This window comes from Varibaculum sp., from assembly GCF_008661855.1.
Taxonomy (GTDB): domain Bacteria; phylum Actinomycetota; class Actinomycetes; order Actinomycetales; family Actinomycetaceae; genus Varibaculum; species Varibaculum timonense_A.
Map to the genome: position 1 here is coordinate 57672 of NZ_RPZY01000033.1, position 57671 is coordinate 115342.

Annotated in this window: 54 protein-coding genes and 1 riboswitch (2 of these 55 cut by a window edge); of the genes, 11 read left to right on the forward strand and 43 right to left on the reverse strand. The window is 50.2% G+C overall.

What is annotated here, in order from left to right:
• Window positions 1-118: the final stretch of a DUF1015 family protein gene (locus QZT94_RS04165; RefSeq protein WP_296761512.1), read on the forward strand. Its footprint begins 1103 nt before the window's first position; 118 of the gene's 1221 nt are visible here — the last part of the coding sequence; the start codon falls outside the window, past its left edge; the stop codon is at window positions 116-118.
• Between the two features lie 100 nt (window positions 119-218).
• Here QZT94_RS04165 and uppS read toward each other — a convergent pair whose 3' ends face one another.
• From uppS to QZT94_RS04180, 3 genes are all read right to left on the reverse strand, one after another.
• Window positions 219-1001: a polyprenyl diphosphate synthase gene (gene uppS / locus QZT94_RS04170; RefSeq protein ID WP_296761509.1), complete on the reverse strand. Its 783-nt coding sequence runs from the start codon at window positions 999-1001 to the stop codon at window positions 219-221.
• A 7-nt stretch (window positions 1002-1008) separates the two neighbouring features.
• A complete protein-coding gene (gene recO, locus QZT94_RS04175; protein ID WP_333558158.1) occupies window positions 1009-1740 on the reverse strand; it encodes a DNA repair protein RecO in 732 nt (243 codons plus the stop codon).
• A gap of 203 nt (window positions 1741-1943) precedes the next feature.
• Window positions 1944-3248 carry a DUF4143 domain-containing protein gene (locus tag QZT94_RS04180; protein WP_270625252.1) on the reverse strand — a complete coding sequence of 435 codons (1305 nt, stop codon included), beginning with the start codon at window positions 3246-3248 and terminating at the stop codon, window positions 1944-1946.
• A gap of 235 nt (window positions 3249-3483) precedes the next feature.
• On the opposite strand from QZT94_RS04180, the gene QZT94_RS04190 reads away from it, so the two are divergent.
• A complete protein-coding gene (locus QZT94_RS04190; protein ID WP_270625250.1) occupies window positions 3484-3819 on the forward strand; it encodes a nucleotidyltransferase domain-containing protein in 336 nt (111 codons plus the stop codon).
• Between the two features lie 221 nt (window positions 3820-4040).
• Here QZT94_RS04190 and QZT94_RS04195 read toward each other — a convergent pair whose 3' ends face one another.
• From QZT94_RS04195 to ribD, 18 genes are all read right to left on the reverse strand, one after another.
• The gene (locus tag QZT94_RS04195; protein ID WP_296761504.1) at window positions 4041-5087 is read right to left on the reverse strand and encodes a LacI family DNA-binding transcriptional regulator; all 1047 of its coding nucleotides are present in this window, start codon (window positions 5085-5087) and stop codon (window positions 4041-4043) included.
• Window positions 5088-5151: 64 nt separating this feature from the next.
• A complete protein-coding gene (locus QZT94_RS04200) occupies window positions 5152-6534 on the reverse strand; it encodes a glycoside hydrolase family 13 protein (RefSeq protein WP_296761501.1) in 1383 nt (460 codons plus the stop codon).
• Window positions 6535-6555: 21 nt separating this feature from the next.
• Window positions 6556-7416, reverse strand: coding sequence for a carbohydrate ABC transporter permease (locus tag QZT94_RS04205; protein WP_296773194.1), 861 nt, complete (start codon window positions 7414-7416; stop codon window positions 6556-6558).
• On the reverse strand, window positions 7413-8321 hold the full coding sequence (locus QZT94_RS04210) for a sugar ABC transporter permease (RefSeq protein ID WP_296761496.1): 909 nt from the start codon (window positions 8319-8321) through the stop codon (window positions 7413-7415). The genes QZT94_RS04205 and QZT94_RS04210 overlap by 4 nt, the downstream gene beginning before the upstream one ends.
• 2 nt (window positions 8322-8323) lie before the next feature.
• Window positions 8324-9601: an ABC transporter substrate-binding protein gene (locus tag QZT94_RS04215; protein WP_296761494.1), complete on the reverse strand. Its 1278-nt coding sequence runs from the start codon at window positions 9599-9601 to the stop codon at window positions 8324-8326.
• 522 nt (window positions 9602-10123) lie between these two features.
• Window positions 10124-11875 (reverse strand): 2-isopropylmalate synthase, encoded by a 1752-nt coding sequence (leuA, locus tag QZT94_RS04220; protein WP_296761491.1) that lies wholly within the window; start codon window positions 11873-11875, stop codon window positions 10124-10126.
• Between the two features lie 149 nt (window positions 11876-12024).
• Complete coding sequence (locus tag QZT94_RS04225; protein ID WP_296761489.1) at window positions 12025-13065, reverse strand: LacI family DNA-binding transcriptional regulator; 1041 nt, start codon at window positions 13063-13065, stop codon at window positions 12025-12027.
• A gap of 157 nt (window positions 13066-13222) precedes the next feature.
• Window positions 13223-14281 (reverse strand): GTPase Era, encoded by a 1059-nt coding sequence (gene era / locus QZT94_RS04230; protein WP_296761486.1) that lies wholly within the window; start codon window positions 14279-14281, stop codon window positions 13223-13225.
• Window positions 14282-14283: 2 nt separating this feature from the next.
• Entirely contained in the window at window positions 14284-15573 is a 1290-nt protein-coding gene (locus tag QZT94_RS04235; RefSeq protein WP_072509938.1) for a hemolysin family protein, read from the reverse strand.
• Window positions 15574-15575: 2 nt separating this feature from the next.
• Entirely contained in the window at window positions 15576-16031 is a 456-nt protein-coding gene (gene ybeY / locus QZT94_RS04240; RefSeq protein WP_072509939.1) for an rRNA maturation RNase YbeY, read from the reverse strand.
• Window positions 16028-16987: a PhoH family protein gene (locus QZT94_RS04245; protein ID WP_296761480.1), complete on the reverse strand. Its 960-nt coding sequence runs from the start codon at window positions 16985-16987 to the stop codon at window positions 16028-16030. The genes ybeY and QZT94_RS04245 overlap by 4 nt, the downstream gene beginning before the upstream one ends.
• Window positions 16988-17770 (reverse strand): 16S rRNA (uracil(1498)-N(3))-methyltransferase, encoded by a 783-nt coding sequence (locus tag QZT94_RS04250; RefSeq protein WP_270625237.1) that lies wholly within the window; start codon window positions 17768-17770, stop codon window positions 16988-16990.
• Window positions 17767-18876, reverse strand: a complete 1110-nt coding sequence (dnaJ, locus tag QZT94_RS04255; protein WP_270625236.1) for a molecular chaperone DnaJ — start codon at window positions 18874-18876, stop codon at window positions 17767-17769. Before dnaJ ends, QZT94_RS04250 begins: the two co-directional genes overlap by 4 nt.
• 24 nt (window positions 18877-18900) lie before the next feature.
• A complete protein-coding gene (gene hrcA / locus QZT94_RS04260) occupies window positions 18901-19926 on the reverse strand; it encodes a heat-inducible transcriptional repressor HrcA (RefSeq protein WP_296761475.1) in 1026 nt (341 codons plus the stop codon).
• A gap of 147 nt (window positions 19927-20073) precedes the next feature.
• The gene (gene ribH / locus QZT94_RS04265; RefSeq protein WP_296761473.1) at window positions 20074-20547 is read right to left on the reverse strand and encodes a 6,7-dimethyl-8-ribityllumazine synthase; all 474 of its coding nucleotides are present in this window, start codon (window positions 20545-20547) and stop codon (window positions 20074-20076) included.
• 41 nt (window positions 20548-20588) lie between these two features.
• On the reverse strand, window positions 20589-21833 hold the full coding sequence (gene ribA / locus QZT94_RS04270) for a GTP cyclohydrolase II (RefSeq protein WP_296761471.1): 1245 nt from the start codon (window positions 21831-21833) through the stop codon (window positions 20589-20591).
• Entirely contained in the window at window positions 21830-22426 is a 597-nt protein-coding gene (locus QZT94_RS04275; protein ID WP_296761469.1) for a riboflavin synthase, read from the reverse strand. Before QZT94_RS04275 ends, ribA begins: the two co-directional genes overlap by 4 nt.
• Window positions 22411-23475 (reverse strand): bifunctional diaminohydroxyphosphoribosylaminopyrimidine deaminase/5-amino-6-(5-phosphoribosylamino)uracil reductase RibD, encoded by a 1065-nt coding sequence (gene ribD, locus QZT94_RS04280; RefSeq protein WP_296773196.1) that lies wholly within the window; start codon window positions 23473-23475, stop codon window positions 22411-22413. The genes QZT94_RS04275 and ribD overlap by 16 nt, the downstream gene beginning before the upstream one ends.
• 73 nt (window positions 23476-23548) lie before the next feature.
• A riboswitch (FMN riboswitch) is annotated at window positions 23549-23669 on the reverse strand.
• A 151-nt stretch (window positions 23670-23820) separates the two neighbouring features.
• Here ribD and QZT94_RS04285 point away from each other — a divergent pair.
• Complete coding sequence (locus QZT94_RS04285) at window positions 23821-24624, forward strand: hypothetical protein (protein WP_296761464.1); 804 nt, start codon at window positions 23821-23823, stop codon at window positions 24622-24624.
• 21 nt (window positions 24625-24645) lie between these two features.
• Window positions 24646-25533: a DUF3097 family protein gene (locus QZT94_RS04290; RefSeq protein ID WP_296761461.1), complete on the forward strand. Its 888-nt coding sequence runs from the start codon at window positions 24646-24648 to the stop codon at window positions 25531-25533.
• Here QZT94_RS04290 and hemW read toward each other — a convergent pair whose 3' ends face one another.
• The 4 genes from hemW to QZT94_RS04310 all read right to left on the reverse strand — a co-directional run bounded on the left by hemW (window position 25534) and on the right by QZT94_RS04310 (window position 31194).
• Complete coding sequence (gene hemW, locus QZT94_RS04295; protein WP_296761459.1) at window positions 25534-26847, reverse strand: radical SAM family heme chaperone HemW; 1314 nt, start codon at window positions 26845-26847, stop codon at window positions 25534-25536. It abuts the gene before it with no gap.
• Entirely contained in the window at window positions 26847-27713 is an 867-nt protein-coding gene (gene trmB, locus QZT94_RS04300) for a tRNA (guanosine(46)-N7)-methyltransferase TrmB (protein ID WP_363928431.1), read from the reverse strand. The genes hemW and trmB overlap by 1 nt, the downstream gene beginning before the upstream one ends.
• A 3-nt stretch (window positions 27714-27716) precedes the next feature.
• The gene (lepA, locus tag QZT94_RS04305; RefSeq protein WP_296761455.1) at window positions 27717-29564 is read right to left on the reverse strand and encodes a translation elongation factor 4; all 1848 of its coding nucleotides are present in this window, start codon (window positions 29562-29564) and stop codon (window positions 27717-27719) included.
• Window positions 29565-29631: 67 nt separating this feature from the next.
• Entirely contained in the window at window positions 29632-31194 is a 1563-nt protein-coding gene (locus QZT94_RS04310) for an MsnO8 family LLM class oxidoreductase (protein WP_296761453.1), read from the reverse strand.
• Window positions 31195-31360: 166 nt separating this feature from the next.
• Between QZT94_RS04310 and QZT94_RS04315 the strand changes: the two genes are divergently transcribed.
• From QZT94_RS04315 to QZT94_RS04335, 5 genes are all read left to right on the forward strand, one after another.
• Window positions 31361-31789, forward strand: coding sequence for an RNA-binding S4 domain-containing protein (locus QZT94_RS04315; protein WP_296761451.1), 429 nt, complete (start codon window positions 31361-31363; stop codon window positions 31787-31789).
• Window positions 31790-32126: 337 nt separating this feature from the next.
• Complete coding sequence (gene rpsT, locus QZT94_RS04320; protein WP_072509953.1) at window positions 32127-32393, forward strand: 30S ribosomal protein S20; 267 nt, start codon at window positions 32127-32129, stop codon at window positions 32391-32393.
• Window positions 32394-32550: 157 nt separating this feature from the next.
• Window positions 32551-33381: an SGNH/GDSL hydrolase family protein gene (locus tag QZT94_RS04325; protein WP_296761448.1), complete on the forward strand. Its 831-nt coding sequence runs from the start codon at window positions 32551-32553 to the stop codon at window positions 33379-33381.
• A gap of 78 nt (window positions 33382-33459) precedes the next feature.
• On the forward strand, window positions 33460-33981 hold the full coding sequence (msrA, locus tag QZT94_RS04330; RefSeq protein WP_296761446.1) for a peptide-methionine (S)-S-oxide reductase MsrA: 522 nt from the start codon (window positions 33460-33462) through the stop codon (window positions 33979-33981).
• A complete protein-coding gene (locus tag QZT94_RS04335; protein ID WP_296761443.1) occupies window positions 33972-34499 on the forward strand; it encodes an O-acetyl-ADP-ribose deacetylase in 528 nt (175 codons plus the stop codon). The genes msrA and QZT94_RS04335 overlap by 10 nt, the downstream gene beginning before the upstream one ends.
• A 706-nt stretch (window positions 34500-35205) precedes the next feature.
• Here QZT94_RS04335 and QZT94_RS04340 read toward each other — a convergent pair.
• The 6 genes from QZT94_RS04340 to ligA all read right to left on the reverse strand — a co-directional run bounded on the left by QZT94_RS04340 (window position 35206) and on the right by ligA (window position 43457).
• Window positions 35206-35958 carry a hypothetical protein gene (locus QZT94_RS04340; protein WP_296761439.1) on the reverse strand — a complete coding sequence of 251 codons (753 nt, stop codon included), beginning with the start codon at window positions 35956-35958 and terminating at the stop codon, window positions 35206-35208.
• A 264-nt stretch (window positions 35959-36222) separates the two neighbouring features.
• A complete protein-coding gene (gene gatB / locus QZT94_RS04345) occupies window positions 36223-37719 on the reverse strand; it encodes an Asp-tRNA(Asn)/Glu-tRNA(Gln) amidotransferase subunit GatB (protein WP_296760973.1) in 1497 nt (498 codons plus the stop codon).
• 10 nt (window positions 37720-37729) lie between these two features.
• Window positions 37730-39223, reverse strand: a complete 1494-nt coding sequence (gatA, locus tag QZT94_RS04350; protein ID WP_296760971.1) for an Asp-tRNA(Asn)/Glu-tRNA(Gln) amidotransferase subunit GatA — start codon at window positions 39221-39223, stop codon at window positions 37730-37732.
• Window positions 39224-39225: 2 nt separating this feature from the next.
• On the reverse strand, window positions 39226-39522 hold the full coding sequence (gatC, locus tag QZT94_RS04355; protein WP_270625202.1) for an Asp-tRNA(Asn)/Glu-tRNA(Gln) amidotransferase subunit GatC: 297 nt from the start codon (window positions 39520-39522) through the stop codon (window positions 39226-39228).
• 62 nt (window positions 39523-39584) lie between these two features.
• Window positions 39585-40826, reverse strand: coding sequence for a phospholipase D-like domain-containing protein (locus tag QZT94_RS04360; protein WP_296760969.1), 1242 nt, complete (start codon window positions 40824-40826; stop codon window positions 39585-39587).
• Window positions 40827-40871: 45 nt separating this feature from the next.
• Complete coding sequence (gene ligA, locus QZT94_RS04365; protein ID WP_296760968.1) at window positions 40872-43457, reverse strand: NAD-dependent DNA ligase LigA; 2586 nt, start codon at window positions 43455-43457, stop codon at window positions 40872-40874.
• 118 nt (window positions 43458-43575) lie between these two features.
• Between ligA and QZT94_RS04370 the strand changes: the two genes are divergently transcribed.
• Together QZT94_RS04370 and QZT94_RS04375 are read left to right on the forward strand one after the other, a co-directional pair.
• Complete coding sequence (locus tag QZT94_RS04370; protein ID WP_296760966.1) at window positions 43576-46746, forward strand: FtsK/SpoIIIE domain-containing protein; 3171 nt, start codon at window positions 43576-43578, stop codon at window positions 46744-46746.
• 193 nt (window positions 46747-46939) lie between these two features.
• Window positions 46940-47188, forward strand: coding sequence for a WhiB family transcriptional regulator (locus QZT94_RS04375; RefSeq protein ID WP_072509964.1), 249 nt, complete (start codon window positions 46940-46942; stop codon window positions 47186-47188).
• A 29-nt stretch (window positions 47189-47217) separates the two neighbouring features.
• On the opposite strand, the gene smpB is transcribed toward QZT94_RS04375, so the two are convergent.
• The 12 genes from smpB to QZT94_RS04435 all read right to left on the reverse strand — a co-directional run.
• Window positions 47218-47721 carry an SsrA-binding protein SmpB gene (gene smpB, locus QZT94_RS04380; RefSeq protein WP_270625192.1) on the reverse strand — a complete coding sequence of 168 codons (504 nt, stop codon included), beginning with the start codon at window positions 47719-47721 and terminating at the stop codon, window positions 47218-47220.
• Between the two features lie 25 nt (window positions 47722-47746).
• The gene (locus tag QZT94_RS04385; protein WP_296760964.1) at window positions 47747-49033 is read right to left on the reverse strand and encodes a peptidoglycan DD-metalloendopeptidase family protein; all 1287 of its coding nucleotides are present in this window, start codon (window positions 49031-49033) and stop codon (window positions 47747-47749) included.
• Window positions 49034-49035: 2 nt separating this feature from the next.
• Window positions 49036-49950 carry a permease-like cell division protein FtsX gene (ftsX, locus tag QZT94_RS04390; protein ID WP_072509967.1) on the reverse strand — a complete coding sequence of 305 codons (915 nt, stop codon included), beginning with the start codon at window positions 49948-49950 and terminating at the stop codon, window positions 49036-49038.
• Between the two features lie 8 nt (window positions 49951-49958).
• Window positions 49959-50651: a cell division ATP-binding protein FtsE gene (ftsE, locus tag QZT94_RS04395; protein ID WP_072509968.1), complete on the reverse strand. Its 693-nt coding sequence runs from the start codon at window positions 50649-50651 to the stop codon at window positions 49959-49961.
• Window positions 50652-50759: 108 nt separating this feature from the next.
• Window positions 50760-51881, reverse strand: a complete 1122-nt coding sequence (gene prfB / locus QZT94_RS04400) for a peptide chain release factor 2 (protein WP_270625189.1) — start codon at window positions 51879-51881, stop codon at window positions 50760-50762.
• Between the two features lie 41 nt (window positions 51882-51922).
• Window positions 51923-52402: a nicotinamide-nucleotide amidohydrolase family protein gene (locus tag QZT94_RS04405; protein WP_270625187.1), complete on the reverse strand. Its 480-nt coding sequence runs from the start codon at window positions 52400-52402 to the stop codon at window positions 51923-51925.
• A gap of 34 nt (window positions 52403-52436) precedes the next feature.
• The gene (locus tag QZT94_RS04410) at window positions 52437-53021 is read right to left on the reverse strand and encodes a regulatory protein RecX (protein ID WP_296760960.1); all 585 of its coding nucleotides are present in this window, start codon (window positions 53019-53021) and stop codon (window positions 52437-52439) included.
• A gap of 23 nt (window positions 53022-53044) precedes the next feature.
• The gene (recA, locus tag QZT94_RS04415) at window positions 53045-54118 is read right to left on the reverse strand and encodes a recombinase RecA (RefSeq protein ID WP_072509972.1); all 1074 of its coding nucleotides are present in this window, start codon (window positions 54116-54118) and stop codon (window positions 53045-53047) included.
• A gap of 261 nt (window positions 54119-54379) precedes the next feature.
• Window positions 54380-54646: a DUF3046 domain-containing protein gene (locus tag QZT94_RS04420; RefSeq protein WP_296760958.1), complete on the reverse strand. Its 267-nt coding sequence runs from the start codon at window positions 54644-54646 to the stop codon at window positions 54380-54382.
• A gap of 4 nt (window positions 54647-54650) precedes the next feature.
• Window positions 54651-54971 (reverse strand): helix-turn-helix transcriptional regulator, encoded by a 321-nt coding sequence (locus QZT94_RS04425; RefSeq protein ID WP_072509974.1) that lies wholly within the window; start codon window positions 54969-54971, stop codon window positions 54651-54653.
• Window positions 54972-55143: 172 nt separating this feature from the next.
• Entirely contained in the window at window positions 55144-56463 is a 1320-nt protein-coding gene (pgsA, locus tag QZT94_RS04430) for a CDP-diacylglycerol--glycerol-3-phosphate 3-phosphatidyltransferase (protein ID WP_072509975.1), read from the reverse strand.
• A gap of 50 nt (window positions 56464-56513) precedes the next feature.
• On the reverse strand, window positions 56514-57671 hold the 3' end of the coding sequence (locus tag QZT94_RS04435; protein ID WP_296773198.1) for a DNA translocase FtsK. It continues 1359 nt past the right edge of the window; only the last 1158 of its 2517 coding nucleotides appear in the window; the start codon falls outside the window, past its right edge — the gene reads right to left on this strand; the stop codon is at window positions 56514-56516.

Here is a 57671-nt window from a genome sequence, read left to right on the forward strand (position 1 = left end):
TACCCAGATTGACCAAGTAATGGAGGTGGCTGACGCGGGGCAAATCATGCCCCCTAAATCCACTTGGTTTGAACCGAAACTGGGCAGCGGTCTGTTTGCCCATCCCCTCTGGGATTAGGCGGCGGGCTGCATTTTCTACTTTTTCAGACCCGAACTGCGAACCAGTTTAGGCTTTACCGGGGTTTAACGCCCTTGTTATTACGAGGACGCAGGCAAACTTAAGCCGAGCAAGGTTGGTCTTTCGCGCCCCCAAAACGCCGATTTCGCCCTCCAAATGCGGCTAGTTCCCGCCAGAGTTGTTCGCGTTTAAACTCTGGCCACATCTCGGGAACGAAACTAAGCTCCGCATAGGCGCATTGCCACAGTAAAAAGTTAGATAGGCGTTGTTCCCCGGAGGTGCGAATCAGCAAATCCACATCCGGCATGCCCCCCAGATACATTTCCCGCGCCAAGGTGTCCTCGCGGATATGATTGTCACTGATTTCCCCGGACGCCACCCGCCGGGCAACCGCGCGAACCGCATCAACCAGTTCCGCGCGCCCTCCATAGTTAATACACATATTGAACACCATGCCGGTGTTATTTTGGGTCAGTTCGGCGGCAGCTTCTAGCTCCTTGATAACCGATTTCCATAGCCGACCGCGCCGCCCCGACCAAACTATGCGCACGTTCCAGTCGTTCAGTTCGCGGGAACGGCGGCGAATCACGTCCCGCGAATACCCCATCAGGAAACGAACTTCCGCCGGGGAACGTTTCCAGTTTTCGGTAGAAAAAGCATAGACACTCAGCATTTTTACCCCGGCCTCTACTGCCCCGGCCAGGGTGTCCATGAGAGACAATTCCCCGGCCTCGTGCCCTGCCGTACGCGGCAATCCCTGCTGGTTAGCCCAGCGGCCGTTGCCGTCCATGATTAGCGCCACGTGGGAGGGAACTGACGATAATGGGGGCATAGGGCTACCTTGCCCGGGGGGAACGGTGGCTACGAAGTCTTTATCGCTCATATTCTTATTATGCCTTGCGTGCCATAACGGACAAGGATTTTAGTTTTCGCTCTAACACCCATTCGGTATAGGCGGTGACCACTTCTTCTGCTATCCCCTGAGTTAGCGGATCCGCCTGGTATACCTGCGGCCACTGTCCCGCCAGCAGTACGGCGAGCAGGTCGGTTACTGGTTTAGAGATGCGGGTGCCTCCGCTTAACTGACAGTTTTCGCAAACTACCCCACCGGCAGGTGCGGAAAAAACTTTAAAGGGGCCATCAGCCCCACAGAGCGCGCATTGGTCTAAAGCCGGCGCCCATCCGGCAATGGTTAGGGTACGCAATAGGTAGGAGGATAGCACCATGCCGGGGCGGTGCGCCCGGTTTGCTAAAGCGGGTATTGCGCCAGCTAGCAGCCGGTATTGACTGCGCGAAGCCTCGCCCTCGGAAAGCTTCTCGGCGGTTTCTAGCATTACTTGCCCCGAGAGGTACCGTTCATAGTCGCAGGCGATTGCCGGGGCATTGAGGCTGAGCGAAGTAGCCTGAGTAACCGTGTCCAGATTACGCCCGGAGTGTAGCTGCAGTTTTACCCGGTTGAAGGGGCTCAGGCGCGCCCCAAATTTTGAGGAGGTGCGGCGCAGTCCTTTGGCTACCGCTCGTACCTGCCCATGCTCGAGGGTGAGCAAGGTCAAGATTATGTCTGCTTCCCCTAGTTTGGTGGTTCTCAGGACTATCGCCTGGTCGGTATAGGTTCGCAGCACCCGCTCATTATCTCATATCTAGTTGCTAGGTCAGCTCATATAGTTCACAGGGGCTTGGGGTGACTACTAGCGCTCTCCTCCGCAAATGCGAATATCCGCAGCCACCCAAATCCTGCAAAACGATTGCCAGACTTCCTGCAAAACGATTGCTAGAACCCCTGCAAAACGATTGCTAGAGCATTATAAATGCACTTCAGCAAGTTTTAAACGCCCAAAGCTTGAATTGGAAATGTAAAGGTAGGAACGTCATTTTCCAGCTTCGTGAGCTTAGCTATCGGTCCAGCCAGAGTAACTACTGCCAGGAACGAAGGTTTCTTCATCACCTCTAAATCGAGCGTATTCACGATTTCTTGCAGTTTTTGCCCTGCTTGAGAGATTTTGGCGGTTCCTAGTTTGACTTCGATACCTGCCCAGCGCCCATCAGGAAGAGTAACAATTCCATCGATTTCCCGACCGGAGCTATCGCGGTAGTGATAGAGCCTACCTCCTAAAAAGCTAATCAGGGTATGTAGATCATGGAGAACGGCGCTTTCTAATATCAAGCCGAGAGTTTTCGGGTCATAGGCTAGCTGAGTAGGCGTAGTTCCCAGAAGATTAACCGCCATAGCTGGATCAGCTAGATGATATTTACTGGCCGTACGCAGCCTTGCTCTCGTACGTAGCTGCGGCAACCAGGCAGGAATCTCTTGAACTACAAAAATCCTCCCTAGTAGTTCCAGATAGTTAGAAATGGTTCTATTTTGGATTTCTGCTGCTAGTCGCATGATGTCGCGGCGAATCGTGTCTATCGTTAACTCACTAATCACGCTGCGCGCTACCGACTGTAGGACTGCCTTGATCACTTGCGGAGAATGCCGAATCTCGGCGAGGCGAGACAAATCTAGGCGGGTTACCTCATCAATATATGCACTGATACGGCGGGAAGAAAGCGAAAAGTCATCATAGAGCATATCGGGGAATCCCGGGCGGCATAGCAGATTGATTGCCGAGGTGGGGTCATCTTGACCAGGGAAAAGGTCAGGGAATTCCCCCGCAAATAAGTTGCGTAGGGATATAGATGGCATTGAGCTACCCTTGCCCAGAACTTGGTCTTTTTCACAGGTAGTCATGGTTTGCTGGGTAAGACGCAAGAAGCGTCCCGCCCCAGTATGTCTGGTAATGTCATCAGCTGGGAGGGCGGATCCGGTCAAAATGAAACGTCCGCGCTCCGCCCTGCCGTCTACCTCGCGGCGAACTAGATTCCAGCTTTCGGGGATAACCTGCCATTCATCTAACAGTCGGGGGGTATCACCACGAAGAAGTAATTCAGGTTGAAAATCAAAGATTTCTTTTGCGTGGGGAGTATCTAAAAAGATATAAGAGTTAGCCGCATTTAGGGCGCTCATAGTTTTTCCGCACCCACGAGGACCCTCGATTATAACGGCGCCTACCCCGTGCAGGATTTCTTGCAAGGCGCTATCAATCATTCGGGGTAGATAGGGTCTACCCACTATTGCTTCGGTATCCACATGCTTATTATAGCAGTTCAAAAGCTCTAGCGCACTTTTTGCAGACGCCCTAGCGCACTTTTTGCAGACGTTCTAGCGCATGTTTTGCAGACATCCTAGCGTTCCGCGCGGTTGAGGGCGCTAATAACCGCCTTATACGTAGCGCGAGTAATCGAAGGATCGATACCTACTCCCTCACCTCGAATACGTAGCTACTAGCAGTGAAACTCTGATTGGCAACTGATAGCATGATTTTGTGTTCGTTGATACCCCAGGTAGCTTAACTCCGGAAACGATGCAGTTGCGCGCCCTATTAGCCGCAAATATCAACGAGTTTCGGTCTTTACTGGAAAAATACGGAGCCTCTAATCCGCTGCTTTTTGGCTCGGTAGCCCGTGGCGATGCCAACGCTAAAAGCGACATCGACATCTTGATCGAGATGAGCCCCGAGGACGGAAACCTGTTGATGCGGGCGAGCGGGCTATTGGCGGAAACCCGGGAGCTTTTAGGGAAAAATATAGATATTTTCCCTGTTCAACTAGTAAAATCAGAGGTTAATCAGCAAGCACTCGATGAGGCAGTACCGCTATGATTCGAGACAATCCGAAGGTTTTAGCGTACTTTTTGCAGACGTCCTAGCGCAGGTTTTACAATTTTCCCAGTGCACAAATGATAAGCCAAAACATGTTCTCTTGAGCCGTATAATTGGTTTAACTCGCTGCCTTGGAAAAATCTAAATGCTTGAACAATCGGCATCGCCAAGTATTTTAGACAGCTCAAATTTATAAACCTCAAGGCACTCGCACCTCAAAGTTATTGGACTACTCCAAGTGTTTCTCCTTCAATAAATTTTGCAGCCAGGATTTCATGACGCACACCGTAACTTGAATTTGCCTTATTTTTTATCCATTCGAGAACTAATTGTCCAGCTAAATAGCCCTTTTTTACGATTGGCTGACTGACGGTAGTCAGCGGTAAAGTAGAGAAATATTGTGGCATTCCATCATAACCAGTAACTGACAAATCTGTTGGTATCTTCAAACCGGCAGCAGTCGCCGCGCTGATTACACCTGCGGCTATTATGTCACTAAAGGAAATAATGACTGTAGGAGGATTATTCCCCTTATATAGTTGACTGAAAGCTTCTTTCCCCCCATCGTAGGTACTGGAAGTTTCATAAACGGTTAGGTCATCCCCTGACAAAGCTTTTCCAAATTTATCGAAAGCGTCTAGAATTGTTTTTATGCGCTGCCCCATTACCCCATGCCAAGCCTGATAGCTAAGCTCCGTTTTAGTTTCGATTGCGGCAATCCCCACACGCCTATGACCACATTCAATAATTGTTTTAACAAGTGAGTCTAGAGCTTTCGCGTCGTCAATCTCTATTGTTGAGACTTCCAGTTCAGTTTGCGGGTCGATTACCGCCAAGGGCATATTCTTACTAAAGATTTCCACAACTTCTTCACGCTCTTTTTCAAGCCCAGAAACAATGAAGCCATCTACTGCGGCAGTGGGAATAAGATTAACCGAAGAATCATTCTCGAACGGAGGAACCAGCAGTAAGGAATATCCATCCTCACGGCATGCTTTTCCTATCCCCTCCATAAGGAATGTGTAGTAAGGATTTTGTAAAGCCAAATCAATCTCTTGAGGTAGTAAAAGACCAAGAGCCCCAGTTGTATTGGTTCGCATGGTACGAGCTGCAGCGTTACTTACGTAACCGATATCTGCTGCAGCTCGTAATATGCGTTCTCGCGTTTCCACTGAAAGCTTCTTGGGATTATGGTACGCACAAGAAACTGCCGAATTAGAAACTCCCGCTTTCATAGCGACGTCTCTAATGGTGATTTTTTTCGGCATATTTGCAGACTACCTCGTTGAACAGTTATTTAGTAGTAAACGCACTGCACCACACAATATTCCTTCACAGCGACCACTTTCGTTCGTCAATCTCCCCTTCCAGAATCAACGGATTGACACTATCTACCCGATACGAATTACCGATTAGACTCGGGATTCCGAAAATTGCTTTTTCCTTCCTCAAAGGAATGAGGCTATAAGACACATCTCTGCCCACTCCTCTGTGCACAATGCTCACGGTGCCCCTATCTCCAAGGCGTCGCTTAACCAGCACTGTTTCAGCGTCTAAAGCTACTAGCTCTTGCTCTCCCTCTTGCAGAACCTTAGAGTTCGACCTAGCGGATAACAAGCCAGTTACGCTCCGGTGAATTTCTTGATTCCATGCTTCCTGATTCCAGTTCACCCCTCCCCGGCAACCGGGATCATTTTCACCCGTCATACCAATTTCATCACCGTAGTAAAGAACGGGAGAACCGTGCATAGAATATAAAAGAGCAAAGGAATTTATTACTCGCGGAGTCTCATTTTTGCAACGAGTCGCCACCCTTTCAGTATCGTGACTTCCCAGCAGATTAAACATGGCAGCATGAAACTCCTGAGGTATCCGCGCATATAGTTCATTCATCCCTTCCACAAACTTAAATGCATCAATAAACTGTTCAGCTGTATAGGCCAAGACAAGGTTACGAAGCGAATAATTCATAACTCCATCCATTAATCCGGGTTTCAGCCAGATAGTAGGATCGCGCCAATCTTCCGCAACCAGATACTTATCTTCTCCAAAATATTTCACTACCTCGTGGAACTGATACCAGAAGTTCATATTTACCAAGTAGGGAACATCTAATCTCCAACCATCAATTCCACGATTTAACCAGAACCTAGCCACCTCTAAATGATGCTCTCTAACCTCAGGGTTATAGATATTCCATTTTGGTAGATAGTAGCAACCGGTGCAGGTCCGGTAATTATATTTATCAGGGTCCGAAATAACCGGAAATCCCTCAATCATATACCAATTTACATATTTAGACTTTGCTTGATTATTTATGACATCCTTAAAGGCATAATGAGCGTTTCCACAATGGTTAAATACTCCGTCTAAAATAACCCTTATGCCTAAGTTATGAGCTTTTCTAATAAGCTTGTCAAAATCTTCAATACTCCCAAGATGCTGATCTATTTTAAAATAATCAACTGCATCGTACCTATGATTAGTTACAGCAGAAAAAATAGGGTTCAAATAAATTGCATTTATCTTTAAATCTGCTAGATAGTTCAGCTTCTCAGTAATTCCAGGAAGGTCTCCACCCATAAAGTTATTAGGGGTTGGATCACTTCCCCAGGGAACTACTTGCGGAGGATTTAAACTGGGGTTTCCATTATAAAATCTGTCTGGAAAAATTTGATAGAAGTTTGCTTTAGTTATCCAGTTAGGAATAGTCATTATTTTATCTTTCTATTATTTTTAGTCTTTTAATCCAGTAGCAGCAATCCCTCTTTCCAAAGCTTTTTGGAAGAAGAGGAAAACGACAACACTCGGTAGAGTGGCTGTAATAGTTCCTGCCATAAGATAGTTCCATGAGGTTCCATACCGACCAACAAATCCGTTTAGACCTATCTGTATAGTGCGCATTTCTTCTGCATTTGTTACCAGTAGCGGCCAAAGAAAATCATTCCAGGCGAACAGGAAAGAGAATATCGCCAACGTAGCCAAAGCTGGCTTCGCAAGGGGAATAATGATTCTCCAATAAATTTGCCAGCTTGAGCAACCATCCATTCTGGCTGCTTCATCTAATTCCATGGGAATGGTAGAAAAATACTGTCGAAGCAAAATGATTCCAAAAACATCCGCCAATCTAGGAACTATCAGGGCAGCGAATGTATCAATCCATCCTAAATATGAAACTATCCCATAGGCAGGAATGACGGTAACAAAGATTGGAACCATCAATCCTGCAAGTAATACGATAAATAGGATATTTTTAGCTGGGAATTTCAGCCTAGCAAAAGCACAGGCTGCTAAAGAGTCAAAGATTAAGTGACCAATAACTATTCCTGCCGACATAATCAGAGAGTTTATATAGAATCGACCAAAGGGAGCATTTTGCCAAGCTTGTAAATAGTTTTCCCAATGCCAGGAGGTTGGGAAAATAGATTGTGCAGTATAGGTTTCCGCTTTGGTTTGTAAAGACGTCGTAATCATCCACAAGAACGGAATCAGAATAGTCAGTGCCCCAATAATAAGAATTAGGTGTCTACCTAGATTGCTAAAGGTTTTATTCATGGGTCTTGAGCCTTTACGCTCTAAATCATTTCCCCGACTCATTTCTCGTCCGCCCCCTTTAGTTTCCATTGAACAAGAGTAACTAGCAATACCAAAACTAGAGTTACCAGTGATATCGCTGTTCCGTACCCAAAATCTCCCAATCTAAATGCCTGGCGATACATCATCATGCCCAAAACATCAGTACCACCGCGCGGCCCACCCTCGGTGAACACATAAACCAAATCGAAAGCCTGGAAGCTATTTATAAGAGCTTGGACAATAACAAAAAACGTCATAGGTCGCAATAGTGGAACAACGATGAAGCGAACTTGTTTGACCTTGTTCGCACCATCAATTTCTGAGGCTTCAAAAACCGCTTTGGGGAGAGATTGTAAAGCCGTTAGGTATAAAACGATATTAAAACCAAGGTTTTTCCATACTGTCAGTAGGGTTAAAGCTAACAATGCTAGCCAGCGATTTTGCAGCCAGTCAGGACCAGAAATACCTATTTTACCTAACCAGGTGTTAATTAATCCTGAATAGTCGAGCATATACTTCCATACGATTGCGATAGCTACAGAAGAAGTTACCACTGGGAGAAAATAAATGGTTCTATATATACCCCGTCCCCGTAATGGACCGTCAAGCAGCAGTGCAAAAAATAGTCCGCTAATCACAGAAAGTACTGACACGCCGAATGCGTAAATAATTGTTACCAGTAATGAATTCCAAAACTCATTATCTTTTGCTAGTCGAACATAGTTACTCAAACCAACAAATGGTTTTTCAGGATTAAACCCATCCCAACTTGTTAAGCTGAGATAACCAGCAGATACAATTGGGTAAAAGACGAATACTCCCAAAATAATCAAGGCCGGAATCAGCATGAGATAGGCAGTTCTCGTCTGCTCCTTAGTCGATGCATTACGTTGCACCCGGCGTGTCAGTACATTCTGTTTTTTCATTTTTACTTGCCTTTAGCGATTACTTCATTAACGGCAGTCTCAGCGTTCGCTAAGGCTTTATCTACACTGACCTCTCCTGCAAATGCTTTTTCCATTTCTTTAGCAAAAGCCAAAGAAATCTGAGGGTAAGCTGCGGTATTAGGACGTGCCTTTGCAAATTTCATTTGCTCAACGAATGGCATTAGTTGCTTCTGGTTTTGCTGAACCCAATCGCGGTATTCAGAACCTTCTGCTATCGAATTGCGCACAGGAATAAACCCGGTTTCTTGATTCCACTTTAGGATCTGTTTATCCGATAAGAACCAGGACAGGAATTTGCCGGCTGCCTTAACCTTCTTAGGATCATCATTGAAAATCATGGCCTGTTCTCCCCCAAGGTTTGTAGCCTGCGTTCCACTCTCCGGAACAGGCAATTGCGCCACTTCAAAATCAAATGGGGGATCAGCAGCCCAAATACCTACCATCCAAGAGCCTTCCTGAGCAGAGCCACCTTTGCCTTTTTCAAACTCTCCCCACTTTGCATAGGGACTGACGCCAGATTTAATTAAATCTACCCAGAATTGGGCAGCTTTCTTACCTTCAGGGGTATTGAATGCCGCTTTAGTGTTGTCCTTATTAAGGAATTCTCCACCTGCTTGCCACAGATTAACTTGGAAATTCCAGGTGAGACCCTCTCCGTTGTCTCCTGCCTGAGTTAGCAAATCATAGCCAGGCTTGCCTGTCTTGTCGAGAATTTGCTTTCCCATGGTTTTCAGTTCCTCCCAAGTCTTGGGGGGAGCAGCAGGATCCAATCCGGCATCCTTAAAGAGGGTCTTGTTATACATATAGGCCAAGTTATTCGCTGAGACCGGAACCGAAACTTGTTTACCATCAATGGAACCAAAGCTGGTTAGCGCAGGATTTATATCACCGAGTAGCTTTTTGTCCAAAACTTTGGATATATCTGCAGATTTACCCATCTTGGCAATTTGTGGAACCCAAATTAAATCCCCAACGGAAATATCGGGCAAGCTATTAGAAGAAGCCGAAGCACGTAACTTTGTCAGGTAGTCTCCGTTAGGAACGGCAGTGGTTTTTACCTTAATGTCAGGATTTTCTTTGTTGAATATTTTTACCATTTCATCAAAGGTATCCGCGTTTTTACCATCCCAATAATGCCAAATCTCAACCTCAGTTGTACCACCATCAGCTGTGGATGATTTCGCTCCCCCACCCGCGCACGAACACAGAGTAAGAGCGGTAGCGGCAGCTAGACCAATAGCTGCTATTCTTTTTCTCATTTTTCCTCGATTCTTTTTGTAATGAAACTAAGCAAATTACCTAAATTGCGAATCTATAGCTATAACTCCACCTCTTTTCCACTGAAAATCTCCGCCTATCAACAATGACTTATCGGTGAAAACGATTTAAAGTCACAGTCTTTTTCAAACGGTTCAGCAGCTCAAAAAACAGTGGGTTAGCCACCTAGCACGAATTAAGTCTCAATTATTCCATTTTCACTTCCTCCTCGAAGTATGGCTTACGGTTTATAGTAAAACGTTTTACCATCGGTGTCAACAGTTTTAAAAAATTTTTTGTTCCTTCGACTCACATTTACATCACTGCCGCTGTAGACCTGGAGTGTCTATTTTGAAATCTTCTTGGCGCGATAGTAAGGCAACATATAAAGGCTTATCGGTGCAGGCAAAAATAGACGATAGGTAGATGCAGCCCACAAAAATTCGAGTTTTTAGCTACCCGCAACGCCGAGTGATTCAGATTTCAGACAAAGCCTGACAACTCTCATTCGCTAACTAATGCGGCTAGCGCTCGGCGCGGTTGAGGGCGCTAATAACCGCCTTATAGGTAGCGCGAGTAATCGAAGAATCGATGCCAACTCCCCACAGCACCTGACCGGCAATCTCGGCCTCCACATAGGCCGCTGCCCGCGAACTCTCACCGGTTTCCATCGCGTGCTCTACATAGTCCAGTACCTTAATATCCGTTCCCAGCCCTTGGAAAGCAGTGATAAACGCTTCGATAGGGCCAGGAGCCACTGCCTCTAAAGTGCGCAAAGCCCCGTTATCGCTAACCTGCGCCCGTAAAGATACTTCCCCAGTTTCATGATTGTTATCTGCGCGCGAATCACGCAGTTTAAAGCGCCCCCATGGTTCCAGGCGATGTTCCTCTCCAGGCAGATATTCGTCAGCGAAAATCTTCCACAAATGCTGCGAATCGACCTCGCCCCCGAACTTTTCCGTATAGTCCTGGACATGGCGATAGAACTCTATCTGCAAGCGGCGTGGCAAATCCAAAGAATAGTCGCGTTTCATCAGGAACGCGATACCACCCTTGCCAGACTGGGAATTCACCCGCACCACTGCCTGGTAGTCGCGTCCTACATCACCGGGATCAATCGGCAGGTAAGGCACTGTCCAGATAACCTGGTTCTGGTCGCCACCGGCTGCCGCAACTTGCCGGGCACGCTTATCAAAGCCCTTTTTAATGGCATCTTGGTGAGAGCCAGAAAAGGACGTATAAACCAAATCGCCAGTATAGGGCTGGCGGGGATTAGTTTCCATGCGGGTGCAATACTCCACGGTTTCGCGCACCCAATCCAGGTTCGACAAATCCAACATGGGGTCGATTCCTTGGGAATAAAGATTCATTGCCAAAGTAATCAAATCTACGTTACCAGTACGTTCCCCCTGCCCCAACAGGCAGCCTTCTACCCGGTCAGCACCGGCTTTCATAGATAGTTCTGCCGCAGCAATCCCCGTTCCCCGGTCATTATGGTTATGTACTGACAAACAGACGTGTTCACGGCGACTCAGGTTCCGGCTCATCCATTCGATTTGATCCGCATAAGAGTCCGGGGTGTAACGCTCCACAGTTGCCGGCAGGTTAAAAATAATTTCGCGATCCTCATCAGGCTGCCAAATATCCATGACCGCTTCACAGATTTCCAGGGCAAACTCAGCTTCGGTATCTACGAAAATTTCTGGAGAATATTGCAGCCCGAAAACCGTGGAATCATCTAATTGCTTTTCAGCTTGCGCGATTACCTCACGCACCCCGCTTACTGCCAGTTCCACGGTAGCCGCCTTATCGTTATGGAATACTACTTCCCGAAAAGTCGGTGAGGTGGCGTTATAGATATGCACATTGGCGCGCGGCACTCCCACTAGGGACTCTATGGTACGTCCGATTAGATCTTCACGCGCCTGAGTAAGTACCGAAACACACACGTCCTCGGGAATCGCGTTATCTTCCACCAGCGAGCGCACGAAATCAAAATCTATCTGCGAGGCAGCCGGAAACCCAATCTCGATTTCTTTCAACCCAATCTGCACTAACAAATCAAACAATTTGCGTTTACGCCTCGAATCCATCGGCTCAATCAACGCCTGATTACCGTCCCGCAAATCCGTAGATAGCCAACGGGGAGCCTGGGTAACATTTCTATCTGGCCAGGTACGATCCGGCAGTTTCAGGGAACTATCCCAAAAATGAGCATATTTTTGAAACGGCATTCCAGAAGGCTGCTGCCGGGGAGCTTTACCAGTAGTTCGCATGGGAAGATTTCTTTCTGCTCAGTTAGATGGCTGGCCGAAATGGCAAATAAACCCGCGACGAGCCTCGACCACTTTTACTGGACTTCGTCGCGGCAATCTAGTAGCAGAATGAATGTGCGCATGGCTCTACTTTAAGCAGATTGCCTATGCTACGGTAACCAACGTCCCGCATATTGAGCTGAGGGCTGCGGTTCCTTAGTTGATTCCCGAGGGATAAACGCGGCCTCTCCAGCTATCAGACAATCTCCTGGTTTAGGGGTATAGGACGCACCAAAAATCTGTTTCATCAGCACCGTCACCCCCAGGTTAGCGAGTTTATCGACCGGCTGGTCAATCACGGTAATCGCCGGAGATATTACCGAAAACCAGGGAACATCATCGATGGCTACCAGTCCCAAATCTGCTCCCAACTGTATTCCCAAACTTTTCGCAATCATCAACACCCCTAGAGCTATCTGGTTAGAAGCGCAGATAATAATATCTGGACGGTATAGCGAAAGAATACAGCGAGCGGCACTGGCTGCCGACACTGCCTCGTGCAGACAATACTCAATCTCTAAATGACCGAACCCGCTGCTAGCTAGTTTTTCTTGCAGTTTTTCAGCTCGTCTTTTACCTGCGATACAAAACTCTGGACCTGCCAGATAGGCAGGACGGCTATAACCTAAGGAGCGCAAATGCTCAGCCATGTCTTGCATAGCATTGGCAGAATCAATCACTATCGAGGGTATCGCTGCTCCCGGTGCTTCACGGTCTAAAGCCACCATGGGTAAACCATCGGGAGCCTCGGGATGTATCCAACCGGGAGCTATCCGTGATGGGGGTACTACTAACAGTCCATCCACCCCTTGTTTTGCCAACGCCCTAATCCCGTTTTCATAGCTTTTTTCATCTTCATGGGCGTTAGACAGCAGCAGCGAAGTGGCGTGGGAATGGACGGCTCGTTCTACACAGTGAGCCAGCATCGCATAAAACGGGTTCATTATATCCCCAACTACCAGCCCAATCGTTCCGCTACGACCAGTACGCATAGCTGCCGCTAAGCGATCTTTTTGATACCCTAGCTCTTCGGCTGCGGCTAGGACTTTACGTTGGGTCTGTACGCTCAGATGGGTACTGCCGTTGAGGGCGCGCGATACGGTAGCAATCGAAACCCCAGCGGCTTTTGCCACGTCACGGATGGTTGCCATTAGAAATCGCCTCCTCGCGCAAAAACTTAACGTTAAAAATCCTAGCAAGAAAACTCACCTTTGAGGAAACGTTTACAAGAAAGCTAAAAATAAAACATTGCTTCTAGTGCCGTAACCAAATGCGCCCTCAATCCTAAAACAGTGGAGCTAGCGAAAACTAAAACCCTAAACGCCCGAGCATTTTTGTGTCAGATTGCCAGTTCTTCGCTACCCGGACATGCAGGTGGAGCTGCACTGGCCGCCCCAGTAACTTTTGAATCTGCCGTTTAGCTTTAATCCGAACTCGGCGAATATGGCTGCCACCTTTACCTATCAAAATTCCTTTTTGGGAATCGCGTTCCACATACACATTCACGTGCACATCTAAGGGCTTAACTTCCTCTTGAGAAGTTCCGGCAATATCCTCCCCGTCATAGGAGGACGAGGGGGCACTTTCAGCCTCGCCAGCGCCCCTACCTTCCTTGCTAGTAGGCATCTGTTCTTTAGGGAGGCGGTGACTGCCGTATCCAAGTTGCGGCCCAGTATCCTCACCCTGATAAAGAATCTCCTCTACCTGCACCGCTATTGAGTGCGGTAGTTCTTCACGCACCCCCTCCAATGCGGCTTCCCGCACAAACTCGGCAATAGTTTTTTCTACCGATTCGTCACTAGCCTGGTCACGGGGATAAAGAGGGGGTGAAGATGGCAGATATTTCGCAATCTGATCAGCAAGAACGTTTACTTCCCCCGTTAAAGCACTCAAGGGAACAATATCGTTCCACTCCCCCAGCTCTTCAGCTGCCACTAGCGCTGCCACCATTCGCTCTTTAGAAACCAAATCGGCTTTGGTAACTGCTAGAATTACCGGGATATTCAGCTCTTTAAGTTCGGCAGCAATATAGCGATCACCGGGGCCAATCTTTTGATCGGCAGGTACACAAAACACCACCGCATCCACGTCTACTAAGGCTTCCCGCACCATATCGTTTAGCCGTTTACCCAGCAGCGTGCGGGGGCGGTGTAGACCGGGAGTATCGACCAACACAATCTGATAATCCTCACCTTGAACCACACCGCGCACATTATGTCGGGTAGTTTCGGGACGGGAGGAGGTAATCGCGACTTTCTGCCCAACCAAGGCATTAGTTAAAGTAGACTTTCCTACGTTAGGGCGTCCCACTATGGAAACGAAACCTGCACGGTGAGAAAGTGACCAGGAGGAATGCGGTACGCTCATTGCTAATCCATTTCTGTTTCTAGACGTTTTACCAATAGGGTATCCATTTGCCGACGCCTACCGGAAACGCTTTTTACCCTTAGTTCCATTCCAACTACTTTCACTTTCGACCCTACCAGTGGTACTTTCCCCAAAGCCTTGGCCAGTAGCCCACCCACGGTGTCCACTTCATCATCATCTACTTCTAGATTCACCAGCTCCGCTAAGTCATCTAACCCCAAACGTGCAGGCACTACCCAAGTATCTGCTGCAATTTGTTGAGGTTCTTCTTCGGCACGGTCATGCTCATCGGTTACTTCTCCTACCAGTTCTTCTAAAATATCTTCGATGGTTACCAGACCGACCGTGCCACCCCATTCATCAACCACTACCGCAATATGGGGTGCGTCTGCCTGCATTTGACGCATCAAATCATCGGCAAGCATCACTTCGGGGACAAAAAAAGCTGCTCGCATCATTTCTGGAACCGGATGATCCATCAGTTCGGGGCGGGAAAAACAGCGGGAAATCAAATCTTTTAGATAAAGCATTCCCCGGACATCGTCTGCGTCATCTCCCAGAACCGGAATTCTAGAAAACCCGGATTGGATAAAAACCTCGAAAGCCTCTCGAGCTAAAGTTGTGGTTTCTACCGCCACCATATCGGTACGCGGAACGATAATTTCCCGAACCAGAGTAGTCCCCAGTTCCAGAGCCGAGCGCACAATCTGGCGATCTTCGTCCTCGAAAGCTAGATTTTCTTCCTGCCCCATTTCATCGACCATTTCCCGGAAATCTTCCGCGATTTCCGCGCGGGAAGCAGCTTCCTCAACTGGGGAAAGTGGCGCTATCCTTTGCACTATCCATCCTACCGGGCGGGACAGAACCGATATTATTCGCCCGAAACTCACCATTTTACTCAGCCATAAAGCGGTAGCTTCGGGGCGATACTGCCCCACACGCATTCCCGCAAAAGTAGCAAAAATAAGCAGCAACACCCCCAATACCAGCACTGTCATCAACAGGGAGGCCCACCAGGGAAACCCTAACCCCAACATTGCGATACTCATGCAGGTAGCCGCTAATATCTGCACAAACAAACGCCAGGATTGGCAAATAGCCAAGGTGTTTTCCTTTTGGTCTAGCAGGGAGCGCACTAGCGGAGCGCGACGATGTCCCTCTTCTACCAGGTCTTGAGCCCGCGCATGAGAAAGGGTTTGAAAAGCTCCCAATGCCGCTGCCCAAGCGGCATCTACTGCCACCAAAATAATAGCTAAAGCCAGTAGAGCCGCCGCTGGTATTTGAGATAACAAATCTAGCTCCGCTCTGCTAAGAAAGTCAGTAATAATTTGCGCTGCAAAGCAAACATTTCCTTTTCTTCTTCTTTTTCGGCGTGGTCATAGCCAAGTAGATGCAACATACCGTGCACCGTAAGCAGCAGCATTTCCTCGGTGGAAGAGTGTCCCGCGTTGACGGCTTGCGCCTGAGCTACCTCGGGGCAAATCACAATATCCCCTAAGATACCTGCCTCGGTGGGAGAATCTGCGCTTCCGGGACGCAGTTCGTCTAGAGGAAAACTCATCACATCGGTCGGGCCTTCTAAATCTAACCACCGCTCATGCAAGGCGGCTATTACGTCTGGTTCCACGAATATCAGCGACATTTCTGCTTCGGGCGACACGTGCATAGCGCTAAGAACATAGTCAGCTAATTCTTGGAACTCAAGTCCATCGATTTGATAGTCGGTTTCATTTAAGACTTCCACACTCACCGCTTTTCCTCCCTCTGGTCTCGACTGGCAAAAGCGCGCTCATAAGCATCAATAATCATTCCCACCAGCTTATCGCGCACCACGTCCTCGCTGGTCAAATAACAAAATTCTATATCTTTAATTCCGGTGAGGACGCCTTTAGCGTCTTTGAGTCCCGACAGTTTCCCCCTAGGCAGGTCAATTTGGGTAATATCCCCGGTCACTACCATAGTTGACCCCTCCCCCAGGCGGGTAAGGAACATTTTCATCTGTTGCGGGGTGGTATTTTGGGCTTCATCTAGCACAATAAATGCATGGGAAATGGTGCGCCCGCGCATATAGGCAAGCGGAGCGACCTCGATGGTTCCCGATTCTAGGAGCTGGGCAAGTTCTGCTGGTTCCAGCATTTCCCGTAGAGCATCATAAAGAGGACGCAGATAGGGGTCAATTTTCTCGGTCAGATTTCCGGGAAGAAAACCGAGAGATTCACCAGCTTCCACTGCCGGACGGGTCAGAACGATTCTGGAAACCGCTCCGGATTCTAGGGCTTCTACCGCTTTAGCCATTGCCAGATAGGTTTTACCAGTGCCAGCAGGTCCTATTCCGAATACAATCCGATTATTAGAAATTGCTTCTAAATAGGTTTCTTGACCGGAAGTTTTTGCTCTTATCTGCTTGCGCTTGGTGTGCAATACCGGTAAGGCTTCCTGCGATGACATCAACTTCAAGGCTTGCGTAACTGCCGAAGCAGATAGCGGATTGCCGTGACGAGCCGCTGTAATAAGCTCGCTAAGTAAATCCGCCCCCATCCGCGCCTCGCCTGGATTGCCCAGAAAGGTTACGATTCCTCCGCGAGTAGTTATCCGCACCCCTGGCAGGTTATCTTGCATTGCCCGCAGCACTTGGTCGCCCGGTCCGAATACTAAAACCGGATCGAGATCTTCGGGCAAAAGTACCTGGGCTTGGTTAGCAACCATTTAGAGCGATTCCTCCCGATTCCATAGCCCGCTAGTAAGTCCTAAAGCTGCTATTGCGGCAGGTCCAGCGCTAGAGGAACGTAAAACAGTTGGACCCAGCCTAGCTGTGATTGCACCGGCCGCTATAAATTGGGCGGTTTCCTCCGGGCTCACCCCGCCCTCCGGGCCTACTATCAGGTGTATCATTTTCGCCTCTCTTACCTGTTCCCAGGCTTTAGCCAGAGGCAGAGAAGCATCGGGGTCAAGGAGTATAAATCGCTGTTCCCTGCCACCAGCAGCGATTATTTCAGTCAAGCTAGCCGAATCAGTTAGTGGCTCTAAGTGCGGCCAATTTGCGCGGCGTGATTGTTTAGCAGCAGCTTTAAGCAACGCTTCCCATTTCTTTTCCCCCCGTTGAAGTTTCGCACCTTTCCACTGCACTATTGAACGTTTAGCTGCCCAGGGACGCACGATACTGACCCCCAGTTCGACTGCCGATTCTACTGCCTGCTCGTCACGTCCTCCTTTGGAAAGCGCCTGGATCAGCCCGAATTGGGTTTGTGGGAGGGGAAGGTGCAGCCTTTGCTGAACCTGAAAGTCAAAACAGTCTTTGCCACTAGCAGTAATTTTACAGCGCAGACGCAACCCTTTGCCATCAACTAGGTCGAGGATGTCCCCTACGTCCAGACGTTGCGAACCGATTGCATGTCGGGCTTCTGCCCCATTTAGAGAGCCAACCGCGCCTAGCTCAAGTTCGTTTAAGGGCGGGCAGGAACTATCGCCAAGAAAGACTGGAAGAATCATGGCTTACCTGCAAATCGTTCCCGCAGGCGAGAGAAAACACCGCTATCTGCAAGCGGTTCGGGCTCCACCCTATCTTCCCGGCGTAGTTGCGCTAGCTGTTCGATTAGGTCGCGTTGGGCGTTGTCAAGATTGGTCGGTACTTGCACCATAATGTTTACAATCAGGTCTCCGCGTCCTTGCCGTTGCAAACGTCCTACTCCCAGACCGGGTAAGCGAATTTGTTCTCCCGGTTGCGTACCAGCAGAAATAGTTATTTCCTGAGTCCCGTCAAAGGTTTCTAAATCGACTTTAGTACCCAAAATGGCGGCCGTCATCGGCACCCGCAGGGTGGTTTCCAGGTTATCTCCCTGCCGGGAAAATACCCGATGAGAACTCACTTGGATTTCTAAATATAAATCCCCACTAGGACCGCCTCCCGGCCCTACTGCGCCTTTGCCACGCAGCTGCACTTTATGCCCAGTTTGCACTCCCGCCGGGATTTCTACCTGCATGGTGACTGTGGTTCGCACCCTACCCTCCCCGGAGCACTCGGGACAAGGGTCTGGGATAGTAGTACCGTGAGCGGCGCAGGCGCTACAGGGAACTGTAGATTGCATCTGTCCCAGGAAAGTGCGGGTAGAGCGGGTTACCGAGCCGCGACCATTACAAACCTGACAGGTACGCGGGGAAGTTCCCGGCGCGCAACAGCTTCCCTCACAGGTGGGACAGGTAACGGCGGTGCGCACTCTTATCTGCTTCTTTACCCCGAAAACGGTTTCTTCTAAGGAGATTTCTAGGCGCTGACGTAAATCTTCACCGCGTCTGCCCCTGGGGGTTGGCCCCGCGCTGGTTTCCCCTCCGAAAAAGCTCTCGAAAATATCGGAGAACATGGAAAAGTCACCCATACCGGAGCTGGCAAACCCGGAATCGCCTCCCATATCGTAGCGGCGGCGTTTTTCCGGATCAGAGAGGACTTCGTGCGCCATCGATACCTCTTTGAAAGCCTCTTCTGACTGTGGCCCGGCAACATCGGGATGCAATTTGCGGGCTTTGCGGCGATAGGCGCGCCGAATTTCTGCCTCTGTAGCGTCCCGGGATACCCCTAAAATCTCGTAGTAATCAGCCACCGATATTTATTCCTCTTTCCTAATCTACCTGGTCATCATCCGCGATAAATAGCGCGAAACCGCACGCACGATACTCATTGCCTGCGGATAGTCCATTCTTTGCGGGCCAACTATCCCCACATGGGCGACCCCGCTTTCTTTATCTCCGTAAGCCCCTGCCACAATAGAGGTTTCAGACAGGGAATGCTCCCCCGATTCTGAGCCAATGGTTACCGTCACTGGCGAATCTTGTTGATCGATTTCTGAGAATAGCCGCAGCAAAGTAACCTGCTCTTCCAAAGCATCTAGAATCGGACCGATAGAGCGAGAAAACTCGGGGCTAGAGCGCACCAAATTTCCTGCTCCCGCCATTACAATCCGTTCGGTTTGTTCCCCGGTGAGCGCCTCGCGAATAATCGGTAATATTTGGGCAATAAGCTCTAGCTGTTCCGGGGAGGCTCCTGTCATTAAAACCGGCTCTAACTGGTCTATTTGACTATCTTCCATTCCCTGTAAGGTAGAATTCAGCAAGAGGGCGAGGCTGCGGCTGGCAGCACTATCGACCTCGTAACGAGTGTCAATGGTTGTTTGTTGCACCCGAGCGCTGTTGGTAATCACAATTACTAACAGCTTGAATTCTGCGACTGGAATTAGTTCAAGGTGTCGTAATCCGCTGCGTTCATAGTGGGGGTATTGCACAATCGCCAACTGCCTAGTTAGCTGGGCTAAGGCGCGCACGGTACGCTCAACTATGTCATCGAAATCGGCTGCTCCGAGAACAAAAGCCTCAATCGCGCGGCGTTGAGTAGCGGTAATAGGACGAAGTTTAGAGATTTGATTAACGAACGCCCGGTATCCTTTTTCCGTGGGGATTCTACCGGCTGAAGTATGCGGTTGATAAAGGTAGCCTTTTTCCTCTAAAACCGACATATCGTTACGTACGGTTGCGGGAGAAACTCGCAAATCATGCCGATCCACCAACGCTTTAGAGCCTACGGGTTCACCGGTTTCTACATAATCGGTGACGATAGCTCGCAAAACGTCGTCGCGCCGGATGCTTGCCTGGCTCATATCTCCTCGCTGTCCTCAAATAAACGATAGGTGCTCAATATCTTTAAAACTAAGCACTCTACCGCCTCGACTGCTAACTCTACCCTGATTGCCAGCTAGTTATTAACCTCAAATCGCAGATTCGCGTACAGCTAAAGGTAACTATGCTCAGCTTTGAGCCTCAGTCAGCACCTGCACCATCGATAAAGCTGCTTGCACTGCCTCGTAACCTTTATCTTCGCTAGAGGATTCCAGACCCGCCCTATCTAGGGCTTGTTCTAGGTTATCGCAGGTGAGCAGCCCAAACCCTAAAGGAATCTGGGATTCAACTGACACTTTAGTTAGCCCATAGGTGACCGCGTCACACACATAATCGAAATGAGGTGTTCCTCCGCGAATGACTACTCCCAGACAAACCAGTGCATCCGCTTTCCCGCTTTCAGCATAGGTTTTAGCCGCTAAGGGAAGCTCAAAAGAGCCTGGAACCCGCACCACTTCATAGTCTGCCTTCGCCGCCTTGCAGGCGCGTTTGGCTCCTGCTATCAGCCCCTCCATGACCTGCTCATGCCAGCGGGTAGCAATAATTACTACTTTTTTACCCTCGCCACCAGTATGTAAATCGGGAACTCCCCCTCTAGCCATTTCTATCTCCTTAGGTCTGTTATTCAATCTGACGGGCGTAGCTATTTTTCTTCGGCTAACTTGTCAAGGTTATGGAAAGTATGCCCTAAACGCTGTTTGGTGCGTAAATATTCGATATTATGCGGGTCGATGCCTACTTCCAAGGGCACGATTTCTGCCACCGTAATCCCGTCTTCGTCTAGCAATGCTTTTTGGGGATTATTGGTTAGTAACCGAATGTTAGTTATTTTTAGTTCCCTAAGAATTGCCGAGGCAGCTCCGTATTCACGCAGGTCTATCGGCCACCCTAGGTCAAGGTTAGCCTGTGCGGTATCGCGACCTTTATCTTGCAGGGCATAGGCTTTAACTTTTTCCCCAAGTCCAATGCCGCGCCCTTCTTGCCCACGCAGATAAATAATCGCGCCGCCCTCGTCGGCCACCTGTCTCATCGCTTGCTGTAGCTGCGGCCCGCAATCGCAGCGCAGCGAGCCGAAAGCTTCCCCGGTCAGACATTCGGAATGAATCCGCACCAGCGGGATATCCTCGGGGGTCTTTTCCGAGATTAAAGCGATATGGACTGCGCTCTGCTCTGCGTCTCGATAGGCGCGCACGGTGAAGTCCCCAAACTTGGTGGGCATTTTGGCGCTGGCTATCTCTTTGACCCGAGCATCTGCAAGTACCTCTGTTCGCGGTTGCATCTGGGATAGATAATCTTTTAGTTCCGCGACTGTTATTAGTTCTAAACCAAACTTTTCCGCAATCGCCGGGCAATCATGGTAACGAATCATTGAACCGTCATCGTGAACCATTTCCCCGATAGCGGCTACCGGCATCAGCTCTGCCAGTTTCATTAAATCAACTGCTGCCTCGGTGTGACCTGCCCGAGTAAAAACCCCGCCACTGCGCGCCCTAAGCGGCAAAATATGCCCCGGACGCACCAAGTCTTCGCTGCTGGCCTGCGGGTTGGCTAAAGCCCGCAAAGTGGTACGGCGATCCGCAGCTGAAATCCCGGTGGTCACTCCCCTGGCGGCATCACAAGAAACGGTGTAACAGGTGCGCAACTGGTCTTGGTTTGCGGCCCACTGGATTGGTAAACCAAGCAGTTCTGCGCGTTCAGCGGGCATGGGGGCGCAAATATAACCAGAGGTATAGCGCACCATCCACCCCATCCACTCGGTCGTGACTTTTTCGGCACTAACAATTGCATCTACTTCGTTTTCCCGGTCTTTCGAATCCGCTACCAAAACGGGTTTTCCTGCCCGCAGAGCCGCGCTGACCCGCGCGAATAACTTGGTCAAGTCACTCATTTAGCCGCCCTCCCCTCAAGTAAGCGTTCTACATATTTTGCTATCTGGTCCGTTTCAAGATTCACTTTAGAACCAACTTTCAGCGCCCCTAAAGTGGTGTTATCGCGGGTGACGGGGATAATAGCTACTGAGAAATAGTCCTCGCCCACCGCGGTTACGGTTAAAGATACCCCGTCGATCGCAATTGATCCTTTCCGAGCTATCTGGGGCATTAATGAGGGCGGAGCAGAAACCTGTAGCTCTCGCCAACGCTCCCCTTCCTCTAGGGAAGTTACCGTGCCGGTGCCATCAATATGCCCGGCAACCAGGTGACCCCCTAAGCGACCCGTAGGCAGGATGGCGCGCTCCAGGTTAACCCCTTCGCCAACGCGCTTTTGCCCCAAGGTGGTGAGCCGGACGGTTTCGGGCATGGCATAGGCATAGAAAGTATCGCCTTCTATCCGGGTAACCGTCAGGCAAATCCCGGAAGTAGCCACCGATTCTCCCGGGGATAGCTCGGAGGCGAAAGTGCAAGAAATCCCAATTTCGAGGTCTGCTTCTTGCTTCTTTAGGGAGCTAATTGTCCCGACCTCTGCTATTAGTCCGGTAAACATGCTGCCCTTTCCTTTTCTAACGCCAAGAAAACATCTCCGCCTAACTCTTTAACCTGTTGCAATTGGAAATCCAGGGAACTGCTCAAAGCGGTAATCCCCAAGTCGCCTATTCCTTTGTGCCCCGCGCCCAGCAGGCGAGGCGCTAGGTAAATATGTAGTTCATCTACGAGATTCGCCTTCAACGCTGCGGTCACCAAGGTAGACCCGCCCTCCAGGAGCGCGAAAATCTCTCCGCGCTGATAGCAGCTTTCTAGTACCGCCTTAAGGTCGTGGGTACGTGCCTGTTCGGCTTTGCCCGCGAGGTAATAATCTGCGGGAAGGTTGCGCTTTCCCACCACGAGGGGGCGCGGCTGGTGCGGGAGATGGCGCCCATCGGCTAGACGCGCCGACAGCTGCGGGTTATCAGCGAGGACGGTACCGGTACCGGCAATAATCACATCCACGCGAGAACGAATCCGGTGCGCATAGGCACGCGAGAGCCGATTGGTAATCCATTGGCTAGAACCATCCTTAGCGGCGCAATACCCATCCAGGGTTTGCGCCACTTTCGCAATCGTCCAGGGACGGCCGCGCCGGGTGGCCTGCACCCAGTGGGCACTAACTTCCCGCGCCTTCGCGAGGACGTTTTCGTCAATCCCCGCTTCACTAGCGGGAATCGCGTTAATCCCCTGGCTTCGTAGATACTCTCCGCCACCACTAGCCCTAGGATTAGGGTCTGGGACTGCCCAGATTACGTTTTTAATCCCCGCTTCAAGCAGGGCGCGGCTACAGGGAGGCGTTTTACCACTATGGTTGCACGGCTCCAGGGTGACTACTGCCGTCAGCGGAGCAGAGCCAGTATCCTCTTTTAGGTTAGAGAGCGCATCTACTTCCGCGTGAGCGCTGCCCGCTCCCCGGTGATACCCCATTGACAATATCCTGCCGGCAGGAGAAAGAATAGCGCAGCCTACCTGGGGATTTCCTCCGATTCTAGGACCTTGCAATGCGGCTTTAGCGGCGGCAGCAAGGGCGTGAGTTAGGGCAGATTTAGGGGGAATAGACAGCGCCAACAAAAACCTCCTCGCAAAGCTAGGTGTTCCGAGGAGGCGTGGGCGCGCGAAAACGCCACGCGAGCCTGACTGCCCGTGCTACCTCTCATCCGGACTATAACCGTCGGTACCGGAATTTCACCGGTTCAGCCGCCCATATAGGCGGGTCGCGGACTTTACCGCCGGTTCGGATTTTCACCGACCCCGGAGCACCCGTTTATTATACCACATTTTCTCTCGGCTTGCTTGAGTTACGAGGTAACCCTGTCCCGCCTTGCACCTTGCCAGCTAAGATAGCCACCTTTAACGCGCGAGGAGAACACCCATTTGCCATAATGAGAATGAATCCAAGAATAGGAGTTGTCCATGATCCCGAATTATCGTTTTGGTAGCGAAGAGTTACCGGTACAGGCCGGCCGCTACCTGCTAGTTGTTTCTCCCACCTGCCCCTATTGCCGCCGGGTTACAATTGCGCGGCGGCTTTTAGGTTTAGAGGGCGCAATCGGGGTGCGTTATGCGACCGGATCGGGCCCGGATGGTTTCGAGTTTATTCGGGATGGCTATTCCTATGACCCGGTGCTAATGGCGCGTTCAGCGCGCGAGCTTTACCGCCGCCACCCCAATTTTGAGCCTGAAGACCCGCAAACCGTGCCGGTGATACTAGATTCCCAGCGCGATAACCAGATCGTGGCCACCGAGTCCGCCGATATACTGCTCGATTTTTGCACCGCTTGGAAACCTTTTAGTCATTTTGAAGCCCCTGACCTATATCCGGAAGCTGAGCGAGCAAAACTAGATACCCTCGACGCTTGGCTAAATAAGCAGCTAGTTGGCCCGTCTTGGTCGGTTTCTCACGGTGAAGCTACGCTGCAAGCTCGCCAGGATTTCTCGGTAACCCTGGAACGTTTAGACCAGATGCTACGCGAGAACCCATTCCTTACGGGCGAGCAGCCCACCGAAAGCGATATTCGCGCCTTTGTGGTTTTCCAAGTGCTTTCCGCGTCCTCTCCCGAAATGTTGCGTGATTTCGAGGTCATTAGCGAATATCTTTCTCGCTTGAGCAAATTGCCGGCTTGGGTCAGTCCCGAAGAGGCAGCGGCTTTGGATCCTAACTATTTAGGCAGTGGCGAATCTGAAGACTCTGCCGGAGCGATCGCCTGTAGCGCCTAAAGTTTCCCCTATAGTTAGGGCGTGTTCGATCGCTACGGAAAAGACGTCCTCGCTAACGACAATTGGCGCAAGCTCCCTGCTTCCCGCCCGGTAGCTGCTACCCGCGGCCTGGTAGTTGAGGACGTGATGACCGGTTTTGTAGGCGCGGTAGTGCGCTGCTATAAAGCCGGTGGCATGTATCTGGTGGAGCTGGAGGATCGGCGTGGCATAGTGCGGGCTTTCCCACTAGGAGCCGGTTTTTGGATTGACGGGAAACCGGTGGAACTACGGGCTCCCGCACCTAAAGTGAAAAACGAAAACTCTCCTAAATTGGCAACTGGTCGCGCTGCCACTAATTCCGGTTCACGCCGCGACCCTCGCCAGGACAAGCGCCGAGCGCGGGTGGCGCGGGCTTCCCGGATTTGGGTAGAAGGACGCCACGACGCGGAGCTAGTAGAACACGTTTGGGGCGATGACCTGCGCGAGTTAGGAGTGGTAGTAGAAATCCTGGACGGGGTGGATCATCTTCGAGAGCGGCTAGCCGAGTTCGCTCCGACCCCGCGGACAAGAATCGGTGCTTTAGTGGATCACCTGGTAGCCGGCTCTAAAGAGTCGCGTATCGCCCAGCAGTGTATCGAAACTTTTGGCGAGGACGCAGTCGCGATTGCGGGGCACCCCTTTGTGGACGTGTGGCAAGCAGTAAAACCGCAGCGAGTGGGGTTATCCACTTGGCCGCAGGTGCCGCGCGGCACCGATATTAAAGTGGGCAGCCTGCAAGCGCTCGGCTTACCGGCTGAAAGCCAAGCAGATATTGCTCAGGGTTGGAAACATATTTTGCGGCAAGTGCGCGACTGGCGCGACCTAGAACCCGGTCTTTTAGGGCCGGTAGAGTCCCTAATTGATTTCGTTACCGCCGCCGACACCCGCTAGCTACCAGCCCAGTAGCTGACCAGTAACATAGTCAGCCATTAAACGTCCGCGCAAAGTTAATATCGCCTCACCGCGAGCGGCTGCTTCTTCCTGTAAATAGCCGCTAGCTACTAGCCCTGCTAGCCGAGTTTTTTCCGCTGCGGTCAGGGATTTTACTCCCGCTGCGGTTCGCAGTCCCAGCATAATCCGCTCTAACTCGCGTCCGGATTTATCAAGCACTTCCCCATCTTCAACTGGGAGCTGACCGGCGTTTACCTGCTGCGCATAGGCACGTGGATGCTTTTGATTCCACCAACGCACGTTTGCGAGATGAGAATGCGCGCCCGGTCCAATCCCCCACCAGTTCCAGTCCCGCCAATACGCCAGGTTATGACGGGAAACGTTAGTCAAATAGGTAGCATCCGGAATAGCGGGGCTGGGAAGATTCTCCCCTTCTTTAAGCCTTGCCCAATTGGAAATCTCGTACCAAACAAAACCCGCTTCCGCAAGAAGCGCATCTGCCATTTCATATTTTTCCGCCTGACTATCGGGGTTAATCGGAGGAAGTTTTCCCCTTTTCACTAGGGCGTGCATTTTGGTTCCCGGCTCAATCACCAAAGAATAGGCGCTAATATGGTCAGCCTCCAGCCTCAAAGCCTCCTGTAAGGACGTTTCCCAATCCGCTAGAGATTCCCCCGGAGTTCCATAAATTAAATCCAAGGAAACCGCTAGACCTGCCCTACGCAGCGCTGCCACCGCGTTTGGAAGGTTCTTAGGGCTATGCGTGCGATCTAAAGTTGCCAATACTTTAGGAACCGCTGATTGCATTCCCAAAGAGACTCGCGTAAACCCACTCGCCGCTAAATCCTGCACTACCTGCTCGGTTATAGTGTCCGGGTTCGCTTCAATTGAGACCTCCGCCCCCGAAGCTATCCCCCAGGCGCTCCTTACCTCCTCTAAAATCGTCCTCAACGCCTTTGAGGGAAGCAAAGTAGGAGTACCTCCTCCGAAATAAACCGAGGAAAGCGGGGGTATGGTCAGGTTTCGCTCCCGCAAAAAACTGGTCGCTAACCTGATTTCTTTAAGCGCAGATTGATGATAGCTTTCCCGGTTTGCCCCAGAACCAAAATCGTTCACATAGGTGTTAAAGTCACAATATCCACAGCGTACCCTACAAAAAGGAACATGAATATACAGGGCAAAACCCGGCTTTAAGGTAGTTAGAGAAACCGGAGAATCGCGGCGGGAAAATCCCGGTGAAGCCCCATTTTTATCCGGGAACCGTCCTTTATCAGCAGTTGAAAACAGCTGCTCTAATCTGAGCGTATCCCCCACTAGAGCCGCTGTGCCACCAAATCGAACACTTCCCGTCCCGCATCTAGGGCGCGACGCTCAAATTTGGTCATTACTCGTCCCTCCCAGCGGGTAGCAAACCCGCCGCGCCCTGGGTCGGGGTCGTCCTCATGAGGATTAACCCCGGCATAGGGATTCTCGAAGTAGGGGGAATCCTCTATCACGTCCCGCATCTGGAAAGCATAATCCGACCAGTCGGTGGCTAGCCGCCATACTCCCCCAGGACGCAATACCCTAGCCACCGCCTGGGCAAAGCCCGCCTGCACTAAGCGTCGCTTATGATGTTTAGTTTTACGCCACGGATCTGGGAAGAAAGTCCAAACCTCGTCCAGGCACGCTTCCGGGAATAAAATCGGCAACGCTTGCGCCGCGTCAGCCTCGATAATCCGCAAGTTCCCTACCCGGGCTTTGACCGCTTTCGAGACGGTTTGGGCTACCCCCGGACGATAAACTTCGAACCCGATATAGTCCCGATCCGGATGAGAAACCGCTGCAGACACAATCTGTTCTCCATTGCCGGTACCAATCTCTAAACGCACCACACTGTCGCGGTTAAATAACCGTTTAAACGAAAGGGGCTTCGCGTCCTCAGCAACCGCTGTATAACCGGCTCCCATCGGGACTTCGACTACAAATTCTTTTGCATGAGCATCCCAAGTGTGTTGCAGGGAATCGCTAAGCTGGCGTGCCCTGGACACAAAAGACTTAGACCTGGCCATATAACGTCCTTCTGGTGATGAAAGGTCAAAGCCTTCAGCACTGTCGCTACTTTCATCAACAGCCAAAACGTCCTCTTCCACTTCAATCCCGTCTGCTGCGTCCTCATTAGCCATCATTTGCTCACTCATGATTTACCCCTTTCCCTTGGGACTATCCTGGGTTATTGCCTCAATAAAAGCAGAATTCGGGATTTCCACCGAGCCTACTGCTTTCATTCGTTTCTTCCCCGCCTTTTGTTTTTCTAAAAGTTTGCGTTTGCGAGAAATATCCCCGCCGTAACATTTCGCCAACATATCTTTTCGCAGTGCCCTAATCGTTTGCCTAGCAATAATGCGCGATCCAATTGCTGCCTGCACCGGAATCTCGAACTGCTGGCGGGGAATCAGTTCTTTCAAACGGCGCGTCATCTTGTCTCCGTATGCGTAGGCGCTATCGCGATGCACGATAGCGCTAAACGCATCCACGCCTTCGCCATTTAGCAAAATATCTACTTTCACCAAATCAGCTGACTGCGTACCCGATTCGTGATAATCCAAAGAAGCAAAGCCCCGCGTCCGGGATTTAAGCTGGTCAAAGAAGTCAAAAACGATTTCCGCTAGGGGCAAACGGTAATGCATCTCTACCCTGTCGGAAGACAAATACTCCATTTTGCCTAGAATCCCGCGTCTACCTTGGCAAAGCTCCATTATTCGCCCCACATAATCATTCGGGGTAAGCACCGTGGCTTCAACCACTGGTTCCTGGACATCAAAAATCTTGCCATCTGGGTATTCGGAAGGGTTAGTAACCTCTAGTTCTGTCCCGTCCTCTTGGGTAACCCGATAGATTACCGAGGGCGCAGTAGCGATAATCGACAGTCCCGCTTCTCTTTCTAAACGTTCCTTTACGATTTCTAAATGCAGCAGCCCCAAGAACCCGCAACGGAAACCAAATCCTAAGGCGACTGAGGTTTCAGGCTCGAAAGTAATCGCGGCATCATTTAGCTGCAAACGGTCTAGAGCTTCGCGTAAATCTGGAAAATCATCCCCATCTACCGGGTAAATCCCGGAATAAACCATGGGTTTTGCTTCTTTATAGCCGGGTAGGCTCTCGGTAGCAGCATCTTTCGCGCTAGTTACCGTATCCCCGACTTTAGATAGTCGCACATCTTTGGCACCGGTAATCAAATAGCCTACTTCGCCCGGACCTAGCCCACTCGCTGGGGTTGGCTCTGGAGAGATGACCCCAATCTCTAAAAGCTCATGTTCAGAGCTAGTAGACATCATTCTGACCCGCTGCCCTTTATTTAGATGCCCATCCATCATGCGCACATAGGTAACTACCCCTCGGTAGGTGTCATATACGGAATCAAAAATCAGGGCACGTGCCTGCTGCCCCGTCGAGTGCGGCGGGGGAATCTCCGCTACTATCCGGTCTAGTAGTTCGCGTACTCCCTCGCCGGTTTTTGCCGAAACCCGCAGGCAATCCTGAGGGGCACCCCCTAAAAGACCAGCAATTTCTTCCGCACAGCGGTCAGGTTGGGCAGCTGGAAGATCAATTTTATTTAGCACGGGAATGATAGTTAAATCATGTTCCATCGCCATATAAAGGTTGGCAAGAGTTTGAGCCTCAATTCCTTGGGAAGAGTCGATTAGCAAAATCGCCCCCTCGCAAGCAGCCAGAGAACGCGACACCTCATAGGAAAAATCCACGTGACCGGGGGTGTCAATCATGTTAAGTACATAGTTGGTATCGGATACTTGCCAGGGCATCCGCACTGCCTGTGATTTAATGGTGATTCCCCGTTCGCGTTCAATATCCATCCGGTCTAGATATTGTTCGCGCATTTCTCGCTCGGAAACTACCCCGGTCTCCTGCAACATACGATCAGCGAGAGTAGATTTTCCGTGGTCAATATGGGCAATAATGCAGAAATTACGAATCCGCTGAGTATCGGTGTTAGCGGGGGCAATCCCTAAATCGCGGTCGCTGGTAGCCAATCGTATATTCTTCCTGTTATTCTGGGTTATCTGTCTGCGCTATCGTATAGCCACAGGACGCTCAAGCCTAACTGCGAGGACGTGGTTTACGCCGACTACGGGTACGAGCAGCAGATTTTGTTGGGGTTTCTTCTGGGCTGACATCTGCGCTATCGCTTTGAGCCACCTTGGCAGCTATCTCGGTTTTAGTCGCTGTTTTCGCGGTAGTTTTCTTAGTAGCGGTCGGTTTCCTGGCCGCTGTTTTCTTGCGGGTAGCGGTTTTCTTTACCGGAGTTTTCTGCTCGCTGGTCTGCTCAGCATTATCGGCGGTAGAGGCAGCTGATTTATCTTTGAGAGACGGTTTCTTCCGTTCGCTACGATGGATTGGACCATAGACGGCGGAACGGTTGCGAGGCGCGGGCGATTTGGGCTTTTCGTTATCGAGTTCTACCTCGGATTCTTTAATCTCTATTACTTCCACCTCTTTTGCCTGAGAAGTAGAATCAGCTGCGGTTTCTTCCTCGGTAGATTCGGGTAAAATCGGCAGTCCCCATTCTTTGGCAACCAGTTCCAAAGAGTGAATACGAACCTGAGGATCATAGGCATGAGTTACCGTAATAATCTCATCTACCATGTATTTACGTGACACCCAATCGAGTTTTTCCGCTACTTGCTCGGGGGTACCTACCGCATGGATAGATTGCAAAGCCCGCACCCGGTCAGCTAGCTTCTCGCCTAAGGTAGCATCTAAATCGTCAGTAGGGGGCGTTAAAGTCCCGGGGCGACCTGAAAGTACGTTACCTTGCACCTGTTGAGTAGTGGTGAACTGGTATTTAGCTTCCGCCTCGTCCTCGTTACACATAACGTTCACCCCCATCATTACCACCGGTTCGTCCACCATGGCAGTAGGGGCGTTAGCGTTAAACTCGCGCCGGTAAATCTCTATGGCTTCATCAACGTTATGGGGGGCGAAATGACCCCCAAAAGAATAGGGCATCCCCAAATCAGCCGCTACTTTCGCGCCAGCTGCCGAGGAAGAAAGCATCCACATGGGAATCGCTGTCCCCTCGCCTGGTATGGCACGCACCCGAGTGAAAGGACGATCGACACTAATAACTTCAATCCCCAAAATAGAGGCTTCTGCCCCAGACACCATTCCGGAATGGACAACCGATTTTTGATCTGAAAGATAGGACGCTAATTCCTCTAAATCTTCCTCGAAATAGGCAGGTTCACTAGATCCGCGATGTAGCGCCCTAGCAGTGGCAGGGTCAGTTCCCGGAGCTCGCCCTAACCCCAAATCCACACGACCATCGTAAATAGTGTGGAGCGTTCCATAGGTTTCTGCCACTGTCAAGGGGGACCAGTTAGGTAGCATCACCCCGCCCGCACCTACCCGCAGCCTGGTAGTGTTTTCGAGGGCGCGAGTGATTATCACCGAAGAGGCAGAACACATGAACACTTGCGAACCGTGATGTTCTGCCACCCATAGGCGGTTGTACCCTAAACGGTCAGCGTTCTTCGCCAGATTTAGCGAAGTGTCCAGGGCTTCTTTCCGGGTCATCCCGGTAGAAAGCGGCGCCAACTCCAATATATTTAAAGGAACCCGCCCATTTGGTAACTTGGCAGCGGGAACTGGGTTAGATACCAATTTATTCCTTTCCTCAACGCCCCTTGCGGGGAAAATCCTCTAGTACCAAGATTACGCTAATTGTGGCGCGCGTGGGGGTTAGAAACTAGGCAGTAGAATGAAAAATAGAGTTTTTGGTAAAAACCGGGACTCTTGCCGGGATTAAAACAGCGATAAAGGCACTATATTGAGCGCATCAGATAAAGAGGACGCAGCCCTTAACCTCGATAAGGTCAGCTTTGTTCGCGCCGACATTTGGGTGTGGGCTGTTCGCAAATATAAGACCCGCTCTGCAGCAGCTAAAGCCTGTAAAGCTGGACACGTAAAAGTTAATGGCAAGAGCGCGAAAGCCTCCTCACCGGTACGTATCGGCGATAATGTGGTGGTACGTATCGGCGGTTTTGACCATATTTTGACAGTTAAACAGTTATTGTCTCGGCGCGTTAGTTACCCGCAGGCACGCTTAGCTTACGAGGATTTAACTCCCGAAAGGCTACCGAAACTGTCTTTACCGGCTTTGCCTCGCCGCGAGGTCGGAAGCGGCAGACCCACGAAAAAAGAGCGTCGTCAGCTCGATCAGTTACGCGGACGTAACCCCAACCAGGGGCGCAGATAAATCTTTTTTATTGCTGACTGTTCCACTTTTTGCGGATATTTTGCGCTGCGAGCTGCTCTTTGGGGCTAGCTAAATCGGCTACCTTTCACCTTTCCCTTTCAACTATGATTCCCACTTACTAGGATTATTCCCCTGCAATTCCTCCTAGGAAGTGAGCTTGCTTACCTACCGGGATTCTTTTTCGTTTCCGACTAAGGTAACTGTTAAAGTAGTAGCCGGACTTTAGCCCCGGTCGGCTTTAGTCTTGCCGGTTTCTTGCCAGCGTGCCCCACACGCCAGTCCGATTCCGGCTCAGCCCTCTGGACCGAATATTGGATAACTCATAGGCAGTGAAACATTGGCAAATATTAAGTCTCAGAAAAAACGTATTCGTACGAACGAAAAGCGCCGTTTGCGTAACCGCTCGGTAAAATCCGAGCTAAAGACGCTGGTACGGCGTACCCGCGAAGCGGTGGCTGCTGGGGATGCTCAGCTAGCACAATCGGAATTGCAGCTGGCCAGTCGAAAGCTGGATCGCGCCGCGCAAAAGAAGATTATTCACCGCAACCAGGCGGCTAACCGCAAGTCAAAACTGGCGAAACTGGTTAATACCCTAGAAAAGTAGTTTTCTAGCATATCCAGTGGTCAGTTATTCTGATGGCTGCGTATTACAAAAAATATCTCACTGCTCGCAGTGGGATATTTTTTATTTTCCCCCTATCTATCCCCCTAAATCCGGTAATACCTTTGCCCTTATCTCGGCTTTTGTTTAGGGTAGAGCCGTGGCTAGTGATAGTAAAACAGCGCAGATACCTCCTGTCCCCTGGGATAGTTTTGTAGCTATCGGTGATTCTTTCACCGAGGGTATGACCGATACCTTAGACGAAAGCAGCGATGACCCTATCTATATTGGTTGGGCAGACCGTCTAGCCTTCGAGCTGTCCCAGCGCCGGATTAGCGACGGTAAACAACCTCTCAAATATGCCAATTTAGCTATTCGAGGACGTTTAATAAAACAGATTTACCGGGAACAGTTTGCTGCTGCATTAGCTATGAAACCGGATTTAATCTCTATTATTGCCGGGGGAAATGATTTAATAAGACCCGGATGTGCCCCCGATCAGGTTACGGCTCTGCTAGAGAAAATGGTGATGCAAGCCCGTGCGCAAGGAGTAGAGGTTTTGCTTTGTGCCAACTACGACCCTAAGCATTCTCCTCTACTGGGTTTATCTCGGATGGCGATTGCCGTTTTTAACTCGAATCTTTGGTCTATTGCTCGGCGTTATAACTGCTACGTAATGGATTTGTGGGGATTGCGCTCGCTTAGGGATACTTCTCTTTGGGCTCCAGATCATCTACATTTAACCAATCAGGGACACAAAATAGTCATGAATGCAGCGCTGCAAGGGCTTGGGCAGCCCGTAGTGGACTCTGACTATCAAAAACCGGCTCTAGCAAATAAAGACCGTTACCGGGCAGCTGAGAATCTTGTTTGGGCTAGGGAGCACCTGTGGCCGTGGGTGAAACGACATTCTCAAGGACGCTCTTCCGGGGACGGTCGCACCCCTAAATACCCGCAGCTTATTGCGGTAACCGAACACTTCTTACCCTAGTTAGCACCGTCCCCTTCTTCACCTAGAGGACGTAGCTTCCGTGAGCGGAGGTGGCGGCGCCCCCCTATAATTGGCGGTATGGAAACTATCGAAACCACTTATTTTGCTATGGGATGCTTTTGGGGAGCCGAGCGCCTTTTTGCCCAGATTTCCGGGGTTACCCGCACCGAAGTTGGCTATATGGGGGGACATACTGACAATCCCAGTTATCAGCAGGTTTGCACCGATACTACCGGTCATGCTGAAACGGTTCGAGTAGATTTTGACCCGCAGCAAGTCAGTTTCCGTCAGCTACTGGAAACATTTTTCTCCCACCATAATCCCACTACTCTAAATCGCCAGGGAGCAGATATTGGTTCACAATACCGCTCTCAGATTTTCCCGAGTACGGTGGATCAAGAAAAGACAGCACAAGCAGTTATTTTGGAGCTTTCACCGCAAATCCAGAGTCTTTACGGAGCGGCTCCGGTTACCGAGATTTCTTCTGCCGCCCATCTTCCCCCGTTTTATCCCGCTGAGGACTATCATCAACGTTACCTTGAGAAAAATCCTCAAGGCTACTGCTCCATTAGAGATAATGGGCTAATGAAATGCAACTAAACTCCTTGCAGGTAGAAGTAATTTTAGGAGATATTACTACCCTAGAGGTAGACGTTATCGTGAATGCGGCTAATACTTCTCTTTTAGGAGGAGGGGGCGTTGATGGCGCTATTCACCGCGCCGCGGGCTCTGATTTGCTCCAAGAATGCCGCACTTTGGGCGGGGCACGCACCGGCCAAGCCAAGATTACCGGGGGATATAACCTGCCCGCCAAGCACGTTATTCACACCCCAGGTCCCATCTGGCGAGGAGGGAGAAGCGGTGAAAATGCACTTTTAGCTGCTTCTTGGCGAAATAGTCTACATCTGGCAGCTGAAAATAATTGTCACTCGATTGCGTTTCCCTCTATTTCCACCGGCGTTTTCCGTTTCCCTATCGCCGAAGCTGCCCAGATAGCTCTGGGTGAAATAAAAGAATTCGCCGCCTCTCCCTCTGCCTTAAAATCGGTAATTATCTGTTGCTTTAGCTCCAAAGACCAGCAAGTCTACCAGCACGCCTTAAAAGCCATCGCCAACTAGCAGCAGACTTATTTGCGGTAAAGGTAAAAGTCCCCCGCGAAGGCGAGTTTATGCGCAGGAAGGAACATATGCGCGGAGGAGAGATTTTTCCTCCCGCCCAAGAATTTGGAAAACGTAGCGGCGTTTTCCAAATTCTTATGCCACCGCGCCCGCTCGGATAAAATCTCTCCCCCGCGCGCTTCCAGTAAGCGTTCTCGCAGCCTTAATGCCCGCAGACTTACAGATTTCATCATCTGAATACTGAATGTCCGAAAACGACAGCTAGAGATGCAGAGTCTGTCTAGTCGAAGTCAAGCTCCTCCCAGGAGTAAAGAATGACGCCGGCCGACTTGAGGGGAATCTGACTAAAAATCCTAAATTCGCATACCAGGTGCGGGGGCGGATTTATGCCGAGCAGGTTAGGCGGGCGTAAAGCTCGTAAAAGACCAAGGTCTTTTACGAGCTTTTGGGCAGGAGGCAAAATCCGCCCCCGCGCCTAACCACGTACACAATTCCGCGGGCTTGAGCCGGAGGAAAAATCTCTCCCCCGCGCGGAAGTATCTACATCCAGTTTTCAGGGCAGGAGGCGAAATCTGCTCCCGCGCGTACGTTATGGGCTAATGCCCAAAAGTAATAGGGCTTGGACGAGATTTTCTCGTCCAAGCCCTATGGATTGCCAGATGATTACAAGGTCAATAAATCATCGAAAATCGCTTAAGCGCAGCCCTTACGCTTTGTGACGGCGCCAGGCAACTACACCAGTTCCACCGGCTACCGAGGCTAGCGTGATACCAGCTAGAGAAGCAGCAACCGCACCGGTGCTAGCCAGGTTTCCTTTGCTCTGCTTAGCCGGTTTAGCGACTGGCTTATTTGCAGATTTCTTGGTATCGGCGACAGCAACCGCAGTCCCTTTTTCGGATTTACCGGGCTTTACCTGAGGTTTCGCGGGCTTTTCTGCCGGTTTGGAGGGGGTAGCTTTGCAGCCGTGAGCCTTGTTATAGGCGGCAGGATCAGCGTCCTGAATCTTCTTTAGAGCCGGATAGACATAGTTTTTAACAGTGCCTTCCTGAATATCAGAGTATCCTTTTGCTTCTTTGTATTTCGCAGTGGCACTCTTCAAAGTGGCAGCTGCTTTAGTTAAATCGGCGTTAGCATCATCGAGAGCTTTCTTCTTAGCAGCGTCTCCTTCGGGAGTGGCTTGGGTCTTGCTCTCGTCGAAAGCTTTCTTAGCGGCAGCAACCTTAGCTTTAGCGGCTTTTACATCAGCTTCGGCTTTTTTCATAGCACCATCAGCCTGGTTGGTTGTCACCTGCAGTTCAGTGAGCTTTCCATTTTCATTGGCGTAGTGAACCTCTGCCTGTTCGACAGCGTCTACCCAGCAAGCGGGGGTTGCGTCAGCTGCAAATGCAGCCGGGGCAAACCCGAAAGTCAAACCGGCTACAAAAACGCCAGCTGCAGTTTTTTTGACAAGATTTTTCATTTTAATACTCCTACAAGTACTTCTGACAGGAACAATGCAAAATTATTACCCCCCCCCCGCTTGTCAAGCTCAGTTCAAGAAATGAACTTTTCCAGCATCCAGAATTTTTTATTAATTCGACTTAAAGAAACCGAATTATTATTTGTAAAAAATAAAAAAGCGGCTCTGCCAGTAAAAACTTCTGACAGAGCCACTTGATAGCACTTGCAGCAACTATTAAATTTAGAACAAGAGGTAATTAGTCACATTAGTAACATTGTCTGCTTAGCCGTTGATTTGCTTGAGGATCATCTCCCGAGTCTCCCCGGCATCTGCCTGCCCCTTGGTGGCACGCATGACCCCACCCATGAGGGCGCCAATCGCCTTAACTTTCCCGGCTTTTATTTGTTCCACGACTTTCGGATTATCCGCAATCACCTGGGCGACTGCCGCTTGCAGCGCGGCCGTATCTCGCACGATTTCCAATCCGCGTGCCTGCATTACCTCTGCGGGATTGCCTTCACCATCCAGCACCCCGGCAATCACTTTCCGAGCCACCTTATCGTTAAGTTTGCCCTGGTCTACCAGGTCTTGCAGCTGCGCCACATCGGCGGGAGTAGCCGAAACCTCAGTTAAATCCAGATTCTTTTCTTTAGCGATTCGGGAAATCTCCCCCATCCACCATTTACGTGCCGCCTGGGGCGCGGCTCCTGCTTCTACCGTGACCTCGATAATATCCAAAGCGTCCGCATTTACCACGTCCCGCATTTCCATATCGGAGAAACCGTATTCTTCGCGCAGGCGGCGGCGCCGGGCTACCGGCAGTTCCGGCAGGTTAGCGCGCAGCTGTTCCACCCATTCTTTCGCGGGAGCTACCGGCACTAGATCGGGTTCCGGGAAATAGCGGTAATCTTCGGCGTCGGATTTTTCCCGCCCCGAAGAAGTGGTAGCAGTATCTTCATGCCAGTGACGAGTTTCTTGGATAACTTTGCCGCCGTCAGAAAGAATCTTGGCTTGGCGACGAATCTCAAAGGTAACCGTTTTTTCAATGGCTTTAAACGAGTTCACGTTCTTAGTTTCAGTGCGGGTTCCCAAGGGCGCATCCGGATTAGCACGCAAAGATACGTTCACGTCCGCGCGCACGTTCCCCCGTTCCATCCGGGCTTCAGAAACCTCTAGAGCTCGGAAAATATCCCGTAAAGTACGCACATAGGCGGCGGCTACCTCGGGAGCGCGAGCCCCCGCGCCCTCAATAGGGCGGGTAACAATCTCAACTAGAGGAACCCCAGCGCGGTTGTAGTCCACCAGGGAATAGGCAGCCCCTTGAATACGACCAGCGTCTCCCCCAATGTGGGTGTTCTTACCGGCGTCCTCTTCCATATGGGCGCGTTCAATATTTACCCGGAAGATTTCCCCATCGTCTAGCTCTACATCTACATAGCCATCATGGGCGATAGGCTCATCATATTGGGAAATCTGGTAGGCCTTTGCCAGGTCGGGATAGAAATAATTCTTGCGAGAAAACCGGCAGTAAGGAGCTATTTCGCAATTAAGGGCAAGTCCGATTTTGATTGCATATTCAACTGCGCGCTGGTTGGTTACCGGCAAAGATCCAGGCAATCCCACTGAAACTGGGGTTACCCGAGTGTTGGGTTCTCCCAGTGAAGAGTTCGGGGCGCTATCAAACATTTTGGTTTCAGTACCCAGCTCGACGTGGACTTCCATGCCCAAAACCGGATCGAAATTAGATACCGCATCTTCGTATTTCATTAAATCGCTCATTGCTTCTCCTCTACTTCACCGGGCAAGCAGCCGGAACATCGGTGCCGCAAGCCTCAACTGCTGCCTGGGCTACCTGATACATGAGGGCATCGGCGCGTTGGGGCGCCATTACCTGGAAACCAATCGGCAGTCCTTGATGGTCAAGCCCAATCGGAACACTGATTGCGGGGATTCCTGCCAGATTCGCCGGAATAGTTGCGATATCACAATTGTACATAGTCAAGGGGTCAGAAATCTTTTCCCCCAGCTTAAAAGCAACAGTGGGCGAAGTAGGCAAAACCAAGGCATCTACCTGCGAGAACGCCTGGTTATAGTCTTCTTGTACCAAGGTGCGTACCTTTTGGGCGCTACCGTAATAGGCATCAAAATATCCAGCAGATAAAACGTGAGTACCCAAAATAATTCGGCGTTTCACCTCTGCCCCAAAACCGGCTTCCCGGGTAGCGGCCATAACGGTTTCCGCAGTCACCGGCCCGGTGGTTGGCTCCACCCGAATCCCAAAACGAATCCCGTCAAAACGTGCCAAGTTTGAAGAAACCTCTGCGGGCATAATCAAGTAATAGGCGGCTAACGCATATTTGAAAGAAGGCATATCGATTTCGCTAACGCTAGCTCCGCGCTGTTCGAGAGCTGAAACAGTCGCCTGGAAAGCCGCAGTCACGTCCTCTTCATAGCCGTCGCCACTGCCCTGTTTAACTACCCCCAAACGCAGACCGGATAAATCTGTTTTCCCTTGATACTCTTTCACGGCATCTAGCAATGCCGGAACTGGTTCATCTAAAGAAGTGGAGTCAAAGGGATCATGACCACCCACCAGTTCCTGCAAGGCCGCCGCATCTGCAACCGTGCGGGTAACCGGACCGATTTGATCTAGCGAGGACGCCATTGCCACCAGACCGTAACGGGAAACCGCACCATAGGTGGGTTTCGCCCCCACTGTGCCGGTAACTGCCCCTGGCTGGCGAATCGAGCCGCCAGTATCGGAACCTAAAGCTAAGGGAACCATAAACGAGGCAACCGCCGAGGCCGAGCCTCCGCCGGAACCGCCCGGAATCCGAGAAGAATCCCAAGGGTTACGGGTAGGACCGAAGGCGGAATGTTCGGTAGATGAACCCATGGCAAACTCGTCCATATTGGTTTTACCAATAATCGGTAGAGCCGCCTCCTTGATTTTGGTAACTACCGTCGCATCATAGGGAGGCTTCCAACCAGCCAAAATCTTTGACGAACAGGTGGTTTCTTGTCCGCGGGTAACCATATTGTCTTTCAAAGCAATCGGGACTCCCGCCAGGGGATGCAGTTCTTCCCCGTTCTGGCGAGCCTTGTCCACGCGGCGAGCAGTCTCCAGCGCACCCTCGGGATCTAAATGCACAAACACGTTTAGCTTCGGGTTTAACTGTTCAATCCGATTCAAGCAAGCCTGGGTTAGCTGCTCGGAGGTCAGCTCCCCAGCGCGCAGCTTCTCCGCTAGTTGCAGGGCTGAAAGTTTCAAGAAATCTTCCACGGTTACTCCTCCCCAATGATTTGCGGTACGCGGAACTGTCCGTCTTCTGCCAGAGGAGCTCCTGCCAATAATTCATCCCGATTCAGGCAATCGCCCACTACATCAGGGCGTAATACGTTGGTCATTTCAATCGGGTGGGAGGTGGCTTTAGTATCTGGACCTACTGCCTGAGATACGGTGGCTACCGCGCTAGCTATCTGTTCTAGCTGTCCCGCGAACTGGTCTATTTCTTCTTCAGTGAGTGCGATTCGAGCCAAAGCGGCTACCCGCACTACCTCATCCCTATCAATCGTAGACATATTCCCAGTCTAATGCCCAAGACTGTTCCGGTCATATTAGCGCAACGCGCGGGGCGTTGCGCTTAAACCAGGAACGCAAAAGGACGTAAAAGTTTCTCTGCTATTCGCGCCACTATGGGACGTTGATTCCATTCATGGCGGGTAATCTGGCGTGCATTTAACAGGTCGGTAAAGAAAATATTCTCCATATTCGCAGATAGTTGTCGTGAAGTAATCGACATATTAATTTCATGATTTCCGGTCATCGACAGCCGGTCGATATTGGCAGTGCCGATAGTGCACCAGATACCGTCAATAACGGCAGTTTTTGCATGAATCATTACATTGTCATAAAGCCACAGCTCGACTTGGTTATCTAACAGGTCGGTCAGATAAGAGCGAGAGATCCAGTCTGCAATAATATGGTTAGATTTTGCCGGTACCAGTACTTTTACGTCTACTCCTCGACGAGCCGCGTCAATCAGGGAACGTTGAATTACTCGATCGGGAACGAAATACGCCGAAGTAATATAGGCGGATTCTTGCGCTTTATCGAGGGCGTTTACATACATTCCGCGCACCGGGAATAGCAGTCGTTTCGGGTCATTTACGCAGCCCTGAATCTTCGAGTTCCATGACCTGCCCCGCGGATCGCGCACTTTCTTTAAACGCAAATGCCACTTTTGGGCATAGTTCCAAAAATCAAGAAAAGCACTCTCCAGTTCCCAAACGTTGGGTCCTTTAATCCTTAGGTGAGTGTCTCGCCACTGATTATCGACATAATAGGAACCAATGTTGTATCCCCCAACAAAACCAATCCGCGAGTCTACTACCAAAATTTTGCGATGGTCACGTGCCGTGTGTTTAAGAGAATATCTCAGGACGTGCAGATTTTTTAGCCGGGGGAAGCGGAAAAAGCGCGGATCTACCACCAGGTTGCCGAAGCGATCCCAAATAATATAGACCTCAGCGCCACGCTCTGCTGCCCGAATCAGGGCATCTTTGAATTCTTGTCCGATTTCATCTGATTTCCAGATAAAAGTTTCAAAGAATACCCGCTCTTTCGCGCCCTCGATAGTCGCAAGCATATCGCGATAAAGAGTTTCTCCATCCATATAGATGTTTAGACGAGAGCGATCAACTCGCATTGGGAGGGCGCTAATCCGGGGGTAGCCATCCGGTTTACCGGTTTGCCGTAGTTTTCGTAACTGGTCGATTGCGACAATAACGCTAACTGTAATCGCCTGTAAGCTCGCGATTAGCGCACCCAAGATTTTCAAGCCCCTGATTAGGCGCGGAACGGTCTTTTTCGGGATCTTGAACATAACAATTAGCCTATCTCTTCACCGAGGATTTTCTATAAGGGACGCTCAAAATAGACTATCGGTAACGTCAGGAGAATCTATCCCACTGGCAGGCGAGTCCGCTTCAGTAGAAGTGGAGGGAGCAGTGATTTCTTTAGGTCCACCCTCCCCCGATAGCTTTTGCAAGGTTGCCGGTAATCCGTCCTTTATAAGCTGAGTAAAATACTGCTGCGGTAAGCAGGGAACTCCCAGTTCCCCGGCTTTCTTCAGCTTGGAACCGGCTTTTTCACCATAAATCAACAGGTCGGTATTTTTTGATACCGAGGATGCAGACTTAGCCCCCGCTTTCATTAGGGCTTCTTTTGCCTCGTCTCGGGTATATCCTTCTACCCGTCCGGAAACCACCACGTTTAGTCCTTGCAAGGTTTGCGGAGAATCTAAGGATTCCTCCTGCCGCATCATCACCCCGGCTTTTTCCCAGGCACTTACGATTTCTAGATGCCAATCTATACTAAACCACCGCTTAATTGAGGAGGCAATCTCTTGTCCAATATCGTCTACCACTGTAAGGTCGCTCTCGCTAGCGTTACCAATCGCCGCTATTGAATTAAAACGCGCCGCTAAAGTACGGGCAGCTTGCGGGCCTAGATGCCGGATTGATAACGCCACTAATACCCGCCAAAGTGGCTGAGTTTTTGCTTTTCCTAGTTCTGCTAGTAAAACTTTGCCTCGTGCCCCTAGGGATAATTCTTCTCCCCTGGAATTGGCGAAATAGGGGGTGTAGGTCCAGATTTCGCCGCTTCCTAGTAGCTGGCGAACCAAAGTTTGGACTTCTTCTTCGTTCTTACCTTCCGCTAACAGCTGGGATTTTAGCTTCAGACGGTCAGCTTTAGTAACCAGTTTCTGATTCCAGGTCTTTACTGTAAGTAACTGGTCAGAATCTAAATCAAATAATCTTGATTCTAGAGGCAGGGCTGCTTCTTGTGGCAATGGCAGCAGGGATTCAACTTGAGCACTATCCGCCTCAAAGATCTTTTCACCAGCAGGAATATACACAAACCTATCTGCTACCATTACTGCGTTACCTTTAGAGAGGGCGGAAATAACCTGAGGACGAGCCGCCTCGGGCATAGTCAGCGCCGCAGCAGATTGCTCCCCCAGCCCCTCAATGTCTAGCGCCCCTCGCGAAGCCAAGAAAATAACTCGTTCTTTTATCTGTTCGGGACAATGGCGCTGATTAGGGCAACGCAGATCCTTATCTCCGTCCTTTTCAGGTCGAATTTCGCTACCGCAGGAGGGACAGGTATTTGGCATTTGCCATTCGCGTTCACTACCGTCTCGTAAATCCACTACCGGGCAGACAATCTCGGGAATCACGTCCCCGGCTTTGCGTAGCACCACGGTGTCCCCGATTTTCACGCCCTTCCGGCGCACCTCATAAGGATTATGCAGGGTTGCTCGCTCCACATTAGAGCCATCTACCAGCACTTTTTCCATTACCCCGTAGGGGGTTATCCTGCCGGTGCGCCCTACCCCAACTCGGATATCTACCAGTTTGGTGTGAACTTCTTGCGGCGGGAATTTATAGGCAACCGCCCAGCGCGGAGCACGCGCGGTAAAGCCCAGTTCATCTTGGGTTTTAAGGTCATCTATTTTTAGCACTACCCCGTCTATTTCGTGGCTAATATCGGGACGTTGTTTGCCAATGCCCGAAATGTAGCGCTGAATATTTGCCAGAGAGCTTAGGGATTTAGTGTAGTTACTGACCGGCAAACCCCACTGTCTAAGCTGGCGGTACCATTGCATTTGGGTATCTGGCGGGTTAAAGCCTGCTTCTAAATCCGATTGCTTCCAGCTAACTTTTCCGATTCCGTGAGCAATTAATGCTAAAGGACGAGTAGCGGTTATTTGCGAATCTTTTTGCCGCAGCGACCCGGCAGCCGCATTACGAGGATTAACGAAAGGTGGTTCCACCTTGGTGGAAAGACCAGCTTTTTGTCGCTGGGCACGCCAAGCCACAAGATTACCTTCTCTTTTTGCCTGGTTGTATTCTTCCCATTCCCTGCTGCGCTGTTCATTTAACTGTTTGAAAGCCGCCAGTGGAAAATAGATTTCCCCGCGGATTTCGCATATCTGCGGCACAACTGCCCCGGCTAAAACTCGGGGAATGTTGCTGATGGTAAGGATATTAGCAGTCACGTCCTCCCCTACTGTGCCGTCTCCGCGGGTAGCGCCCAGAGCTAGTTTCCCATTCCGATAGGTAAGATTAACCGCTAAGCCATCGATTTTTACTTCCGCGCTAACCTGAGGATTCTCTTTCCCAGTTGCCTGCGACATTCGTTGATACCATTTCGATACTTCTTCGGTATCAAACACGTCATCTAGAGAGGCCATCCGCTCTAGATGGGTTACGGAAGAAAAAGTTTTTTGCACACTCCCCCCTACGGTTTGGGTAGGAGAATCTGGGTTTACTAATTGCGGGAATCGTCCCTCTAAGTCTCCTAACTGGCGAAATAGCTCATCATAACGAGCATCGGAGAGGGTGGGGCGGTCACGGTCATAGTATTCAACTCGGGCTTGATTAATCTGTTTAACCAGGTCTTGCCATTGTTTTTGTGCTTTAAGTAGTTCATGCTCATATTCGCTCGCCATAGCTTTTATTTTCCCCTTTTATCTAGAAACTAAAAAGTTTCCCTCCTTTAGAATCAAGTTATCCACAGGGATACAGAAAAGGTGGCAAGCAAAGCACTCTGGTAGCTAGATTGACAAAGTGGCAACCAAATCAGTGCAAGATGCCTTGGCAGCTCCTTGTCATTTACAGGTAGAGCGCGGCCCGGCTGCCGGGATAGTGCTGCCCTTAAACCATTCCTACTGCCGCCTAGGACGAGCCCAGTTAGCCGATGAAACCGTTTCGCGCGAGCACGTCCTCTTTATTAACAAATCAGGGAAGATTTGGGTGCGTGATTTGGGCTCTAGTAATGGCACTTTTCGCGGCCGCGTAGTTTCTCCGTTCACTAGGTTGCGTTTTCAACAAGAACTGGGAGCTTCCTCGCGGATTAGAGCAGGAAACACGGTGTTAAAAGTTGCCAAACGTCCTCGTGTGCTCACTGTTGCGCGTCCGCGACCCCAGCTTAATACTGCCTCTTGGCGACAGTGGTTGTTTCTACCGATGCTCTTGTTCCTACCATTGTCATTAGCCTCGGTGCTACAGATTCCCCGCACCTGGGCTGGCATTATCTTAGGGGTTTGCCTGCTGATTGCCCTCGGGGTCTGGTTTTATCGTCGTCCGCGTCCAGTGAGTCCCGCGCAACTATTACTGACCGCTACTCAAAGTAGCTGCCCTAATGCGCCTCCCTTTGCTTCTAACCCAAATCAGCAAGTGGGCGCGTGGGTAAGTCCCCACCAGGTAGTTCGTGCCCATAGTGGAGATAAACTCTGTTTTACCGGTAGATATGCCCGTGAGCGCGCCTTTTGGTGGGCGGGGCAAATCGCTTGGCAAGAAGAATCTAAATATCGCTTGGGTTTCCTTAATTCCTCTGCTCCCCACAGACCTCCCGAGAGCATCAATCCTGAGGATGCCCACGCTAAATGTGACCGGGTAATTGTGGTTCCACCTGATAGAACACCTTTATCTTCAGCTGGGGACATTTGCGTAACTTGGGCAAATTCACCCGGCGAAGCTCCCGTATGGACAAACAGAATAGTGCCGGTATCTAAGGGGTCACGTGCAACCTTTAATGCAGATTTACCCAGTTCTATTTGGTGGCAGTTCCTGGTGAGCACCACAAACACCGCTGCTAGCACCCAGCTACCGCAGCAAGTTCCCTTTAGTTGTTTGTGGCAAGAGGTACTGGAAGCCGAAGATCCGATAGCCAAAATCAAAAACACTTGGAATCGTTCCGACTCTTTGCGCGCTCCAGTGGCTAAAGATGCTAGTGAGATTGTTTACTTGGATTTGATAAAAGACGGTCCGCATGCACTACTGGCGGGTACTACCGGTTCCGGAAAGTCGGCAGCCTTAACTACCTGGTTAATTTCGATGGCGCTGGCACATCCTCCCAGCAAACTGCAATATGTGTTGATTGACTACAAGGGCGGGGACGCTTTTAAGAAGCTGCAAGCTCTTCCCCACGTCCTAGGGATTTTAACTGATTTAGAGCCTTCCCTTACCAGACGTGCCCTATTGTCATTAAACGCAGAAATCAAGTATCGGGAGCAACACAAAACTCTCTCTCACCCTCGGATTGTGGTGGTAGTCGATGAGTTTAGAGTATTAGCTACCGATCACCCTGATTTATTGGATTCCTTGATTAGGCTGGCAACTTTAGGACGCAGCTTAGGGATTCATTTAGTTTTAGCTACTCAGCGCCCGGCAGGAATAGTTGATGGTCAGATTAAATCTAATATGGCGTTGAGAGTTTGTTTGCGGGTACTAGAAACGGCAGATTCTTGCGACATTCTAGGAGATGGGCGCAGCGCGCAACTGCCGGCAATTGCTGGACGTGCCTGGATAAAATCTGCGAGGGAAGCCGCGGGAAAGCTCCTACAATTTGCTTGGATTTCTGAGGCTACCCAGATTGAAACTATCACGCATTTACGCCGCCTGAGCTGGAAACCTACCTACCCGCCTCGTATTCCTTGGGCTCCACCTCTTCCCCAAAAAATCTCCCTTTCTGAACTGCCCCCTGTCTCTAAGGGCGCAACCTTAGGCTTAGGGGATTATCCCAGCCTTCAAAGCACTGCTCCTTTAACGGTTTCACTGCCTTTTTCTCTTCACCTGGTGGGTTCAAAGGGTTCAGGTCGGACTTCTTTAGCTTTAATGCTGGCACTACAGCTGGCTAATGCGGGAGAGGAAGTTCATGTTATTTGTCCTTCTATTCGCGAGTTTTTCGGTTCTTCCTTTCGCACTATTAGCCGCGCTTCCTGGCCGGGAACTATCGCTACCAGCCCCCAGGTAAGCTTGGAAACCTTACAAAGGGCTTGCCGGGGACAACTATCGGGGACACTGATTATTGATGATTGCGAGGACGTACTGGATAGTTTAGAGCGAACCTACGGGGTGCTTTCGGGAAACGATTTATTATCAAGATTATGCCGTCAAAGCGAAGCCCTGGGAATTTCTTTACTGGTGGTCAGCGAGGCGTCTCAGGCTTCCTCACGTCTATTTGGGGGTTTGAAAACTCAGATAGTTGGGAGAATACGCGACCATATCCAAGTTGCACAGGCTGGTTTTACTCCCCAAGTTTTAGAGCATATAGGTGGTGCGGGAGTTTTCGTATTTTCTCCCAGTGCTCAATGCACGCCTTTTAGGGCTGCGTCTCCTCCACCGGCGCAGCCTGCTCATTTCTTACCATCCCCAAGAGCGTCTCTTTGTGCTCTGCCTAAGCATTTCACTATTCCGACCTCTAATGATGATTCCTCTTCTCCTGCAGTGTTCGCCACCGGATTATCTGGGGATTTGCAGCTAGAACCGGCTGACCTTGAACGTGACTGGCTAATTATTGGGGAGGCTAAAAGTGGAAAAACTAATGCTGCCAGGTTGCTGTCACATTTTATGCCACACCATCTGGTTTTAGAGGGGTTAAGCAGTAATGATTCGCGTCTTGACCAGCTACCCACGGAAAAGAGAGTAGAAGAAACCTATTTTGCCCAAACAGGGCAGCCTCTCTCTGGAGAGGACGCCCCTAGCAACGAAAGGATAGGGCGAAGACACCTAATTGCCACCGTCAGCCCCCAGATTGTTCAGACATCTTTCTCAACGTCACTCGCCGACCTGCGCCAACGGTCAATTCTACTGATATTAGGGGACGGAAGGGTATGCAGACCGTTTGTTAAAGACCTGGATTCTCAGGCACTTCCCGATAGTTTGAGTCCCATTCCGGGACGAGGAATTTTAGTAAAGAATGGTAAAGGAATAGCCATTCAAACGGCAATTTTTTAAATAAATTGACAAGTTTTTTCCATTTGTGACACGTTACACCGCAAATAATCATATCTAAGTTGTTTTACCTCTTGATTTATCCCCTCGTAAACAAAAAAATAGTAACTGTTAAAGGAGTTGTCCTACGACTTGGTTGCTACGGACAGCTAACCCCAAATCGTAACTTACAGTTAGTCATTAAAAGGAGACGTAAATGGATTGGCGTTCCCGCGCTGCTTGCCTAGAAGAAGACCCTGAACTATTCTTCCCAATCGGAAACACCGGTCCGGCAATCGCACAGGCTGAACGGGCAAAAATGGTCTGCGCACGCTGCGAAGTGGAATCCATTTGCTTAAGCTGGGCGCTGGATAACAACCAAGATGCCGGCGTATGGGGTGGCAAGAGCGAAGATGAACGTCGCAGTATGCGTCGCCGGAAAGCTCGCGCTCGCCGCGTCTGCTAGTCAGAGACCTAGCTTATCTCAGCCGGTAATTAGCCGCGGCGATTCCAATCTTTCATAACCCGCTGCGCTTCCCGCTTATCTTGCTGTTCCCTCAGGCTCTGGCGTTTATCCCATTCTTGCTTACCGCGAGCTAATGCGATTTTGGTTTTGACTCGTCCTTTAGAAAAATACAGTTCCAAAGGGACGATTGTGTATCCCTTAGCCTGGGATTGAGAATCTAATTTTTCAATTTCGCGTCTATGCAACAAAAGCTTTCTTTTCCGCAAAGGCGTATGGTTTGTCCAAGTGCCATTAATATACATGGGGATATGGGCATGTTGCAGCCAGGCTTCCCCACGATCAATTTCAACCCAAGCTTCGCTAAGAGAGGCTCTGCCCATCCGCAAAGATTTAACCTCGGTACCGGTTAGTACCAGCCCAGCCTCATAGGTATCCTCGACGAAAAAATCGTGCAAAGCTTTCTTATTGCGGGCAATCATCTGTATAGAGTTCTTCCCACCCGTGGCAACCTGATTCTTAGCTTTCTTACTCATAGCGTCTCTACGCTACCTCATATTCCTAGGGTAAGGGTATCGGGTTAATTACCGAGCCATTCTTCCACAACTCAAAGTGCACGTGACAGCCGGTAACCCTGCCAGTAGCACCGGTATAGCCGATGAGCTGACCTTTGGACACTCTTTGCCCCGGACTGGAAGCAAAATGCGTCATATGTCGATAAACACTCACCCAAGAACTGCCCGCAATCATGCCGTGATTAATAGTGACAGTGTTTCCGCCAGTCCCCTCATAGCGGGTAGACACTACCGTCCCATTAGCTGCTGCGTATTGCGGTAAACCACAGGCCGCATGAATATCGGCTCCCATATGCAGACGGCGCTGTCCAGTTACCGGGTGAATGCGATACCCATAAGGAGAAGTCAGCGCCAATTGTCCTTTAATCGGACCTTGGAAAATCGAACCGGTAGTAAAACCAGCGGTGCTGGTGCCGGCGCTACCGGCAGCCTTAGTTTCACGGTTCTTAGCGTCAATCTCACTGATTCGTTTTTGAGCATCCTGTTTATCTTTTTCAGCCTGCTCTAACTGCTTAGCAATCTCGCCTTTCTTTGAATTTAAATCCTGCTCTTGCTTTTCCTTGGCTGCAACCGTTTTATTCAGCTCGTCAAGTTTGTCTGCTTTTTCCGATTTAGCGGCATCGGCACTTTCCAAAGCCGCATCCGCCTGCTCTTTTAATCTGCGAACTTGCAAAGTAAGCTCACGCTGTTCGGCCTGAGAATTTCTTTGTCCCACGATTTGGTCTTGTACCAGCTTTAAAGTATCGGATTGAATCTGAGTAGCCAAGGAAGCGTTACGAGCATAGGTACTAAGGTCAGTGCTGTTTTTACCGGAGATAAAAAACTCAAAAGAGCCATTTAGAGAAGGATTAGTGTAGGTTTGCCGCGCAATTTTCCCGATATTAATCAGGTTATCGTTCTCTTTCTTTTGCGATAGCGCTAAAGCTTTTTCCACCCTTTTAAGCTGGGCGCTAGCTACCTCTAAGTTATCTTGCGCCTGGGCTTGCTCTCGCGCGACACTCGCCTGTACACGAGCTGCCTCATCATAGCGACTTTGTGCTTTTGTTTGCGCATCTTTCGCTTCCTCAAGGGCAATCACCGAGTCGGCTAAATCTGCACTCACGTCCTCTAAAGAGGCGCGCAGCTTCGCAGCTCTATCGGATGCGGCTTTCTGCTTATCAACCTGATCGCTGCGATCAGATGCCAAGGTAGTGGCACTGTTCCCGACTAAGACCATGGCCAGTGCCAGTCCGACACTGACCGCAAAAGTCCCTATCCGTTTCCTTTTCAACATGGCTATACCTTTGCGTATTTAGCCAAAGAAGTCACGGAAGCAATTATTGATAACACCAGCGCGGCTCCCACAATCACGGCAGATAGAATCAGCACTTCCCGCACTCCCACAAATTGGATAAAGGGAATAGTTTTTTGTAACCACCCTTGAACCAGATATTTCACCCCGGCGAACAAAGTTCCACAAGCTAAAAGCGCACCTAAAATTGCACAAAGTGCGCCTTCTATCATAAAGGGAAGCTGGATAAATAAAGCAGAAGCCCCTTCCATCCGCATAATCTCGGTTTCTTTTTGCCGCGACATAGCAGAAAGACGAATAGTAGTTGCAATCAACAAAATCGCGGCGAATGCCATTACCGCGGCTAGTCCCAGAGAAATCCGGGTTGCCTGGTTAAACAGATTCATTAAAGGTTGAACCAGTTGTGATTGATCTTGAACCTGCTCTACCCCAGGCTGCCCCTCTAGCTGCGCAGACACAATCTCATACTGAGAGGGATTTTTTAATTTAATCCTAAATGCCTCGGGCAGCATCTCTGGCTTCGTGGCCTGTCCTAAAGTGGTGTCGCCATATTGTTTTTGAAAATCCGCATACACCTGATCGTGGTTTTGGAATTCAAAATGATCAACATAAGCCGCTAAAGTTCCACGCTCTAGCTCGTCGCGAACATCTTGAATCTGTTCCTTGGTGGCTTCCTGTCCGTTACAGTTAGCTACCTGGTCATCTTGAGCGCACATATAAACGCTCACTTCTACCTTTGCGTACCATTCCTTTTGCATAGCGGATACCTGCATCTGAGATAAACCGCCCACGCCCACAAATAGCAGGGAAATGAAAGTTACTAGCACTACTGAAATGGTCATTGCCATATTGTGGCCTAGACCAGAAAACACCCGACCAAGAATAAATCGCAAACGCATTGTTTCTCCTAGCTACGACTCGAACCGTACACGCCGCGATCCTGGTCGCGAATAATTTCCCCATCGACTAATTCAATTACGCGTTTACGCATTTGATTAACAATTTCATCATCATGGGTTGCCATTACCACCGTGGTTCCGGCGCGGTTAATCCGATCCAGCAGTCGCATAATCCCCAGTGAGGTTTTCGGATCTAAGTTTCCAGTAGGCTCATCTGCCAACAAGATTTCTGGACGATTAACCATTGCGCGGGCAATCGCTACCCGCTGTTGCTCGCCCCCGGAAAGCTCATAAGGCATTCGTTTCTCTTTGCCTTCTAGCCCCACCAGGGATAACACCTCGGGGACTTCGGTTTTAATCGCGTGGCGAGGACGTCCAATCACCTGCATTGCTAGGGCAACATTTGCCTGAACTGATTTGTTATCGAGAAGTCTAAAGTCCTGGAAAACTGTTCCGATTTGTCTGCGCAATTTAGGGACTTTCCAGCGGGAAAGCCGACCCACGTCCTTTCCCAGTACCGTAACCGTACCTTCGGACGGACAATTTTCGCGGTAAATCATAGTCATGAAAGTTGATTTCCCGGAACCGGATTTCCCAACCAGGAACACAAACTCTCCCCGCTCGATATTGCAGCTCACATGATCTAAAGCAGGGCGAGCCCCCCGTTTATACACCATCGAGACGTCATCAAAAGTAATCATGCATCCCCTACTAAGTGTTGGCAGTTTCCAGCACTGACCAACATAACGCCTAGAGGCTTTCCTTTGGCGCTTACACGCCGGTTAGGCAGATATTAACGTCTTGACGTGCTAGTTTTCGCTTTCCTCATTGGCTTTGCGCCAGCGAATCCCGGCATCTAAAAATGCGTCAATATCACCATCTAACACCGCATCTACCTGCGAAGATTCCTGAGAGGTACGTAAGTCTTTCACCATTTTGTAGGGATGTAACACATAGGAGCGCATCTGGTCACCCCAAGAGGCTTTAACTTCTCCGGCCAGCTCTTTTTTCTTTGCCTGTTCTTCCTCGTGACGCAACTGGAGCAGTCGGGATTGCAACACTCGCAAGGCGGCAGCCCGATTTTGAATCTGAGATTTCTCGTTTTGCATACTGACCACTATTCCGGTGGGAATATGGGTCATTCGTACTGCCGAGTCGGTGGTGTTTACCGATTGTCCACCCGGACCAGAAGAACGGAAAACATCAATTCGCAAATCTGATTCCGGAATCTCGATATGGTCAGTGGATTCAATTAGGGGAATGACCTCCACCGCGGCAAAAGAAGTTTGCCGGCGTGACTGGTTGTCAAAGGGACTTTGTCGCACCAAACGGTGCGTTCCCGCCTCTACGGATAAAGTCCCATAGGCATAGGGCGCGTCTACTTGGAAAGTCGCCGACTTAATCCCGGCTTCTTCTGCATAGGACGTATCCATCACCTGGGTGGGGTAATTGTGGCGTTCTGCCCAGCGTAAATACATTCTAAGTAGCATTTGAGCGAAATCGGCAGCATCTACTCCCCCCACCCCGGAACGGATAGTGACCACCGCGCGGCGTTCATCATATTCACCGGAAAGTAAAGTATGCACCTCAAGGTCAGCCAATTCTTTGTTCAGCTTGCGTAAAAGGGCGCGCAACTCAGCTAGGATTTCTTCGCGGTCACTACCTAATTCTTCCCCGGCCATTGCTTTTAGGGTGAGGGCATCTTCTAGATTTTGACCGAGCCTATCAACCTGCCCCAGGCGGGACTTCAAATGGGATAGCTTCGAGGTTATTTCCTGAGCTCGGTTAGGGTCGTCCCACAGATTAGGGTCTGTGCTGGCTTGCTCCAGGGTCTTTATCTGTGCCTGGAGCTTTTCGGGAACCGTAACCGCCTGGATTTTCTCTAAAGTAGTTTGCGCCCGTTCAAGTTCTTCATCATAGTCATATGCCACCTTTCCAGGTTACCTGAGGAAGTAGCCCGGTGGATAAATCCCTAACTCAAAGCCGCGATTGCTAGTTCTAAAACCGCTGCTACCGTTGCTAAACGAATCTGTAAACGGCTTCCCGATAGCGAAAGCTCGGTGGTTGCTGCCCCGGCGGGAGTTATAACCGAAATAAATACGGTTCCTGCCGAATGACCATCTTGGCTGCCCGGACCGGCAACCCCGGTAGTTGCCAGCGCTACCTCAGCGCCAAATAGACTGGCTGCCCCTTGCGCCATCTGTTCAGCCACCACCGAATCTACCGCGCCAGTTTCTTCTAGACGCGATGATGATACCCCCAGGATTTCCCGTTTGGTGCGAGTCTGGTAAGTCGTTACCCCACCAGCTACTACCTGTGAGGCTCCGGCAATATCGCAAAGGGTGGCACACACTAGCCCCGCAGTCAGGGATTCTGCACAGGCAATTGAGTAGTTATTATCTTTGAGTAGTTTCAGTAACCGACGGGCAAGTATATCTAGTTCTTCGTTCATATCTTAATCATTGCACCTAACAAGCTGGAGGGGTTTAATATTCGTCAAATTCCATAGCAGACAATACTTTATGGGTAGCTTCACGACATTGGGCTGGCGAATAGCCTTTGCGTGCCAAAAAGGAAGCAAGGCGGCGCATCGCCTGTGGGTAGGTAACATTTCCCAGGGTGCGTGCTTTCTTTTCCGCCAGCTCTTTTACCCTTTCATCTTGCTGGGCAGCATCAATTTGCGCCAATGCCTGCGGATGTAAAGCCGGCGGGATTCCTTTCCGGTTTAGCTCTTGTATTAGGGCGCGCCCCACTAATCCCCGTTCACTAAAACGGGTTCGTACCAGCATGGCAGCGTATTCCCGGTCGTTTAGTAACCCCACTTCAAGGAGGCGATTAACGATTTCCTCGCAAATCTGCGGTTCAAATCCCGCGACTGAGAGTTTTTTTTGAATCTGGGCACTAGAGCAAGCGTTGCGATCTAGCACTCGCAACGCTTGCTCTCGCGCTGCTTCTAGGGCTTGTTCGCGCGGAAGCTGCCCATTCTTTTGCCTACGGGAGGCTAAAGATGAGGCTGTTTTCTTCCGGGCAGGTATCCCAAAATCAGTTTCCGGGTCTAAATATCTAACCATAGGGACTTAGCTAAGAGCAGCCTTTAATCGGCAGCCTTCACCGTTTCCTCATTGGCACTATCGGCAGGCTCATCATTGATAATTCCCACTGCTTTTAGAATCTTCTGCTCTATTTCCCCAGCCAGTTCGGCATTATCCTTTAGGTATTGGCGCACGTTTTCTTTACCTTGCCCCAGTTGATCGCCTTCGTAGGTGTACCAGGCCCCAGATTTGCGCACGATACCTAAATCGGTGGCCAGGTCGATAATCGAGGCTTCGCGAGAGATCCCCTCTCCGTACATCAGGTCGAACTCGGCAGTCTTGAAAGGCGGAGCCATCTTATTCTTTACCACTTTCGCGCGGGTACGCGAACCAATCGGCCCCGAAGAGTCCTTGAGGGTTTCAATCCGGCGCACATCAATGCGCACCGAGGCGTAGAACTTCAGGGCTTTGCCCCCGGTAGTGGTTTCCGGAGAGCCGAAGAAAACCCCGATTTTTTCGCGCAACTGGTTGATGAAAATGGCAGTAGTACCAGTAGCTGAAAGCGCACCCGTCATTTTACGTAGTGCCTGACTCATTAGTCGCGCCTGCAAACCAACATGGGAATCCCCCATTTCCCCATCAATTTCCGCTTTGGGAACTAGCGCCGCTACCGAGTCGATTACTAAAATATCTATACCGCCCGAACGTACCAGCATATCGGCGATTTCTAGTGCCTGTTCCCCGGTGTCTGGTTGAGATACTAATAATTCATCAGTATTTACCCCCAGTTTTTTCGCATATTCAGGATCGAGGGCGTGCTCGGCATCAATAAAGGCGGCGTTACCGCCTGCCCTTTGGGCTGCTGCCACTGCGTGCAGGGCGACTGTGGTTTTACCGGAAGATTCTGGACCGTAAATCTCAATAATTCGCCCCCGGGGTAATCCTCCCACTCCCAGGGCAATATCTAAAGCTACTGAACCAGTAGAGATGACCTCTACCTGACGATGGGTATTCTCCCCTAGGCGCATCACTGAGCCTTTACCGAATTGTTTATCAATCGCTGCTAGAGCCATGTCTAGCGCCTGTTCCCGATTGCCACCCGCATTTACCTGTCGTTTTACAGTTTTCTTTGCCATGGTAGTTAGTCCTTTCTGGTTCTCTCCGAACTGTTAATAGGCTGGTCTGGGTTTCCCCTGCCTTGGTGTTCCCCTCACCGAGGTTCCAAGCTGACGCTACGCACGACCAGATACGTTTAACAGCCTGGCGATAATCCGACGAGGATAAATCGCTGGCTGCGCGCCTGGGTACAACTTTATCTAGCGAACAGATGTTCGACAAATTCGGCACGCCGAAAAGAGCAATCCGAAAAATCGGTCTGCGTCCTTAAAAAGCCCCGGCTATTTCCGGGATTTTTTCCTTAAAACCCCTTTTGCACAAAGCTCATCTAAAGTTCGCTGGTCAGCGCGGTGAATAAAACGCAATTCGGGGTCGCTATCAGTCTCTACAAGTAATGAATCCCAAATCTGTTGTAAATCTTTTCCCGCCACTAAGGCCTGCGCGGGAGTAGCCCCCAACTGGGGTAAGTACAAATCAGTCAATAAAGATGCCCCGAAAGCCTGTCCAAAAACGGCTTTCAGGGCATAATCAAATTCGGAGCGCTTCACCTGGCTAGACTACCGAATGTACCGGAACTTCGGGCATCTGACGACGCACCGAAAGCCCCTCGGCTACCGCAACCCGTAAAGAGACTTCCCGCAGTACCATTGCCATCGGTACTTCTAAGGCTTTGCAGATTGAAGCCAAAAGCTCTGAAGATGCCTCTTTTTGTCCCCGCTCAACCTCGGAAAGATATCCCAAAGACACCTGGGCGCTGGTGGAAACCTCTCGTAAAGTACGCCCTTGAGAACGCCGCACCATTCTTAAGACTTGACCAATCTCTTCACGCAGCAACGGTGTTTTCTTCTCCGTATCTTTTTCCGTCATATCCATAGCATATCCCCTTATCTGCGGATTGCCTCATCGGGCTTTGAGCTGGTCGTGGCAATCGCTAGTCACATATCCTCGTTTTGCTTTACATTAATTCCAACACCGCTATTTACGTTCTCATTCCGTTATTCCCTAAAAGTGCGAGTGTTCACAGCTATGTGATTTAGCTGGCTGCTTATTTCTTTTTATGGTTGCGCCGCATCTGGGAACGCGAAAGCGCAAATCGGCTCTTAGCCTCTTTAGCTGTCTCTTCACGGTCAGTTTCGGTAGAGCGATTCTTAGTTTCCGATTCATCGCTACCGGTTTTACCGGGTTTATCGGCTAGTTTCTCAGATTCTGAGGACGACTCCTCGATTTCTATTGACCCGTGGTTCTTAGCAGCCTGAGCAGAGTTTTGCGATAAATCCGGCACGTCGAAGCGGGAATGAGGAATAGAAGTAGCTTCGACCTTAGGGGAGTCAAGCCCAGTTACTTGTTCACTGTCCCCACGTTCTAAGCCAGCCTGGTCTGTGCCTGACGCCTTTTGTTTGGCTCGCCTTTGCCTACGGGAAGGGAAAGCGGCTTTATGCGAGGTGTTTTCTGCAGAATCCAGTTCACTAGAAGGAGATGAGTCTTTTTCTTTTTCCTCCCCCTTTTCTTTAGTATCTAACTTCGCCTCGTCCTCGCCCTTAGATACGGAATTCTTTACCAAATCCCGGGAGCTATCGCTAAGCGGTTTATCGCCCTTGGTCGGTAAATCTTTGGGGGAGTTGCAATCTCCGGAGGTAGAATCGCTAGCTTTTTCCTGCGGTTTTAGGGATTCTTTATTCTTGTCCCCAGGCTGTTTATCGCTACTGTGAGCTGGTTTATCTTCCGGGTTGCTTTCAGTTTCTGGATGCTCAGCTTGTTTCTTCTGGTTATCGTGAGCATCTAGGAAATACACCATTCCCGAAAGAACAGTAGCTACGAAGGCAGCAATCAAGGCAGCGATTGCTAAATACATAATGAAAATTCCCAATTGCGCATGGAGAGGATAACAAATCCCCGCCAGCATCCACAGGAACACCATTAAAATCTGCAGACTGGTCTTAATCTTGCCCCCCTTGGAGGCGGGAAGTACTTCCCCAGAACGCAGTAAATACATCCGCAACCCGGTGACTGCCAGCTCCCGCAAAATCACTACTGCGGTAAACCACCACCACAGGTTTTGAAACAGGGACAGTAAGACAAAAGCCGAAATCATCAGGGCTTTGTCAGCAATGGGGTCAAGGAGTTTTCCAAAGTTAGATACTACTTGCCAACGGCGCGCCAGTTTTCCATCCAGATGATCCGTGTAGGCAGCCACCATGAAAACTAGCAGCGAGAAGGCTAGTAGCACAGTAGAAGCGCGCAAATGATACAGAATCATCAGCACAATAAAAACCGGAACCAGCACGATTCGCACGATTGTGAGGACGTTCGGGATTATCTGCTGCCAGCTGGTTGGGGAAGCCGTAGGCTTATCTTTACTTTCCATCAACTACTACCCTAATAGATTTTTGTGCTCTTAAACCGCATTATAGGTGCTTAGCGCCCAGTAAGTTCCCAAGCGTCTTCCTCGCTTTCACCCTCAACTTCTTCCAAAAGTGAGACATCTTCGCTGGTTAGCGCATTTGGCGAGGGCGAATCGGCAACTTTCGCGGAGGGTTTCTCCCCTCGCAACATTGCTAATACTTCTGGTAACTGTTCGGGAGAAACCAGCACTTCCCGGGCTTTAGACCCTCGAGATGGACCGACAATTTCCCTAGACTCCAGTAAATCCATTAGCCTGCCGGCACGCGCAAAACCTACCCGCAGTTTACGCTGCAACATAGAGGTAGAGCCCAGTTGAGTATTTACCACCAATTGCGCCGCTTCTAACAGGTCATCAAGATCATCCCCAATATCTTCCGCAACCTTGGGTTTATCTTCCTCCTTGACAATCACATCTTCGCGATATTTCGGGCTCATCTGCTCTTTGACCGCATCAACTACTTTTTGAATCTCGTCCTCGCCCACCCAGGCTCCTTGAATACGCAAGGGCTTAGAGGTACCGGCGGGAAGATACAAAGAGTCACCTTGCCCAATAAGAGCCTCCGCACCTCCCTGATCCAAAATAGTGCGGGAATCAGTAATCGAAGAGGTCGCAAAAGCCAGTCGGGAGGGAATATTGGCTTTAATAATACCGGTTACAACATCTACTGAAGGGCGCTGGGTAGCAACCACTAGGTGAATACCAGCGGCACGCCCTAACTGGGTAATCCGCTGAATAGAGGCCTCTACGTCCCGGGGAGCAATCATCATCAAATCGGCTAACTCATCTACCACAATCAATAAATAGGGGTAGGTTGCGATTTCACGCTCAGACCCGGGCGGGGCGATGACGGTTCCTTCCCGAACCGCCTGATTGAAAGAAACAATATGTTTATGCCCGAAATTGGCCATATCGTTGTAGCGGTGATCCATTTCTTTGACCGCCCATTCCAAGGCTTCCGCCGCTTTCTTGGGATCGGTAATAATCGGGGTAATTAGATGCGGAATCCCCTCGTAAATAGTTAATTCCACCCGTTTAGGATCAACCAGGATTAAACGCACCTGTTCCGGAGTTGAACGCATCAATAAAGAGGTAATCATCGAGTTCACGAAAGATGATTTACCAGAACCGGTAGCTCCCGCTACCAAAAGGTGAGGGGTCTTAGCCAGGTT

Excerpts from the sequence above, each read along its gene's own strand:
- uppS (WP_296761509.1), bottom strand. The coding sequence starts at position 1,001 with ATGAGCGATAAAGACTTCGTAGCCACCGTTCCCCCCGGGCAAGGTAGC.
- leuA (WP_296761491.1), bottom strand. The coding sequence starts at position 11,875 with ATGCGAACTACTGGTAAAGCTCCCCGGCAGCAGCCTTCTGGAATGCCG.
- QZT94_RS04285 (WP_296761464.1), top strand. The coding sequence starts at position 23,821 with ATGATCCCGAATTATCGTTTTGGTAGCGAAGAGTTACCGGTACAGGCC.
- QZT94_RS04385 (WP_296760964.1), bottom strand. The coding sequence starts at position 49,033 with ATGTTGAAAAGGAAACGGATAGGGACTTTTGCGGTCAGTGTCGGACTG.
- QZT94_RS04250 (WP_270625237.1), bottom strand. The coding sequence starts at position 17,770 with ATGATTCTTCCAGTCTTTCTTGGCGATAGTTCCTGCCCGCCCTTAAAC.
- QZT94_RS04375 (WP_072509964.1), top strand. The coding sequence starts at position 46,940 with ATGGATTGGCGTTCCCGCGCTGCTTGCCTAGAAGAAGACCCTGAACTA.
- QZT94_RS04340 (WP_296761439.1), bottom strand. The coding sequence starts at position 35,958 with ATGAAAAATCTTGTCAAAAAAACTGCAGCTGGCGTTTTTGTAGCCGGT.
- gatB (WP_296760973.1), bottom strand. The coding sequence starts at position 37,719 with ATGAGCGATTTAATGAAATACGAAGATGCGGTATCTAATTTCGATCCG.
- QZT94_RS04425 (WP_072509974.1), bottom strand. The coding sequence starts at position 54,971 with ATGGATATGACGGAAAAAGATACGGAGAAGAAAACACCGTTGCTGCGT.
- QZT94_RS04200 (WP_296761501.1), bottom strand. The coding sequence starts at position 6,534 with ATGACTATTCCTAACTGGATAACTAAAGCAAACTTCTATCAAATTTTT.
- QZT94_RS04360 (WP_296760969.1), bottom strand. The coding sequence starts at position 40,826 with ATGTTCAAGATCCCGAAAAAGACCGTTCCGCGCCTAATCAGGGGCTTG.
- era (WP_296761486.1), bottom strand. The coding sequence starts at position 14,281 with ATGAGCGTACCGCATTCCTCCTGGTCACTTTCTCACCGTGCAGGTTTC.
- gatC (WP_270625202.1), bottom strand. The coding sequence starts at position 39,522 with ATGTCTACGATTGATAGGGATGAGGTAGTGCGGGTAGCCGCTTTGGCT.
- ftsE (WP_072509968.1), bottom strand. The coding sequence starts at position 50,651 with ATGATTACTTTTGATGACGTCTCGATGGTGTATAAACGGGGGGCTCGC.
- QZT94_RS04215 (WP_296761494.1), bottom strand. The coding sequence starts at position 9,601 with ATGAGAAAAAGAATAGCAGCTATTGGTCTAGCTGCCGCTACCGCTCTT.
- msrA (WP_296761446.1), top strand. The coding sequence starts at position 33,460 with ATGGAAACTATCGAAACCACTTATTTTGCTATGGGATGCTTTTGGGGA.
- QZT94_RS04275 (WP_296761469.1), bottom strand. The coding sequence starts at position 22,426 with ATGTTTACCGGACTAATAGCAGAGGTCGGGACAATTAGCTCCCTAAAG.
- ribA (WP_296761471.1), bottom strand. The coding sequence starts at position 21,833 with ATGAGTGACTTGACCAAGTTATTCGCGCGGGTCAGCGCGGCTCTGCGG.
- hrcA (WP_296761475.1), bottom strand. The coding sequence starts at position 19,926 with ATGAGCCAGGCAAGCATCCGGCGCGACGACGTTTTGCGAGCTATCGTC.
- QZT94_RS04245 (WP_296761480.1), bottom strand. The coding sequence starts at position 16,987 with ATGGTTGCTAACCAAGCCCAGGTACTTTTGCCCGAAGATCTCGATCCG.
- trmB (WP_363928431.1), bottom strand. The coding sequence starts at position 27,713 with ATGAGTGAGCAAATGATGGCTAATGAGGACGCAGCAGACGGGATTGAA.
- pgsA (WP_072509975.1), bottom strand. The coding sequence starts at position 56,463 with ATGGAAAGTAAAGATAAGCCTACGGCTTCCCCAACCAGCTGGCAGCAG.
- smpB (WP_270625192.1), bottom strand. The coding sequence starts at position 47,721 with ATGAGTAAGAAAGCTAAGAATCAGGTTGCCACGGGTGGGAAGAACTCT.
- ribH (WP_296761473.1), bottom strand. The coding sequence starts at position 20,547 with ATGGCTAGAGGGGGAGTTCCCGATTTACATACTGGTGGCGAGGGTAAA.
- QZT94_RS04210 (WP_296761496.1), bottom strand. The coding sequence starts at position 8,321 with ATGAAAAAACAGAATGTACTGACACGCCGGGTGCAACGTAATGCATCG.
- ligA (WP_296760968.1), bottom strand. The coding sequence starts at position 43,457 with ATGGCGAGCGAATATGAGCATGAACTACTTAAAGCACAAAAACAATGG.
- recA (WP_072509972.1), bottom strand. The coding sequence starts at position 54,118 with ATGGCAAAGAAAACTGTAAAACGACAGGTAAATGCGGGTGGCAATCGG.
- QZT94_RS04205 (WP_296773194.1), bottom strand. The coding sequence starts at position 7,416 with ATGAGTCGGGGAAATGATTTAGAGCGTAAAGGCTCAAGACCCATGAAT.
- QZT94_RS04405 (WP_270625187.1), bottom strand. The coding sequence starts at position 52,402 with ATGAACGAAGAACTAGATATACTTGCCCGTCGGTTACTGAAACTACTC.
- QZT94_RS04195 (WP_296761504.1), bottom strand. The coding sequence starts at position 5,087 with ATGCCGAAAAAAATCACCATTAGAGACGTCGCTATGAAAGCGGGAGTT.
- QZT94_RS04410 (WP_296760960.1), bottom strand. The coding sequence starts at position 53,021 with ATGGTTAGATATTTAGACCCGGAAACTGATTTTGGGATACCTGCCCGG.
- QZT94_RS04335 (WP_296761443.1), top strand. The coding sequence starts at position 33,972 with ATGCAACTAAACTCCTTGCAGGTAGAAGTAATTTTAGGAGATATTACT.
- ftsX (WP_072509967.1), bottom strand. The coding sequence starts at position 49,950 with ATGCGTTTGCGATTTATTCTTGGTCGGGTGTTTTCTGGTCTAGGCCAC.
- QZT94_RS04225 (WP_296761489.1), bottom strand. The coding sequence starts at position 13,065 with ATGGCAACCATCCGTGACGTGGCAAAAGCCGCTGGGGTTTCGATTGCT.